The sequence below is a fragment of the Cellulomonas shaoxiangyii genome, assembly GCF_004798685.1.
Lineage (GTDB): Bacteria > Actinomycetota > Actinomycetes > Actinomycetales > Cellulomonadaceae > Cellulomonas > Cellulomonas shaoxiangyii.
Map to the genome: position 1 here is coordinate 1,491,226 of NZ_CP039291.1, position 49,575 is coordinate 1,540,800.

80 protein-coding genes, 2 tRNA genes and 1 riboswitch (2 of these 83 cut by a window edge) are annotated in these 49,575 nt (G+C 72.4%); of the genes, 15 read left to right on the forward strand and 67 right to left on the reverse strand.

The window, feature by feature from the left end:
* The 6 genes from E5225_RS06725 to E5225_RS06750 all read right to left on the reverse strand — a co-directional run.
* On the reverse strand, nt 1-1,614 hold the 5' portion of the coding sequence (locus E5225_RS06725; RefSeq protein ID WP_135974247.1) for a BNR repeat-containing protein. 687 nt of this gene lie to the left of the window's left edge; the window shows 1,614 of its 2,301 coding nt (coding positions 1-1,614); its start codon is at nt 1,612-1,614; its stop codon lies beyond the left edge, outside the window.
* Nucleotides 1,615-1,736: 122 nt separating this feature from the next.
* A complete protein-coding gene (locus E5225_RS06730; RefSeq protein ID WP_136225366.1) occupies nt 1,737-1,967 on the reverse strand; it encodes a hypothetical protein in 231 nt (76 codons plus the stop codon).
* A 9-nt stretch (nt 1,968-1,976) separates the two neighbouring features.
* Nucleotides 1,977-2,633 carry a hypothetical protein gene (locus E5225_RS06735; RefSeq protein WP_208012584.1) on the reverse strand — a complete coding sequence of 219 codons (657 nt, stop codon included), beginning with the start codon at nt 2,631-2,633 and terminating at the stop codon, nt 1,977-1,979.
* A complete protein-coding gene (locus E5225_RS06740; protein ID WP_135974246.1) occupies nt 2,633-3,010 on the reverse strand; it encodes a hypothetical protein in 378 nt (125 codons plus the stop codon). The genes E5225_RS06735 and E5225_RS06740 overlap by 1 nt, the downstream gene beginning before the upstream one ends.
* Nucleotides 3,011-3,117: 107 nt before the next feature.
* Nucleotides 3,118-3,930 carry a hypothetical protein gene (locus E5225_RS06745; protein WP_135974245.1) on the reverse strand — a complete coding sequence of 271 codons (813 nt, stop codon included), beginning with the start codon at nt 3,928-3,930 and terminating at the stop codon, nt 3,118-3,120.
* Nucleotides 3,930-4,781, reverse strand: coding sequence for a hypothetical protein (locus tag E5225_RS06750; RefSeq protein WP_135974244.1), 852 nt, complete (start codon nt 4,779-4,781; stop codon nt 3,930-3,932). Before E5225_RS06750 ends, E5225_RS06745 begins: the two co-directional genes overlap by 1 nt.
* A gap of 268 nt (nt 4,782-5,049) precedes the next feature.
* On the opposite strand from E5225_RS06750, the gene E5225_RS17720 reads away from it, so the two are divergent.
* Nucleotides 5,050-5,454: a hypothetical protein gene (locus E5225_RS17720; RefSeq protein ID WP_208012583.1), complete on the forward strand. Its 405-nt coding sequence runs from the start codon at nt 5,050-5,052 to the stop codon at nt 5,452-5,454.
* Here the strand turns inward: E5225_RS17720 and E5225_RS06760 are convergent.
* Genes E5225_RS06760 through E5225_RS17725 form a run of 4 tightly spaced genes read right to left on the reverse strand, consistent with a single transcriptional unit; the run spans nt 5,451 to nt 9,676 of the window.
* Nucleotides 5,451-6,071: a hypothetical protein gene (locus E5225_RS06760; RefSeq protein WP_135974243.1), complete on the reverse strand. Its 621-nt coding sequence runs from the start codon at nt 6,069-6,071 to the stop codon at nt 5,451-5,453. The genes E5225_RS17720 and E5225_RS06760 overlap by 4 nt on opposite strands.
* Nucleotides 6,071-7,228 carry a hypothetical protein gene (locus E5225_RS06765; RefSeq protein WP_135974242.1) on the reverse strand — a complete coding sequence of 386 codons (1,158 nt, stop codon included), beginning with the start codon at nt 7,226-7,228 and terminating at the stop codon, nt 6,071-6,073. The genes E5225_RS06760 and E5225_RS06765 overlap by 1 nt, the downstream gene beginning before the upstream one ends.
* Before the next feature lie 10 nt (nt 7,229-7,238).
* Entirely contained in the window at nt 7,239-8,072 is an 834-nt protein-coding gene (locus tag E5225_RS06770; RefSeq protein ID WP_135974241.1) for a phage distal tail protein, read from the reverse strand.
* A gap of 2 nt (nt 8,073-8,074) precedes the next feature.
* On the reverse strand, nt 8,075-9,676 hold the full coding sequence (locus E5225_RS17725; RefSeq protein WP_135974240.1) for a hypothetical protein: 1,602 nt from the start codon (nt 9,674-9,676) through the stop codon (nt 8,075-8,077).
* A gap of 54 nt (nt 9,677-9,730) precedes the next feature.
* On the opposite strand from E5225_RS17725, the gene E5225_RS06780 reads away from it, so the two are divergent.
* Complete coding sequence (locus E5225_RS06780; protein WP_135974239.1) at nt 9,731-10,006, forward strand: DUF4190 domain-containing protein; 276 nt, start codon at nt 9,731-9,733, stop codon at nt 10,004-10,006.
* Here E5225_RS06780 and E5225_RS18260 read toward each other — a convergent pair.
* The 32 genes from E5225_RS18260 to E5225_RS06920 all read right to left on the reverse strand — a co-directional run bounded on the left by E5225_RS18260 (nt 9,932) and on the right by E5225_RS06920 (nt 26,028).
* Nucleotides 9,932-10,462: a DUF5361 domain-containing protein gene (locus E5225_RS18260; protein ID WP_166436001.1), complete on the reverse strand. Its 531-nt coding sequence runs from the start codon at nt 10,460-10,462 to the stop codon at nt 9,932-9,934. The two genes, E5225_RS06780 and E5225_RS18260, sit on opposite strands and share 75 nt — an antisense overlap.
* Complete coding sequence (locus E5225_RS06785; RefSeq protein WP_135974238.1) at nt 10,405-10,725, reverse strand: hypothetical protein; 321 nt, start codon at nt 10,723-10,725, stop codon at nt 10,405-10,407. The genes E5225_RS18260 and E5225_RS06785 overlap by 58 nt, the downstream gene beginning before the upstream one ends.
* Nucleotides 10,722-11,264, reverse strand: coding sequence for a phage tail tube protein (locus E5225_RS06790; protein ID WP_135974237.1), 543 nt, complete (start codon nt 11,262-11,264; stop codon nt 10,722-10,724). Before E5225_RS06790 ends, E5225_RS06785 begins: the two co-directional genes overlap by 4 nt.
* Before the next feature lie 16 nt (nt 11,265-11,280).
* Nucleotides 11,281-11,703 carry a hypothetical protein gene (locus tag E5225_RS06795; RefSeq protein WP_135974236.1) on the reverse strand — a complete coding sequence of 141 codons (423 nt, stop codon included), beginning with the start codon at nt 11,701-11,703 and terminating at the stop codon, nt 11,281-11,283.
* Between the two features lie 4 nt (nt 11,704-11,707).
* Nucleotides 11,708-12,070, reverse strand: a complete 363-nt coding sequence (locus tag E5225_RS06800) for a hypothetical protein (RefSeq protein ID WP_135974235.1) — start codon at nt 12,068-12,070, stop codon at nt 11,708-11,710.
* Nucleotides 12,070-12,402 carry a head-tail adaptor protein gene (locus E5225_RS06805; RefSeq protein ID WP_135974234.1) on the reverse strand — a complete coding sequence of 111 codons (333 nt, stop codon included), beginning with the start codon at nt 12,400-12,402 and terminating at the stop codon, nt 12,070-12,072. Before E5225_RS06805 ends, E5225_RS06800 begins: the two co-directional genes overlap by 1 nt.
* Nucleotides 12,402-12,866: a hypothetical protein gene (locus E5225_RS06810; RefSeq protein ID WP_135974233.1), complete on the reverse strand. Its 465-nt coding sequence runs from the start codon at nt 12,864-12,866 to the stop codon at nt 12,402-12,404. The genes E5225_RS06805 and E5225_RS06810 overlap by 1 nt, the downstream gene beginning before the upstream one ends.
* A gap of 16 nt (nt 12,867-12,882) precedes the next feature.
* On the reverse strand, nt 12,883-13,044 hold the full coding sequence (locus E5225_RS17465; protein ID WP_166436000.1) for a DUF7302 family protein: 162 nt from the start codon (nt 13,042-13,044) through the stop codon (nt 12,883-12,885).
* Entirely contained in the window at nt 13,044-13,955 is a 912-nt protein-coding gene (locus tag E5225_RS06815; protein ID WP_135974232.1) for a phage major capsid family protein, read from the reverse strand. The genes E5225_RS17465 and E5225_RS06815 overlap by 1 nt, the downstream gene beginning before the upstream one ends.
* Nucleotides 13,956-13,970: 15 nt before the next feature.
* Nucleotides 13,971-14,459: a hypothetical protein gene (locus E5225_RS06820; protein ID WP_135974231.1), complete on the reverse strand. Its 489-nt coding sequence runs from the start codon at nt 14,457-14,459 to the stop codon at nt 13,971-13,973.
* 67 nt (nt 14,460-14,526) lie between these two features.
* Nucleotides 14,527-15,219 (reverse strand): VG15 protein, encoded by a 693-nt coding sequence (locus tag E5225_RS06825; protein WP_135974230.1) that lies wholly within the window; start codon nt 15,217-15,219, stop codon nt 14,527-14,529.
* On the reverse strand, nt 15,203-16,624 hold the full coding sequence (locus E5225_RS06830; RefSeq protein ID WP_208012582.1) for a phage portal protein: 1,422 nt from the start codon (nt 16,622-16,624) through the stop codon (nt 15,203-15,205). Before E5225_RS06830 ends, E5225_RS06825 begins: the two co-directional genes overlap by 17 nt.
* On the reverse strand, nt 16,621-17,427 hold the full coding sequence (locus E5225_RS06835) for a hypothetical protein (protein WP_136225368.1): 807 nt from the start codon (nt 17,425-17,427) through the stop codon (nt 16,621-16,623). Before E5225_RS06835 ends, E5225_RS06830 begins: the two co-directional genes overlap by 4 nt.
* Nucleotides 17,428-17,455: 28 nt before the next feature.
* Nucleotides 17,456-18,127, reverse strand: a complete 672-nt coding sequence (locus E5225_RS06840; protein WP_167306014.1) for a P-loop NTPase family protein — start codon at nt 18,125-18,127, stop codon at nt 17,456-17,458.
* Nucleotides 18,072-18,359 carry a hypothetical protein gene (locus E5225_RS06845; protein WP_208012581.1) on the reverse strand — a complete coding sequence of 96 codons (288 nt, stop codon included), beginning with the start codon at nt 18,357-18,359 and terminating at the stop codon, nt 18,072-18,074. Before E5225_RS06845 ends, E5225_RS06840 begins: the two co-directional genes overlap by 56 nt.
* A complete protein-coding gene (locus E5225_RS18265; RefSeq protein ID WP_208012580.1) occupies nt 18,307-18,846 on the reverse strand; it encodes an HNH endonuclease in 540 nt (179 codons plus the stop codon). Before E5225_RS18265 ends, E5225_RS06845 begins: the two co-directional genes overlap by 53 nt.
* Before the next feature lie 63 nt (nt 18,847-18,909).
* The gene (locus tag E5225_RS18270; RefSeq protein WP_425267385.1) at nt 18,910-19,350 is read right to left on the reverse strand and encodes an HNH endonuclease signature motif containing protein; all 441 of its coding nucleotides are present in this window, start codon (nt 19,348-19,350) and stop codon (nt 18,910-18,912) included.
* A gap of 65 nt (nt 19,351-19,415) precedes the next feature.
* Nucleotides 19,416-19,565, reverse strand: coding sequence for a hypothetical protein (locus tag E5225_RS17470; protein WP_166435998.1), 150 nt, complete (start codon nt 19,563-19,565; stop codon nt 19,416-19,418).
* 311 nt (nt 19,566-19,876) lie between these two features.
* Nucleotides 19,877-20,611: a hypothetical protein gene (locus E5225_RS06860; RefSeq protein ID WP_136225374.1), complete on the reverse strand. Its 735-nt coding sequence runs from the start codon at nt 20,609-20,611 to the stop codon at nt 19,877-19,879.
* A complete protein-coding gene (locus tag E5225_RS06865) occupies nt 20,608-20,838 on the reverse strand; it encodes a hypothetical protein (RefSeq protein ID WP_135974893.1) in 231 nt (76 codons plus the stop codon). The genes E5225_RS06860 and E5225_RS06865 overlap by 4 nt, the downstream gene beginning before the upstream one ends.
* Nucleotides 20,835-21,224: a hypothetical protein gene (locus E5225_RS06870; RefSeq protein ID WP_135974895.1), complete on the reverse strand. Its 390-nt coding sequence runs from the start codon at nt 21,222-21,224 to the stop codon at nt 20,835-20,837. The genes E5225_RS06865 and E5225_RS06870 overlap by 4 nt, the downstream gene beginning before the upstream one ends.
* A gap of 88 nt (nt 21,225-21,312) precedes the next feature.
* Nucleotides 21,313-21,516, reverse strand: coding sequence for a hypothetical protein (locus tag E5225_RS06875; RefSeq protein WP_135974897.1), 204 nt, complete (start codon nt 21,514-21,516; stop codon nt 21,313-21,315).
* Entirely contained in the window at nt 21,513-21,671 is a 159-nt protein-coding gene (locus tag E5225_RS17475) for a hypothetical protein (RefSeq protein WP_166436035.1), read from the reverse strand. Before E5225_RS17475 ends, E5225_RS06875 begins: the two co-directional genes overlap by 4 nt.
* The gene (locus E5225_RS06880; RefSeq protein WP_135974899.1) at nt 21,668-22,027 is read right to left on the reverse strand and encodes a hypothetical protein; all 360 of its coding nucleotides are present in this window, start codon (nt 22,025-22,027) and stop codon (nt 21,668-21,670) included. The genes E5225_RS17475 and E5225_RS06880 overlap by 4 nt, the downstream gene beginning before the upstream one ends.
* Nucleotides 22,024-22,326: a hypothetical protein gene (locus tag E5225_RS06885; protein ID WP_135974901.1), complete on the reverse strand. Its 303-nt coding sequence runs from the start codon at nt 22,324-22,326 to the stop codon at nt 22,024-22,026. Before E5225_RS06885 ends, E5225_RS06880 begins: the two co-directional genes overlap by 4 nt.
* The gene (locus E5225_RS06890; protein ID WP_135974903.1) at nt 22,323-22,778 is read right to left on the reverse strand and encodes a hypothetical protein; all 456 of its coding nucleotides are present in this window, start codon (nt 22,776-22,778) and stop codon (nt 22,323-22,325) included. Before E5225_RS06890 ends, E5225_RS06885 begins: the two co-directional genes overlap by 4 nt.
* Nucleotides 22,779-23,334: 556 nt before the next feature.
* Nucleotides 23,335-23,832: an HNH endonuclease gene (locus E5225_RS18110; protein ID WP_135974905.1), complete on the reverse strand. Its 498-nt coding sequence runs from the start codon at nt 23,830-23,832 to the stop codon at nt 23,335-23,337.
* Nucleotides 23,832-24,158, reverse strand: coding sequence for a restriction endonuclease (locus tag E5225_RS06900; protein WP_135974907.1), 327 nt, complete (start codon nt 24,156-24,158; stop codon nt 23,832-23,834). The genes E5225_RS18110 and E5225_RS06900 overlap by 1 nt, the downstream gene beginning before the upstream one ends.
* Nucleotides 24,155-24,427 (reverse strand): hypothetical protein, encoded by a 273-nt coding sequence (locus tag E5225_RS06905; protein ID WP_135974909.1) that lies wholly within the window; start codon nt 24,425-24,427, stop codon nt 24,155-24,157. The genes E5225_RS06900 and E5225_RS06905 overlap by 4 nt, the downstream gene beginning before the upstream one ends.
* Before the next feature lie 190 nt (nt 24,428-24,617).
* Nucleotides 24,618-24,821: a hypothetical protein gene (locus tag E5225_RS06910; RefSeq protein WP_135974911.1), complete on the reverse strand. Its 204-nt coding sequence runs from the start codon at nt 24,819-24,821 to the stop codon at nt 24,618-24,620.
* The gene (locus tag E5225_RS06915; RefSeq protein WP_135974912.1) at nt 24,818-25,615 is read right to left on the reverse strand and encodes a hypothetical protein; all 798 of its coding nucleotides are present in this window, start codon (nt 25,613-25,615) and stop codon (nt 24,818-24,820) included. The genes E5225_RS06910 and E5225_RS06915 overlap by 4 nt, the downstream gene beginning before the upstream one ends.
* The gene (locus E5225_RS06920) at nt 25,612-26,028 is read right to left on the reverse strand and encodes a WhiB family transcriptional regulator (RefSeq protein WP_135974914.1); all 417 of its coding nucleotides are present in this window, start codon (nt 26,026-26,028) and stop codon (nt 25,612-25,614) included. Before E5225_RS06920 ends, E5225_RS06915 begins: the two co-directional genes overlap by 4 nt.
* A gap of 92 nt (nt 26,029-26,120) precedes the next feature.
* On the opposite strand from E5225_RS06920, the gene E5225_RS06925 reads away from it, so the two are divergent.
* Both E5225_RS06925 and E5225_RS18115 read left to right on the forward strand, forming a co-directional pair.
* On the forward strand, nt 26,121-26,354 hold the full coding sequence (locus E5225_RS06925) for a hypothetical protein (RefSeq protein ID WP_135974916.1): 234 nt from the start codon (nt 26,121-26,123) through the stop codon (nt 26,352-26,354).
* Nucleotide 26,355: 1 nt separating this feature from the next.
* Nucleotides 26,356-26,487, forward strand: a complete 132-nt coding sequence (locus E5225_RS18115; protein ID WP_279536565.1) for a hypothetical protein — start codon at nt 26,356-26,358, stop codon at nt 26,485-26,487.
* Between the two features lie 16 nt (nt 26,488-26,503).
* Here E5225_RS18115 and E5225_RS06930 read toward each other — a convergent pair whose 3' ends face one another.
* The 17 genes from E5225_RS06930 to E5225_RS06995 all read right to left on the reverse strand — a co-directional run bounded on the left by E5225_RS06930 (nt 26,504) and on the right by E5225_RS06995 (nt 33,003).
* Nucleotides 26,504-27,316 (reverse strand): DNA cytosine methyltransferase, encoded by an 813-nt coding sequence (locus tag E5225_RS06930; RefSeq protein WP_135974918.1) that lies wholly within the window; start codon nt 27,314-27,316, stop codon nt 26,504-26,506.
* A 168-nt stretch (nt 27,317-27,484) separates the two neighbouring features.
* Nucleotides 27,485-27,634, reverse strand: coding sequence for a hypothetical protein (locus E5225_RS17480; protein ID WP_166436036.1), 150 nt, complete (start codon nt 27,632-27,634; stop codon nt 27,485-27,487).
* Nucleotides 27,631-27,780 carry a hypothetical protein gene (locus E5225_RS17485; RefSeq protein ID WP_166436037.1) on the reverse strand — a complete coding sequence of 50 codons (150 nt, stop codon included), beginning with the start codon at nt 27,778-27,780 and terminating at the stop codon, nt 27,631-27,633. The genes E5225_RS17480 and E5225_RS17485 overlap by 4 nt, the downstream gene beginning before the upstream one ends.
* A 44-nt stretch (nt 27,781-27,824) precedes the next feature.
* On the reverse strand, nt 27,825-28,430 hold the full coding sequence (locus E5225_RS06935; RefSeq protein ID WP_135974920.1) for a hypothetical protein: 606 nt from the start codon (nt 28,428-28,430) through the stop codon (nt 27,825-27,827).
* A gap of 1 nt (nt 28,431) precedes the next feature.
* Nucleotides 28,432-29,256 carry a lambda exonuclease family protein gene (locus tag E5225_RS06940; RefSeq protein ID WP_135974922.1) on the reverse strand — a complete coding sequence of 275 codons (825 nt, stop codon included), beginning with the start codon at nt 29,254-29,256 and terminating at the stop codon, nt 28,432-28,434.
* Nucleotides 29,253-29,456: a hypothetical protein gene (locus E5225_RS06945; RefSeq protein WP_135974924.1), complete on the reverse strand. Its 204-nt coding sequence runs from the start codon at nt 29,454-29,456 to the stop codon at nt 29,253-29,255. Before E5225_RS06945 ends, E5225_RS06940 begins: the two co-directional genes overlap by 4 nt.
* On the reverse strand, nt 29,453-29,938 hold the full coding sequence (locus E5225_RS06950) for a hypothetical protein (protein WP_135974926.1): 486 nt from the start codon (nt 29,936-29,938) through the stop codon (nt 29,453-29,455). The genes E5225_RS06945 and E5225_RS06950 overlap by 4 nt, the downstream gene beginning before the upstream one ends.
* A 70-nt stretch (nt 29,939-30,008) precedes the next feature.
* Entirely contained in the window at nt 30,009-30,404 is a 396-nt protein-coding gene (locus E5225_RS06955; protein WP_135974928.1) for a hypothetical protein, read from the reverse strand.
* Nucleotides 30,401-30,583, reverse strand: a complete 183-nt coding sequence (locus E5225_RS06960) for a hypothetical protein (protein WP_135974930.1) — start codon at nt 30,581-30,583, stop codon at nt 30,401-30,403. Before E5225_RS06960 ends, E5225_RS06955 begins: the two co-directional genes overlap by 4 nt.
* Complete coding sequence (locus tag E5225_RS17490; protein ID WP_166436038.1) at nt 30,580-30,756, reverse strand: hypothetical protein; 177 nt, start codon at nt 30,754-30,756, stop codon at nt 30,580-30,582. Before E5225_RS17490 ends, E5225_RS06960 begins: the two co-directional genes overlap by 4 nt.
* On the reverse strand, nt 30,753-31,061 hold the full coding sequence (locus tag E5225_RS06965) for a hypothetical protein (RefSeq protein WP_135974932.1): 309 nt from the start codon (nt 31,059-31,061) through the stop codon (nt 30,753-30,755). The genes E5225_RS17490 and E5225_RS06965 overlap by 4 nt, the downstream gene beginning before the upstream one ends.
* A complete protein-coding gene (locus E5225_RS06970; RefSeq protein WP_135974933.1) occupies nt 31,058-31,372 on the reverse strand; it encodes a hypothetical protein in 315 nt (104 codons plus the stop codon). Before E5225_RS06970 ends, E5225_RS06965 begins: the two co-directional genes overlap by 4 nt.
* Nucleotides 31,369-31,710, reverse strand: coding sequence for a hypothetical protein (locus E5225_RS06975; RefSeq protein ID WP_135974935.1), 342 nt, complete (start codon nt 31,708-31,710; stop codon nt 31,369-31,371). Before E5225_RS06975 ends, E5225_RS06970 begins: the two co-directional genes overlap by 4 nt.
* The gene (locus E5225_RS06980) at nt 31,707-32,060 is read right to left on the reverse strand and encodes a hypothetical protein (RefSeq protein WP_135974937.1); all 354 of its coding nucleotides are present in this window, start codon (nt 32,058-32,060) and stop codon (nt 31,707-31,709) included. The genes E5225_RS06975 and E5225_RS06980 overlap by 4 nt, the downstream gene beginning before the upstream one ends.
* Nucleotides 32,061-32,135: 75 nt before the next feature.
* Nucleotides 32,136-32,444, reverse strand: coding sequence for a hypothetical protein (locus E5225_RS06985; RefSeq protein WP_135974939.1), 309 nt, complete (start codon nt 32,442-32,444; stop codon nt 32,136-32,138).
* Nucleotides 32,445-32,452: 8 nt separating this feature from the next.
* Nucleotides 32,453-32,671 carry a helix-turn-helix domain-containing protein gene (locus E5225_RS06990; RefSeq protein WP_135974941.1) on the reverse strand — a complete coding sequence of 73 codons (219 nt, stop codon included), beginning with the start codon at nt 32,669-32,671 and terminating at the stop codon, nt 32,453-32,455.
* Entirely contained in the window at nt 32,671-33,003 is a 333-nt protein-coding gene (locus E5225_RS06995) for a helix-turn-helix domain-containing protein (RefSeq protein WP_135974943.1), read from the reverse strand. The genes E5225_RS06990 and E5225_RS06995 overlap by 1 nt, the downstream gene beginning before the upstream one ends.
* A 243-nt stretch (nt 33,004-33,246) precedes the next feature.
* Here E5225_RS06995 and E5225_RS07000 point away from each other — a divergent pair, with 243 nt between their 5' ends.
* Nucleotides 33,247-33,786 (forward strand): hypothetical protein, encoded by a 540-nt coding sequence (locus tag E5225_RS07000; protein ID WP_136225376.1) that lies wholly within the window; start codon nt 33,247-33,249, stop codon nt 33,784-33,786.
* A gap of 394 nt (nt 33,787-34,180) precedes the next feature.
* On the opposite strand, the gene E5225_RS07005 is transcribed toward E5225_RS07000, so the two are convergent.
* A tRNA-Ile gene (locus E5225_RS07005) sits at nt 34,181-34,254 on the reverse strand.
* Between the two features lie 59 nt (nt 34,255-34,313).
* On the opposite strand from E5225_RS07005, the gene E5225_RS07010 reads away from it, so the two are divergent.
* From E5225_RS07010 to E5225_RS07030, 5 genes are all read left to right on the forward strand, one after another.
* Nucleotides 34,314-35,096: a CPBP family glutamic-type intramembrane protease gene (locus E5225_RS07010; RefSeq protein ID WP_135973062.1), complete on the forward strand. Its 783-nt coding sequence runs from the start codon at nt 34,314-34,316 to the stop codon at nt 35,094-35,096.
* A 122-nt stretch (nt 35,097-35,218) separates the two neighbouring features.
* Nucleotides 35,219-35,998, forward strand: a complete 780-nt coding sequence (locus E5225_RS07015; RefSeq protein ID WP_135973063.1) for a DUF1206 domain-containing protein — start codon at nt 35,219-35,221, stop codon at nt 35,996-35,998.
* 81 nt (nt 35,999-36,079) lie between these two features.
* A riboswitch (cyclic di-GMP riboswitch) is annotated at nt 36,080-36,154 on the forward strand.
* Between the two features lie 18 nt (nt 36,155-36,172).
* Nucleotides 36,173-36,397, forward strand: a complete 225-nt coding sequence (locus E5225_RS07020) for a BldC family transcriptional regulator (RefSeq protein ID WP_135973064.1) — start codon at nt 36,173-36,175, stop codon at nt 36,395-36,397.
* Between the two features lie 192 nt (nt 36,398-36,589).
* The gene (gene def / locus E5225_RS07025) at nt 36,590-37,078 is read left to right on the forward strand and encodes a peptide deformylase (RefSeq protein WP_135973065.1); all 489 of its coding nucleotides are present in this window, start codon (nt 36,590-36,592) and stop codon (nt 37,076-37,078) included.
* A gap of 125 nt (nt 37,079-37,203) precedes the next feature.
* Nucleotides 37,204-37,704 (forward strand): DUF3145 domain-containing protein, encoded by a 501-nt coding sequence (locus tag E5225_RS07030; protein WP_135973066.1) that lies wholly within the window; start codon nt 37,204-37,206, stop codon nt 37,702-37,704.
* 98 nt (nt 37,705-37,802) lie between these two features.
* Here the strand turns inward: E5225_RS07030 and fabF are convergent, their stop codons facing one another.
* The 5 genes from fabF to E5225_RS07055 form a co-directional block, all read right to left on the reverse strand.
* The gene (fabF, locus tag E5225_RS07035) at nt 37,803-39,047 is read right to left on the reverse strand and encodes a beta-ketoacyl-ACP synthase II (protein WP_135973067.1); all 1,245 of its coding nucleotides are present in this window, start codon (nt 39,045-39,047) and stop codon (nt 37,803-37,805) included.
* A 77-nt stretch (nt 39,048-39,124) separates the two neighbouring features.
* On the reverse strand, nt 39,125-39,376 hold the full coding sequence (locus E5225_RS07040) for an acyl carrier protein (protein ID WP_135973068.1): 252 nt from the start codon (nt 39,374-39,376) through the stop codon (nt 39,125-39,127).
* A 76-nt stretch (nt 39,377-39,452) separates the two neighbouring features.
* The gene (locus E5225_RS07045) at nt 39,453-40,457 is read right to left on the reverse strand and encodes a beta-ketoacyl-ACP synthase III (protein ID WP_135973069.1); all 1,005 of its coding nucleotides are present in this window, start codon (nt 40,455-40,457) and stop codon (nt 39,453-39,455) included.
* Nucleotides 40,454-41,446, reverse strand: coding sequence for an ACP S-malonyltransferase (locus E5225_RS07050; RefSeq protein ID WP_135973070.1), 993 nt, complete (start codon nt 41,444-41,446; stop codon nt 40,454-40,456). The genes E5225_RS07045 and E5225_RS07050 overlap by 4 nt, the downstream gene beginning before the upstream one ends.
* Before the next feature lie 131 nt (nt 41,447-41,577).
* Entirely contained in the window at nt 41,578-42,897 is a 1,320-nt protein-coding gene (locus E5225_RS07055) for a PucR family transcriptional regulator (RefSeq protein ID WP_135973071.1), read from the reverse strand.
* Nucleotides 42,898-43,013: 116 nt separating this feature from the next.
* On the opposite strand from E5225_RS07055, the gene E5225_RS07060 reads away from it, so the two are divergent.
* On the forward strand, nt 43,014-43,700 hold the full coding sequence (locus tag E5225_RS07060; RefSeq protein ID WP_166435933.1) for a hypothetical protein: 687 nt from the start codon (nt 43,014-43,016) through the stop codon (nt 43,698-43,700).
* A gap of 128 nt (nt 43,701-43,828) precedes the next feature.
* Here E5225_RS07060 and aceE read toward each other — a convergent pair whose 3' ends face one another.
* Complete coding sequence (gene aceE, locus E5225_RS07065; protein ID WP_135973072.1) at nt 43,829-46,576, reverse strand: pyruvate dehydrogenase (acetyl-transferring), homodimeric type; 2,748 nt, start codon at nt 46,574-46,576, stop codon at nt 43,829-43,831.
* Nucleotides 46,577-46,916: 340 nt separating this feature from the next.
* Between aceE and E5225_RS07070 the strand changes: the two genes are divergently transcribed.
* Together E5225_RS07070 and E5225_RS07075 are read left to right on the forward strand one after the other, a co-directional pair.
* The gene (locus tag E5225_RS07070; RefSeq protein WP_135973073.1) at nt 46,917-47,336 is read left to right on the forward strand and encodes a DUF3052 domain-containing protein; all 420 of its coding nucleotides are present in this window, start codon (nt 46,917-46,919) and stop codon (nt 47,334-47,336) included.
* A 7-nt stretch (nt 47,337-47,343) separates the two neighbouring features.
* Nucleotides 47,344-47,808 (forward strand): peroxiredoxin, encoded by a 465-nt coding sequence (locus tag E5225_RS07075; protein WP_135973074.1) that lies wholly within the window; start codon nt 47,344-47,346, stop codon nt 47,806-47,808.
* A gap of 12 nt (nt 47,809-47,820) precedes the next feature.
* On the opposite strand, the gene E5225_RS07080 is transcribed toward E5225_RS07075, so the two are convergent.
* A tRNA-Val gene (locus E5225_RS07080) sits at nt 47,821-47,894 on the reverse strand.
* A 41-nt stretch (nt 47,895-47,935) separates the two neighbouring features.
* On the opposite strand from E5225_RS07080, the gene E5225_RS07085 reads away from it, so the two are divergent.
* Nucleotides 47,936-48,985, forward strand: a complete 1,050-nt coding sequence (locus tag E5225_RS07085) for a zinc-dependent alcohol dehydrogenase family protein (RefSeq protein ID WP_135973075.1) — start codon at nt 47,936-47,938, stop codon at nt 48,983-48,985.
* On the forward strand, nt 48,982-49,575 hold the beginning of the coding sequence (locus E5225_RS07090; protein ID WP_135973076.1) for a Nif3-like dinuclear metal center hexameric protein. The gene runs 603 nt beyond the window's last position; the window shows 594 of its 1,197 coding nt (coding positions 1-594); its start codon is at nt 48,982-48,984; its stop codon lies off the right edge, out of view. Before E5225_RS07085 ends, E5225_RS07090 begins: the two co-directional genes overlap by 4 nt.

The window sequence follows — 49,575 nt, forward strand, 5'->3', positions numbered from 1 at the left end:
CCCGCGCCGGCCCTCTCGGCGGTATCGCCAGATCAGGTACGTGCGCCCCGACGCGGTCGTCACGACCGAGGTGTTCCCCAACGTCCCCTGCACGGTCGACCCGGTCATCTCGAGTCGGTAGGTCAGGTCGGTGACCTGCTCAGAGTGCCAGCCCGTGTCATCGAGCCACACGTGGTGGATCTGGGTGTAGCCATTGGCGTCGTACCGGAACGCGGCGGTGTGGACGCGGCCGGCGGCGTCGACCTCGCAGCCCATCGAGTTGAGCAGACCACCGTTCTCCGGGATGGCGACGCCGACCTCGGATGTGTCGAGCGTGATGGGCCCGACGTAGGCACTGTCGTCGCTCCTGCGCCATGTGACACCGGCGTCGTCGCTGTAGGCGTAGCAGATGTCGTGGTTGGTGTTGACGGCCGACGTCCTGCGCCAGCACCACGTCAGGTGCATGCGCCCGGGGTGCGCGCCACCTGCGCGCTCGACGGCCACGTGGTTGACGTAGGGCGACTGCCCCGACGCGGCTCCATCGATCACCTTCGCCACGCGCGTCCATGCGGCGCCGCCCCAGCGGTTCAGCACGTAGTCGCCGGAGCCGGACCCGCCCTGACGGAACCCGAACAGCAGCGCGCCGTCGACCTTGAAGAACGACGGGTAGGAGACCTCCGTCTCATCCCCGACCATCACCTCGACGGTCCATGCGGTGATGTCGCCCGGCGCCGCCGAGCGCACGTACCGGATCGGGGCCGAGTGCACGTTCCCGACCAGGTGCACGAACCCGGCTGCGTCGACCCCGATGTCCAGGCCGTTGTGCAGGTCGACCGTGAAGCCAAGCGGGTCGCCAGCCAGTGTTGTCAGGTCGAAGGTCTGCCACTCGTCACGCACCCGCTTGCCGATGATCGCGTGAGGGCGCGTGCCACCCGACCACCATGCGGCGTACTGCGTGCCGTCCGGTGCGGTGGTGACGTTGTCCATGCCCCACGAGACGCTGTTCTGCGTGGTCGCGCCCCAGAGGGTGCCGGGCAGGGGGTGGATGTCCACGAGCGGGCGTGCCGCCCGGGGTGCCGCCGCCCGGGCGAGCGTCAGTGCCTCGGCGGCCACGGTCGTCGCCCCGGCCAGCGCGGCAGCAGCGTCCTCGGCGGCCTTCTGCGCCGCGGCGACGATCGCGGACCAGGAGTCCGGGATGCTGACGACCTGCCCGGAGACGGTGCCGACGGGGACCGTCTTGTCCAGGTCCAGCGTGGACCCGTCGCCCCCAGGCAGGACGAACGGGCCCACCTCCACCGGGGGGATGCCCAGAGTGCGCCCGTCCGCGTCCCGGAAGGACAGCAGCGCGCGGTACGTGTGCGTGTGAGAGCCGGGCGCGGACACGTCGATGAGAGCACCCGTGCGCCCGTCACGCCAGCCAGGGACGTCGGTGCGCGGCAGGACGACCGTCGCCTCGGTGCCCGGCTCGGACAGCACCTCCGCAGGCTCGGACTCGAACCGGTACCCCGTCTCGTCCCACACCAGGGAGCGCGTCGAGGTGACCTTGAGGGAGATGCGGAGGCTCTTCGCCGCCTCCACGGTCATCGCGCCGCCGACGGACACGGCCCGCGTCAGGACGTACGGGGGGTAGGCCATCACCACTCCAGGGGGATCAGCAGCACGGGCAGGGGTCACAGCACTCCGCCGCGGCGAGCGGGGACGTGCACGTGCACCCGCAGCGGGGGCACGGCGTCAGCAGCGGGCGGGGGTCGGTCATGTCACCGGGTGGGGCGGTACGCGACGCCCAGGGCCCCGGTCAGGAACAGCAGCGCTCCGTTGATGACGCCGACCGCCTGGCCCGTGTTCTCCGCCTGCTCGGGGAGGTAGATCGCGACGAGGCCCGACGCGAGCAGGCCCAGGAAGCCGACCGTGAGGGCGACGTAGTAGATGAGCGTGCGCAGGCCAGCGGGGACGGCGGGCTGCTCGGGGGTGGGGGTGACGTGGGACATGGGGACTCCTCAGGGTGTGGTGCACAGGGCGACGGTGCGCCACTGCTGCGAGAGCAGGTCATCGGGCGTGGCGCGCGTGTCGACGGCGAGCGTCGTGAGCGTCGTGCCGTCGGGGCAGGTGGGACCGGGCGGACCAGCAGGGCCGTCGGTGCCGGGCGGACCGACCTCGCCAGCAGGCCCAGCGGCGCCAGGCTCACCCGCTGGCCCTTGGGGGCCAGGCGGACCGGGTGCCCCCGTGGGGCCCGTTGCGCCGGCCGGACCGGGAGGGCCGCCAGCGCCGCGCTCACCGGGGGAGCTGGCGGCGCCACTCGGACCCGGGGGACCGGCCGGGCCAGGCTCACCCGCAGGCCCGGGTGGGCCCTCTGTGCCACGGGCGCCGCTGCTGCCAGGCTCGCCACGGTCACCGCGCGCCGGCGTGGGGAGCACGTTGGGTGCGGGCGTGTCGGGCTTCACGCCCTGCTCGACCGCCTGCTCGTACAGCTCGGCGTACCGACGCGACGACTCCGCGACGGCGGCCTCGAGCGTGTCGATCGCCGTGGCCTGGTCGGCGCGCTCACCATCGCCGCGCGCCTGGTTGTTCAGCACGAACAGGACTGCCGCGGCGAGGGCCACGAGGAACACCCCGAACGCGACCGTGCGGGCCGCCTTCTGGACCTTGATGCCCATCAGCCGCCGCCACCTCTCGAGATGATCCAGCCGATGACGGCGACGAGGATGGTCAGGCCGCTGGACCCGCCCCACTTCACCCACGCGGAGACCTTGTCGAACTGCCGCTCGAGGCGGGCCACGTCTTCCTTGCGGGCGTCCCGCTCGGTCTTGATCTGCGTGTCGCGGATGCTCGACTCAGCTGCGATCATCGCCAGCCGCTCCGTCTTGGCCTTCTCGTCCGCCACCTCGCGTGTGCGCCGCTCGTCCGCGACCTCCGTGCTGATGCGCTCGAACGTCTCGCGCACCGACACCTGGAACTCACGCAACGTCTCCCGGGTGACTGAGTTGTCGCGGATCTGCCGCACGTCGTCACGGACCTCGCGCAGGGTCCGCATGAGTTCCCACGATGTGGGCTCCGCCTCGCCGTTAGCCATCCGTCCCCCTGCCTAGCGAGCGTGCGCGGCAACCCGGCGGGTGCGCTCGTGCTTGCGGCCTCCGGGCATCAGCTCGCGAGCCGCGCGTGCAGCGCGTCCACGACCTCGCGCGCCAGGTCCGGGCCGAGCTCGCCGGCCAGCGCATCGGCCAGCGCGCCGACGTCGACCGGGCCGTCGCCGCCGATCCCCGCCCCCTGGAGCGCCTGGACCAGACGGCCCGTGTCACCCGCCCCGGAAACGCCCTCGGAGCGCAGGACCTTCGTCGTCTCCTGGGACACGATCGTGCGCATGGGCCCGTCGAGCCGGCCAAGGTCCGCAGCGCCCGAGACGCCCTCGGAGCGCAGGGCGCCCGTCACGGCGTCGATGACGTCCTGGATGCTCGCCATGATGTCCTCCTCCTGGATGCCCGGGATCGGGCGCGTGTCGATGCTGGGCAGGCTCGGCAGCCCAGGCCCCGAGCTGGTGGACAGCGAGCGGGCGATGCTCCACGGGCGCGCGTCGCGGTCCCACGTGACGCCCCGCCGTACGGACACGTGCACGTGCTGGGAGTGGGCGTTCGGCCCCGTGTACGGCTGCCAGCCGCCGCGAGCGAAGGCGGCCGGGTTCTGCCAGATGCGGCCCTCGTAGATCACGTAGGCCACACGGGGGTCGCGGATGATCTGCGCGACGAGTCCCGACGCCTCACCGCCCGGCGTCAGGTTCTCGTCGATGTCGATCGCGCGGACGATGCCGCCCGCCGACCGGTCGGGGTTGTGGTCCGATGGGCGCGCCTGGTGCGACGTGTCGCCGATCCATCCGTCCGACGTGCGGTCGCGGCCAGGCCAGAGCGCGTCCACGTCGGCGCGCAGGCGCACGAGTGCGGGGGAGAGGTGGTAGGCCATCAGGACACCGGGCCCAGGTCGGTGACCGTGAGCTGGCACGTCTTGGCGGTGTCGTACCCCGCCGAGGCGCTGCCGCTCGCGGACACGACATCGAACTTGTGAGCGCCCGGCTGGACAGTCGCGGTGAACTCGAAGGCCACGGTGCGCCGGTCGCCGTACCCGTTGCCGTACGGGATCTGCGTCTCGGCGACCACCGCGTCGTTCTGGCGCAGGAACAGGGTGTAGTTCCCCGCGTTGGCGCCGTTGAACAGCCAGCCCGTCACCTGCACCCGCACCGCGTGCGCCTGCTTGCCGGGCACCACGAACCCCGGCACCTGGGCATTGAGGATCTGGCCGGTGCCAATGCCGGTGGCCGTGAACGCTGCCACGGCCGTGCGGCCCGTGCCGATCGGCGCGAACGACGACCCCACCCCGCGGTAGAGATCCCCTAGCAGGGAGACGAAGACTGGCGCGTCGGCGGTCCCGTAGGTCACCGCGTCACGCTCGGCCGTCGTCCGGACCGGGACGATGCCACCCGCCGCCACAGCGACGGGTGCGCGCCACGTCACCGTGGGGTTCCCGCCGCCCGCGGCCGGGACGTTGATCTCCGCGAGGAGCATGGACCGGGCAGGCGTGGCGGGCGCGACAGGAGTGGCCGCCGCCGTGCCCGCGAGGTACTTCGGGGTGACGCCCGGGGTCGTGCCGCCCGTGCCCTCGGCGGGGTCGACGAGCTCGACGTAGACGATGTCCCGCCGTGGGTTCGACGCGTTCGCCGCCGTGACGGTGCCGGTGACGTTCGCGTCGATCGCGTACCCGTAGGGCCCGGACTCCGCAGCGGGCAGGACGTCGAGCACGCCGGCATGGGGGCGCACCGTCCACACCGTCGCCGTCGCCGTGACAGTCGTTTCGGGCGTCCCCGGGCGCACACCGGAACGCGCGCCGAGAGGACGGGTGGCCGTTGCGCCGGCCAGGAGCGGGGCCATCTGCGTCTGCCGCAGGGCACGCCCGCTGTACGACGGGGCGCCGCTCACGGCATCGACCGGCCAGACGCGGTTGACCATGGGTGAAGTCCTCTCTGCAGGCGGGTGAAGCGCCCGCCGATCCGGGGCCGTGTGGTAGGTGGGCGATACGCTTCGGCCCATGCAGATCAAGGGGGCCGTCATCGGGGCCGTATCGACACTCGTAGTCGTCGCAGGTGGGTTCGGCGTCGCAGCCATCGCCAACGCGGACGAGCCGACGCCCGTCGTCGAGGTCACGCCGAGCGCGACGCCGACTCAGACGCCGACCCCCACGCCGACCGTGACGCCCACCCCGGAGGCTGTTGTGACCCCCGCGCCCGAGCCCGAGCCCGTCGTCGAGCCGGCCCCCGTGGTCGAGCCCGAGGTCGTCGCGCCCGCGCCTGAGCCTGCGGCCCCGGCGCCTGTGGCGCCCGAGCCCGCGCCGGCACCGGAGGTGCCCGAGGGTTACGTCGTCGTGCCCGAGGGGCAGGGCGTCGAGAACCCCGAGCCCGGTGTCAAGTACGTCCCGCACGACTGGGCGGACTAGCCGGTCACCTGCACCGTCACGTAGGGGCGCCGGAAGTTGACCGACGCACCCACCGTTGACGCGCCCCAGGCCCGCATCTTGCCGATGACCGTGTACGTCCCCGGCGTCACCGTGAACGCCTGCTGGGTCATGAGCGGCGTCCCCACGCCCGCATCCGGCGAGGTCAGGTACGACCGGGACGAGAAGTCGCCGTAGGCCGCGACACCCGCGATGGCGAACGTCGCCTCCGCGTTGACGGCGGCACCCCCCGCGTTCATCGACGCCTCGCCACAGCCCACCGTGACGACGAGCCGACCCGTCGGGACCTCGACGGTGAGGGCGATGTCAGGCCCGTACTCGTGCCAGGCGCCGTCGTTCGGGATCGGGCCCGTGTTGAACGTCGGGGTCGACGCCGTGACGGTGACCCGCGCAGCAAGGTTGGCGGTCTGCTCGACGAGCTCGGCCTGCTGCGCCGCGAGTGCCTCCTGCGCCGCCTGGAGCTCCTCGATCAGCGGCCCCACAGCCTTCATCACGGCGGGCAACATCTCCCGCTGCGTGCGCTCGATGTCCTCCATGCGTCGCAGCTGGCCGGCCTCGCCCGGGGGGACGAGGTTGGCGAGCGTTCCCGGGTGCGGCATCAGTCCTCCATCTCGAGGATCGGCGCCACGGTGGGCACGCCCGTCAGGTCGATCTCCCAGCCGATGCAGCGCGCCACGCCCATCAGCCCACCGGGGAAGGCCGGGATGTTGTACTTCTCGACGTCCTCGGGCTGGGCGGGGAAGGTCGCGGGGCCAGGGAACGCGCCGCCGCCAGGGAACAGGCCGACTCGCTCGGTCCACACGTCGCCCACGCGGTAGCCGATGTCGTCGCCGATCCACCAGTCACGCCCCAGGCGCGGGGCCTGGTCGATGACCGCCGCGAGGGACAGGGTGCGAGCGCCGTCGGCCATGAGCGCCAACGCCTCGGCGGCGTGGGACGTCAGGGTCGACACCTCGGTGATCGACGTGGACGGGGTGAACCGGAACTCGAACGGGGGCCGCTCGGACTGCGCGGCGATCTGCCGCGGCGACTGGGGGCGCTCACCGACGGAGCCCGACGAGACGGCCATGACGTCGGTCGCGCCCTTGCCAGCGCCGTAGTCCTCGACGAGCTCCAGCTGGACCACGGGGCCGGGCGCCTCGAACGTCGCCGCAGGGCCCAGGTCGGGCGGCACAGGGGAACCGATGCGGTCGGCGACGTGCAGCACCGGGACCAGGCGCTCCGGGTCGTGGCGCCATGCCCACCGGACCGTGAACTCCGGGCCGTCCTCCACGCCCGACAGCTCGGTGAGCACCGACAGGAGCGTCTTGTCGGACTCGTTGGCGTAGGCGCGATCCCGGGTGACGACGGACGGGGCGACCTCGACCTCGATGGGGAAGTCCGTCGCGAACTCCTCCACCAGCAGCCGCACGATCTGCGTCTGCGACGCGCCCGTGAAGGTGCGGTCGCGCACGTAGCGGCGGTCCAGGTACGCCTCGATCGTCGCGAGCGAGAGGTCCACCGTGTCGCCCAGCGTGCGCGTGCGGCGCGTGACCAGCCCGCCCCACGACGGCTCGTCGTCGTCCAGCAGCACGAGGAACGCACCACCGGGCAGCGTTGCGCGCGCCCACCCCTCCGGCGCCGTGGGCACCGGGAGGCTGGCCGCGGCACTCGTGTACGCGCCCAGGACCACGCCCACGCGCTCGCACGACAGGTCCGGCATCTCGGCCAGCACCTTGCCGGTGCGCGCGTCGGCCGCGACCCACGAGAGCGCCATCAGGTGCTCCTCACTGCCACGCGGGCGTCGCGGTCACGGTCAGCTTGGATCCCGGGTCGTAGCCGGCCGCGGTGAACGCCCACGTGTTCTCGCCCGGCTCGAACGCGCTCCACCCCCGGGCGGTAACCCACCCGTTGCGGGACGCCTGCCCGTTCGCGAGCACCTCGCGGCGCTCCATGTCCACGTCGATCCACTCGCCCGCGCCCAGCACGATCGAGGACGAGAACACCAGCGACCGGCCGCTGTTCACGTGCGTCACGACCGGGCCCTGCACCGGGCCGTCGATGCGCAGTCGCACCGTGCCGGCGATGTTGCCCGGGTTCGTGAGCGACACCTGACCGGTCACCGTCACGGCGTTGATCGTGAACGGGACGGTGAGCGGGACCGTGAGGCCGCCGGCGGTCGAGGGCAGGGCGGTGGACTCGACGAGGGCGTCACCGAAGCGGCGGGGGTCGGTGGCGACGAGCTGGACGGAGTAGCGAACCGCCTTGTCGCCAAGCCACTTCGCCAGGATCACGTCCTGGCGGCGCACCCCGGCCCACAGCGACTCGCCCGCGTCGTTCACGGCCAGAGTCGTGGACGCGAGCGACGCGGCCTCGTTCAGCCGTTGCAGCGCCCGCCGTGCCGCGCCCCGGTCGGGGGCCATGAGCACACCACCGACAGCGACGCTGCGCGCGGGAAGGTACGCGTCCCCGGCCCATGCGCCATGAGCACGCGGGCGTTGCACCACCTGGATCGTCGACCCGGGCGAGCCGTCCCAGCCCTCGATGTCCTCGACGACCCACTCGACGCCCTCGGCATCCACCCCGTCCAGAGGCAGCGCGCCCAGCGTGACAGCACTCATGCTCACACCCCTAGGAGTAGCTGCCGGCGGGCGACCGAGAGAGAAGCCGCCCCGGGGTCGTCGGCGCCGTAGATGTTGAACGTCTGGGTGGTGCCGCCCCCGCTTGGGGCGGTCGGCAGCGCCGCGAGCTGGCGCTGGTTGTAGATGCGCCCGGCCTGAGTCGGCACGAACAGCTCCGGCTCCCGCTCGCCCACGATGTACGGACGCCCGGCCGCGACTGGGCCGCCAGCCGCGCGGAACACCGCCCCCGTCGAGGTCTGGTAGGACCCGTCCGACAGGATCTTGGTGGCGTTGCCCTTGGCGTCGAGGAAGACCGTCGCCCGCTTGCCGTCGAGGTTCTGCACGGCCTCGCGCAGGGACGTGACGGCATCGCGGCCAGCGGAGAACGCATCGCGCGTGTCGCGCGCGTCATCCTCGAGCAGCCCTAGGGCCACATCCGCGGTCGTCTGCGTCGACTTCAGATCCACGGCGAGGCCGTCGAGCTTGTCCCCGACGCCGGGGATCCAGCCGAACGCCGTATCGGCCGCGAGGACGACGCCGAGCGCGAAGTTGAAGAACCCGTTCGACAGGCCCCGGAGCATGCCGTACATGAAGACGTTCAGCGACGCGCCACCCTCGGCCATCGCGAGGAACGCGCCAAGGATGCCGAGGGATGCATCCGCGATCGCGATGCCAGTGTTGTAGACGGCGTCCTTGTTCGCGGTGAACCAGTCGGCGAGCTGCTGGAGGATCGGGATGCCCTGGTCTCGAAACACGCCCAGGAGGTCGGTGACTACGGGCATCAGGGCGGTGCCGATCTCGGTCTTCATGTTCTCGAGCTCGGCCGTGAGGCGCTGCTGTGCGCCGGCGAGCGTGCCCGACTCGCGAGCGAACGCACCCTGGGCGTCGGCGGTCTGCTGCGTCAGCAGGGCCAGCGTCGCCTGCATGTTCGCGTTGCGGTCCGCCTCGCCCGTCAGGTCGGACAGGCCCATCTCGGCCTTCTTGGCCTGGATCGACGCGTCGTTGATCGACACGCCGTAGCGCTCGATCGGGTCGCGCTCTCCACGGAGCAGCGACGACAGCGCCGACACGGCCTCGGACGTCGACCCGCCGAACTGGGCAGCGAGGTCCGCGCCGAGCTCGACGAGATCGTTCGTCTTGACCGCGACCTCACCGAGCGGGACGCCCATGTTCTTGAGCTGGGCGCCGATGACCGTCGCGAGCTCGTTGTACTCAGCCTGCGCCAGGCCGACGCCGTCAGCAGCGCCCTTCGCCCACTCGTGGATCGTGTCGGCGGACTCCTTGAAGACCGCATCCACGCCGCCGATCGACTGCTCGAGGCCCGACGCGGAGCCGATCGCGTCCGCAAGGAACGAGCCCACGGCCTGCGTGATCTGCGCCGCGCCCGCGACCGCGAACGAGGCCGCCATCGCGCCGGCCAGTGCCGCACCCGCGGCGACAAACGAGCGCTTGCCGGACTTGCCAGCCTCGTCGCCCATCGTCTCGCCGCCGCGGCGGCCGGCGTCGACGAACGTCCCATCGATGCCCTTGCCGAGCGTGGCCGCGAAGCCCTTGGTGGACGGGATGATGCTCAGGTACGCACTACCGACCTCGGACCCGGCCATTCCACCCCCTCGTGTGTCTTGTGACGGTGAGCGGGCGCGGGCGACACTTCGCGGATGACCTACCCGCAGCAGCAGCGGCCCGCGCCGGTGTACTACCGACCCGTGCCGTTCTCCGGCCTCGCCATCGCAGGATTCGTGCTGTCCCTGCTGTGGGGGTTCGGGTTCCTATCCCTCATCGGGGCCGCACTTGCGGCGGCAGGCATCCGCGAGACGAAGCGCACCGGCAAGCGCGGGCGGGGCCTGGCCGAGTGGGGCCTAGGACTCGGCATCCTCGGTTCGCTGTGGCTCGTCTACCTGGTCGGCACCTGGGTCATCGGGACGACCACCTGAGCGACCGGCCATCTCCGCCAGGCGGCGCCTGGCGACTCGCGGATCGACGGGTGCCGGCGCCTCGGGCTTCTCGAAGCCCGGGCGAGGGAGTGGCTCGGGGATGTTGCGCCCCTCGTGCCCGTCCTCGGTGTTCTGCCACGCCAGGATCCGCAGCCCGTCGACGACCGCTGCCAGGAGGTCACGGTCGGGCGTCCAGAAGTCGTCCGGCGGCGGCACTGGCTTGCCTGTTCCCTTGGGCCGGTCGCGGCGGATCTGGCGCCACTGGGCTGTCCCGTCGAGCGGGAGGTTGCGCAGCAGCGAGCCCAGTCGGCGCAGGCTCAGGCGGCCCGTGAAGACGTCCCCGAGCGACAGCCCGTAGTGCGCCTGCAGATCCGCGTCGATCGCCTCGCCGCGAGCGTTCAGCTCGGCGACGAGGCTCCGGATTCCCCCGGCTCCATCCCGGCGTGTGCGAGCCACATGGCCGTGAGTGTGGCGATCTGGTCGGGGTGCTTGCCGACGACGAGCGAGGCGGCCTCACGACCGGCGGGCTTCCACCCGCCCTTGGCGTGAACCTCCGCGACCTCGTTGAGGACGATGTGCACCCGGCCCGAGTCGACCGCGATCTGCTGGCCGAGCGTGAGGTCCGAGATGTGCGGCACGCGCCACCGCTTCCCGCCGGCGGTGAACTCCCAGGGCGTGCCCTTGGTCTCGTGCTCGACGGCGTCGAGGTTGAACGTCACGGCGCCTCGATCCAGCGGGTGTTGTAGACGTCGGCCTCGCCGTAGACGGTGATCGTCACGCCGTAGCCGGTGACGTTGCCGTAGGTCGTCGCGCGGTCGTCCATGCCGGTGACCTCGCCGTCGAACACCACACGCTCGACCTCGGTGTCGCTGACGACCTTGTCGACCACGAACACGCGACGGCCGTTCGCACGGCCCGGGTTCCAGGTGACGTGCCCGGTGGTCGTGTTGACCGGCTCGCCGTAGAACAGCGAGGCGTTCTCCGGGCTGTTCTGGATGAGGACGAGCTGGAACGTGCCCGTGCCCTCCGTCACGACGTCGGCGACGAGCGTGTTGTGCTGGAACGCGCGCACCTGGTTGGTGGACCGCGCCGAGCCCTGCGTGAGGCCGTCGGACGACCAGAAGCCGTGCCCGACGAAGGCCGGGGCGGGCGCCACCGTGGCGGATGTGGGCTTGGTGGTCCCGGCCGGAGCCGAGTAGAGCGCGCCAGTGACGGCGATGTCGACCTCGTTGAGGTCCAGGCCAGCGTCGACGGACATGGTCGATCTCCTCAGATCAGGTGAGCGGGGTACCCGTGACCACGAGGTCCACGGACAGGTAGCGGTGCGGCTTGGCGGATGCCTCGGCCACGGGGTACGGGCCACTGGTGGACAGGTGCGCCTTGACCGGGCCGTAGCCCGCGGCGTCCTCCAGGAGGGCCGTGACGAGGCGCGCGAGGTTGGAGCAGTCGGCCGGATTCTTGGCTGCGCCCGCCCAGATGTTCACGCCCAGGGACGCGGTCTTGGTCGCATCGCTGCGCCCGCCACCGTCGTCGCGGACCGTGATGAGCCGCGCCGGCATCGTGTCCGGGACGACGTTGCGGACCGCGACGCCCTGGGCGAAGGGCTCGGGTCGGGTGGCGAGGCGGGCCTTGAGGTAGTCGATGGCCCAGAGCTCGAGGTCGGGCCAGATGATCGCGGGCCACATCACTGACGGCATGGCGCTACTCCTCGCGGTCTTCCATCGCCTGGATCTGCCGCTCGTGGCGCCGCTCGGCACGCCGAACTCGGGCGCGCTCCCGCGACCTGGCGCGCGCCTTGCCCTTTGCGGAGCGGGACAGCACACCGGACCGCGCTTCGATTACCAACGCCTTGCGGTCTGTCGCCACCACCCGGACCACCGCGCGATCCGTGGTCGCGTCGACAATTCGGAGCGACGCCTTGTACGCGCCCGTGTCCTCCGGGGCGATGCGCTGCGCCTCGGCGAGTATCGGGCGAGCCTCCTCGCGCAGGGCGGCGCGCACGCCAGCCGAGTTGAGCACGTCGCGCATGCCCGGCGAGTTCAGCTTGATCTTCGGCCGCGCCATCAGCCCTCCACTCGCTGCAGCGTGACGACCAGGCCGCCGAGCGAGGATCCCCACGGGGAGCGCCAGTCGGCGGGCTCGCCGTCGACCGCGTACTCGCGGCCGCGGACCCGGACGCGATCCCGGGCCGTGATGTCGGGCCAGGACTTGGGGAAGTAGAGCGACGGCTTGATCGTGACGGACTCGCGGCCGACCTCGGTGGACTCGCGGGACGCCTGCTCGGGCGCGAAGAACGCGCCCGGGATCGCCGTCTCGGTGGTGGTCTCGACGGGGTTGCCGTAGGGGTCGACGCCCGTAGCGACGTCGCGCAGCCGGACCACGATCTCGCCGGCCATCACCCCACCTCGTAGATCGGCTCCCCGGCGATGTCCACGCCGCAGGAGCAGTAGGTGGCGCCGAACGCCAGCGAGCACCAGGGCAGGTGCGCACAGCCGGAGCCCACCGTGTCGACGGCGAACGCGTGACCCTTCTCGCCGCTCGAGCACAGCCCCTGGAGCTGGGTGATCTCGCTCGGCCAGAACATCGCCTTGCGCGGCTGGCGGGTGTCGAGCGTGTGCCCGAACGGGCCGCTCTGCTCCTGTGAGACGGCGCCCGTACCCGCCTCGTTCCACCGCAGCACGGCGCCGCGGAGGATCGCCTTGGCGGCGGCGCGCCGAGGGTCGTCGGTCGGGAGGTTGACGAGACAGGGGGCAGTGAGGACGGCCATCGCCTCGGCGTCCTCGATCATCGCCGCGGCCTTCGCCGGGGCGATGTCGGGAGCGAACGGTACGAGGTCCGCCGGGATGATGAGCTGGGCCATCCTCACCGCCTCCTAGTCACTCGTCGTCGGATGCGGCCTTGGCGGTCGCCTTGCGCGTCCGGCGCGCCGGCTTCGCGCCATCGCCATCCGAGGCTCGGAAGCCCTGGGCAGCGAGGCGCTCGGCCTTCTCCTCGGACACGTCGACGGTGGCCCCGTTGGGGGCGATCAGGCGGACCATCAGACGTCCGCGGTGGCGTTCTGGACCTTGGCGAACGCGTTCAGGTCCGCGATGCCCCAGCCGTAGACGACCTCGGCGCGGAACGCGACCTGGTTGTTGCGCTTGAGGTCACCGCCGCCGTCCGGGTCGCCGTACTCGATGATCTCGAGGCCGATGGCGCGCTGGATGCCCCACCGGACCGCGGAGAAGTCGCCGACGATCGCCTTGAGGTTCGTCGCCGTCGACGCGACGCCGACGGCGCCGACCGTCCGGGACACCGACGCGCGGTGGCCGTCGAGCTCGGACACGGCGGTCGAGAGCTGGAAGTTGGGGTACAGCTTCTGCTCGGAGCCCGAGCCGCGCGCGGTCGAGAAGCCGGCCGCGAAGGACGGGTCGAGCGCGACGTCGCGCGGCACGTACCCGTCGGCCAGGACGAGGGTGTCGGCGGCGTCGAGGTACGTGTACGGCTTCACCGGCGGGGTGTCGTCCGTCTCCACGACGTTCGTGGTGTTGACGAGGCGCTGGGTCATCGCGGCGACCGCGGTGCCGCTCGTGGGGTTGATGCCGTGGATGACGCCGTAGTCCAGCGCGCGCGAGAGGGCCGGCTGGATCAGGTTCAGCACCTGCTCCACGACGTCGATGACGTCGTCCTCGTCGGCCCACATGACCTCGTTCGTCCAGCGGACGGTCTTGTGGAACTTGAACGGCGTCGCGGTCACGGAGGTAGGGACGATGGTCGACCCGCCCTTGTTCGCGCCCTCGGCGACGTACTCCGCCTCGCCGATGTCGAACGTCATGGACTGGCCCGGCCCGAACTTCATGGGGATCGAGTCGGACAGGGCGGCGATGACGGAGCCGGACTGGACCTTGCCCAGCCAGGGGTCGAGCTTCTGCGGGGGGAGGACGAAGCTCCCCGTGGTCAGAGCGGGCATGGTGATCTCCTCGGATCAGTCGCGCTTGATGAGCTGCCGGGCGAACTCGCGCATGGGGTCGTCGCCGGCAGTGGTGGGGGTACGCCCCGCGAACGGGTCGCGGTTGGCGGTCTTGGTGCGACGCTCGGCGAGCCTCTCGGCCTGCTTGGTGAGCGTGTCCTCGTCCGTTGCGGTGAGGAACAGGTCGGCGTCCTCGTCGGCGATGCCGAACTTGGCCTGGATGCGGGCGCGCAGGGCGCCCGACCGTGTGGCCTCGAGCTCGCGCTCGAGTGCCGCGATCCGGCTGGCAGCCTTCTCCGCCTCCGACAGGTTGGCCTGCTCGATCTCGTCGAGCCTGGCCGCCTTGGCGCGGAGGTCGTCGTAGTCCCCGAACTGGGCCTTGGTGCGCGCGACGCGCTCACCGATGATCCGGTTGAGGTCTTCCTGGGAGGTGATCGGCTTGAAGCCGCCCGCGGGCTGCTCCTCGCCGGTCGGCTGCTGCTCGGTCGTCGAGTCGTCCGCCATCGTTCTTCTCCTGGGTGAGCCGTCCGTTGACCGCCGGACGTGGGCGTACCCCGGTGATCCCGGGAAGTCAGTCGGCGTAGTCGCCGATGGCGCGCTGGATCAGCGCGTTGTGTCGCTCTCGCTGCTGTGGACTCATGCCCGTGGTGCGCTGTGACGCGTCGTAGAGCCGGACGTCGACCTCGGGGGCGTCCGCGTCCCACGAGGGGGCAGCGGCGCAGTTGCATGAGCCGTGAGAGGCGAAGTGCGCGGTCGCCTCGCGGTACACGGCGCCGCGGCCGGCGAGCATCCGGCAGAAGGAACAGGCGCCGGGGCGGGTGATTCGCTTCCATCCGACGGCTTGCGGGTCGCGGTCCGTGGCGCGTGCGATCGTGTCGCGCGGGGCCGCCAGCACGTACTTGCCCGTGGCCGCCAGGAGCGTCGTCAGGGCGTCGGCAGGCGTGTCCGTGAACAGGGCGCCGGCCGCGCGTCGTACCGTCGGCTCCGTGGCCGCCAGGTACGGCGACGCGAGCGCTGTGGCGCGGTACGCACCGCTGACGCCTGCCGCCGCTCGCTGGACGTCGTACCACTCGGCCGCGAACTGCGCCGCATCCATCCCGTAGCGCCGCACGAGCTCCGGGACGAACGCCAGCAGCAGATCGCGGGACCGCTCGGGCTGGGACAGGTTGAGCATCCCGAAGAACCCGCGCAGATCACGCTCGACGAGGGCGCGGATGCCGCCTTGTGCGCGTCGCAGGAGCTCTGCGTCAGCCGGTGACACCATCAGCGGGAGCCTCCTGCCCGGCGACCCTCACCAGCGCGTCGAGACGCGACAGGGACTGTGCGCGCTGACGCTCGGCCAGCGCACGGCTGATCTGCTGCTCGGACAGGCCCAGCAGCTCGAGACCGACCTCCGTCTCAGCGAGCCACGGGACCGCGGCCACCTGCTTGCCGCCCGCGTCTGCCTGAGCCGCCCGGGAGATGTACCGCGGGTCACGCCACTTGCAGTCGATGGACCGGAACGCCTCGGGAACCTCGTCGAGACCCCCGCGCATCGCCATCGCGATCGGCACCACGTGACGCAGCGCCGGCGACAGCTCGTCGACCGTGCCCTCAGCCTCCGCGATGAGTTCGTACTGGCTCGCGTCGTAGGACTCCGCCGACGTCGGGTTCGCGAAGTCAGTGATCGCGACCGACGAGTCCGGCAGCGAGTACTCACGCGCGACGAGCTTGGAGTAGGTGTTCAGCGCCTTGAGGTGCGGCTCCGGAGAGGCGGCGTCGAACTTTTTGACGTCCGCACGCGCCAGGGCGTCGTCACGGTCCGCGTCGTCGGGGATACCCTTGATGCGACCGAGCCGCTGGGCCCACTCGGGCATCGGCGTGCCGTCCGCGTTGCGGAAGATCGACGGGTCAGCGCCGAGCATCCAGAACTCGGGGTAGGCGTAGACGTCCATGTGGCCCTCGAGGCGCACCAGGGCGCGTCCTGCGGCGTCCTGGAAGCCACGAGCGGCACGGGTGATCCGGGTGCGCCCCATCGGCTTACGCAGGCGCGGGCGGTACACCAGGGGAGCGGCCGGCACGCCGAACGGGTGCTCGGAGTACTCGACGATCTCCCACTTGCCGTCCACGATCTGCGCCGCGATGGTCACACCATCGAGCAGCAGGGTCAGCGCCGTCACGCGCTCCTTGTCGCGCGCCCGGACGATGAGCAGGTTGTCCAGGCCGCGCGTCACAGGGTTGCGCTCACCGGTCGCGTCGAGAGCGGAGTAGAAGTGCACGAGACCCTGCGCGCCGTCGTCGACACCGTTGGACGCCACAGCGAACGACAAGCCGTGGATCAGGGTGTCCGTGATCGCCTGGTTGACCTCGGAGCCGAGGCGGTTCGTGTCCCACACCTCGCGGTACCCGAAGTCATCGAGGTTGCCGTCCGACCAGACCATGCGCTCGAGGTTGCAGCGGCGACCCAGGCTGTCGACGCCCTTCGCGGCCCAGCCCAGGACCAGGCCCAGGCGGTAGTACTGCTCGGGCACGATGCCGCCGTGCATCTTGCGCAGCGTGCGCTCGGCCTCGTAGTACGCCTCGAGCAGACGGTTCCGGCGCGAGAAACGATCGAGCTGGCCCAGGAGCCCCGTCGCGAGATCGTTCGTCTCGTCATCGACGTCAGGCAGTCGGATGGTCTGCGAGATCACGCCACCACCCCCACCCTGTTGCCCGATGTCCGGTTGCCAGAGGTGCGCCCCTGACCCGTCGGCCGCTTGCCGGCCACTACCGCGTGCCTCGCGAGGGTCACTGCATCCAGTGACGTGACGTCACCCTCCGGCGTCGTTGAGGCCCAGCCCCAGCCGCCGGCGTTGCCGATCTTGCGCTTACCGGCCGCACGCACCGCGGCGTCGAGGCCGGGCTGCGCGAGGTGGGTCAGGTCGCGCTCCTGGATCGCACGGAGCATCCCCGCGTGAGCCGTGATCGCCTCGTCCACCGTCACGAGGTGGATCCGGCGGCGAGGTACACCCGCGGCCACCAACTCGTTCGCCAGGTCACCCGCGCCCGCCTTGCCGTCGAGGACGATGTGACCCTTGCGCCAGCGTTCTGCGAGCCACTGGACCAGGGGCGCCGTGCCGTCCGCCATGAGAGAGACACCCAGGGCCTCGACGTGCACGGGGCCGTCGTCGGGACGCAGTGCAACTGCGGCACCAACGCGCTCGCCGTCCGCGGAGAACTTCACCGCGTAGGCCAGGCTGCCGTTCGTGGGGGCGTCGGCCGCTGCCATGGCCAGGTCGTCCCAGTCGTCCAGGTTGATGATGCCGGGAGTCTTCGTGTCGCTGTCCCAGATGCCCAGCGCCTCGCGGTCGAAGTCGCCCGGGCCTGTGAGGAGCTTGTGTAGGCGGTTGATCGCCTTGTCGTTCGTGCGCAGCGGGTAGGACGGGTTCGCCTTCGCCCGCTGCGCCTTGTCGTCCCACTTCGCGCCGGGGTCGGCCGAGAACTCGACGTACACCAGGCCCTCAGACGCGCCCGCCAAGGCGTCACGGCGAATGCTCTTGAAGAACTCCGAGTTGTCCGTCGGCTTTGGGTGGCGTCCCCATCAGGATGACCTGCGGGTTCGTCGCCTGGTTCATCGTCGGGGCGAGGTCCGCCATGGCCTGCTCCGAGAGGATCTGAGCCTCGTCGAGCACCAGCCGGCGGACCTTCGCCACGCCTCGCACCGCACCGGACTCGCGCGCCTTGAACATGATGCGCGAGCCGTTGCGGAACGGGATGCACTCGTTGCCGGCGCCGGTGGTGATCGCGTCGGGGTCGACGTGGGCGCGCATCTGCGGCACCTCGGCCATGGCCTTGAGTGCCATGAACGACTCACGCGTCACCGTGAAGTGGTGAGCCGTCCAGACCGCGAGGGTGCCGGGGTTGATGATGCAGTCGGCGAACAGCAGGCCGCCGATGTCGTACGTCTTACCGGCCTGCCGGCAGATCGAGATGGCGACCGTGTCCGCGGCATAGAGCCCCGCGGCGTTCTTCCCGAGGATGGCGGTGTTCATGTCCGCCTGCCACGGGTCGAACAGGATGCCGACGTTGCGGCAGACCTCGCGCACCGACGGCCACCCCGTCGAGACGATGCCCTCGGGCAGGATCAGGTGGCGAGCCTCAGGAAGCAGGCCATGCCGCGTCTGGGGTGGCCGCGGCGGAGCCGATGTCGTCACCGTTCTCCTCCGCGTCCAGTGCTGCGATCTCGTCTGCGAGGTTCACCAGGCGCAGCGAGAGCGAAGCCATGTCCCGCGGCGGCACTCCGGCATCGAGTTGCTCGGCGATCTTGTCCCGGAGCGCCACGAGCAGGTCGCGGCGACTCGAGGCCGCAGCGCGGGAGATCGCGCCGCCAACCTCAGGCGTGGGCGTCGGCTCCGGGTCGGGAACCGCGCGCAGGCGTGCGGCCATCTGCGGTCACCTCCTCGGGCGGGTCGAGCTGCGCACCGCGGCGTGCGTTACAGCCACGGTGCGCGAGTCTCAGGTTCGAATCCGAGTGGTCAGGCTCCGCCTGGAGCGACCTCGGGATGATGTGGTCCAGCGATGGGGCGGCGTCATCGCGCTGCCGATCGGCCAGCAGGTCGACGGGGTCGCCGCAGATCTGGCAGGTCCATCCGTCGCGCTCGTAGATCGCCAGCCGGCGCTCGAGGGGGATGCCCCACTGAGGACCCCACGCTCCCGACTGTCGCCGGTGCCAGTACGAGTAGTGCGTCGAGCACATCCCTCGCGCCACGGCGGGGCGGTCGCACTCGGTGCAGATACCGAGCTGTCGCGCGCGGTACCAGTCAGCGTCGCGACGCCTGCAGAGGCGGCACTTCGGCTCGGAGGCAGTGGAGCTCGAGCGCCACATCAGCTTCCCGCAGCCACCAGAGCAGGGCAGGTCAGGGCGGTCCACCATGGCCCCTCCTTGGTGGAAAACGGGGGAGGGCGAGGCGTGGAAATGCTCGTGTGTAAATGCTCGCTATGCCAGGAGGGGCGAGCGGCACCCCCGGCCAGGGGGTCCCTCCCCACCCCCGCCGCTGCGTTGGGGCTGCTCGTTCACCAAGCGGCGCGACGTCGGGAAGTCCTCGACGCGAGCAACGTTCACCGGAACGCGCTCGTGGTTGCGCTCCTGGTTGCACGTGCGACACAGGACGCGGAGGTTGTCCGCCCCGTCCCCCCCGCCGTGCTTGTGCTCCACCACGTGGTCTGTCTCGGCTGAGCCGGCGAGCAGTGGTGTGTCGTAGTCCAGCTCCCGCCCGCACCCCCGGTGGCTACCATCCCGGCGGGCGTACCCGGGGCAGTGCGTCAGTCCCCCCCGGCGTGCTTCGGCCAGGACCCGGCGGCGGTTGCGCAGGTAGGTCGCGGTGCCGGTGCGTGATGTCGCCACGCCCGGCCTCCTCGTTGGTCCCGCCCCGAGCACGGCCTCACCGGCCTCGCACCCATCGTTGGCGCCGGGTCCAGGTGCACAGGGCGGGTGTCTGTGGGCTACTCGCGCGCCTCTCGCCCATCGAGCGAGTGGTGCACCATGACGACGCCACCGGGCTCGAAGATCGCGTCGGGCCCGCAGGGGCATCCGTCGCCGTGCTCCTCGTGCTCGATCAGGTCGGCGACCGGGGTGACGTGAACCTCTGCCATCCCGACCCCCTGGTTGTTGGCGTACGGGCTGGCGACTCCCGGAGGAGCGCCAGCAGCACGAGGCACATCGGCGACGGCCCGACTCGCACCGGGCGGCAACGCTGTGGAGACCCCCTGGGCCTCGGGCTGGCGTCGTCGATGGCGGGGTGCCACGAGCAGGCCGGGCGGACCGACCGAACGGGAGAGGTGGCAGCACCTCGCGCTACCGGCCCTGCTCGTGGGCATGACGAAGGCCCCGGTGCTTTCGCTCCGGGGCCTGTCGTCGGGTAGAACCCAACCTACGTGAACCTTAGGATGCAACCGCCCTCACGTCAAGCAGCCGGCACGCGTGTCGCCGCCAGGGTCAGCGCGTCCTCGAACCGGTACAGCGGCTCATCCTCCGAGGCCGGCTTGATCTTCTCCCGCCGCGCCCACGACTGGATCGTCCGGTAGGGCACCTCCATGTCCAGCACCACGAGCGCCGACGCGATCTCGCTGAGCGTCATGAGCCGGTCCTTCAGCGCCTCCCGCACGAACGCCGCCTGGCCCTCCCGCGTGAACTCCTGGCCGCACTCCCGGCACGTCCCGCCGTCCCGGTCCTGGCGCAGGTGGAGCTCGCCGCCGCACCCTGCCCCGTCCTCGCCGACCCCCTGGCATGGGCCGACGTAGTCCGGCGGGGCTGGTCGCTCGAGCGCGCGTCGCACCTTGCTGGCGTACTCCTCCGCCCAGTCGCAGAACGCGAGGGCCGTGCGCTCATCCCCGGCCGTCCAGTGGCCATACCGAGCCGCGACGTCGTACAGCAGCACCGGCATCCGGGACGAGCGCGGCGCCCAGTCCTCGGTCTCGTCGAGCAGCACGTGGCCCAGGGACCGCGCCTCTTCCTCGATCTCGTGCATGAGGTCCGCGACGTGCAGGTCGATGGGCGACGGGTGCTCGCTGCCCCCCGGCATCCCGCTGAGCGCGTTCCCGCCGCCGGGCTGGAGTCGTGCGCGCAGGTCGGTCCAGCGGTCGGCGATGTAGTCCAGGTGGCCCTTCGCCACCAGGGCGTCCTCGGTGGTGATGGTCACTCGCCCTCCTCCTGTCGCCCGTTGAGCACGTTGTCGATCCCCACCCGCAGCAGTCCCACGGTGTGGTGCGCCGGCTGCCCGACGGGTGTCACGTTGTCGTAGCCGTTCACCTCGTCGTCCTCGTCCGTGGTGGCCGCGACGAGCGCCCACCCGATGACGAGCTGGCCGGGGTGCTCGGCCGCCATGTGCTGGCGCACCGCGGCGTCGAGGTCGTCGGTGGTGCTCATCGCTTCACGTCCTCTCGCGTCGGTACGCCATGCACTCGCGCGACCGCGAGGACGGTGGCGCAGGGCCAGTCGGGCGGATCGGCCTCGGGGCCGCTGTAGTCGTCGCCATTGCACGTGGGGTACTCACCGGCGGTCGGCGCGTGCAGATCGAGCACGGCGTCCACCGTGCGGTCCCCGAGTCCGGCCAGCGCAGCCACCATGTCCCGGTCCGCCTGCCTGCGGCGCCCGTGGTAGTCCCGCCAGGCGGCAGCGGCGGCGTTTCGTGCGGCCTTCTCGGCGGGCGTCGGCTCGGCCAGCCCGAACACCAGCGCGGTGTCGCGGCTGATGCGGAATGCCATCTCGTTGCGCCGGAACCCGTCGAACACCTTGCCTCCGGTCTCGCTCATCGGTCCTCCTCGTGCTTCCGCTCGCACTCCCGCGCGAGGGGCTGGATCGGGCTGCCTTGTTCGGGCTGGGACAAGGGGTGGGGCTGGTTCACGTGGCCTCGCCGGTGGTGGCTCGGCGGATGCGGTCGACGGCCAGCACGCGCAGCGCGTCCACCAGCTCGAGTAGCTGGTCGGCGTCACAGGGCGCTGAGACCTGGCACGCCAGGCAGTAGTGCAGGCCGTCGACCACCTCGGCCCGGTGCCGCTCCCGCATAGCCGCCACCTCGTCCGGGGTCGGCAGGGGGGCGGTCATCGGGTCACCTCGCCCTCGACGCTCACGACGTAGTCGGCGATCTCCGTCATGGGCCCAACGCCGTCCTCAACGCTGGCTGTGACCGGGGTGCCGTCAGGCTCGACCCCGACGAGCGTGGCGCCCGCGGGCCCGAAGAAGATCCGTGCCCCGCTCATCGCCCCTCCTGCCCGGTGCCGTACAGCGCCGCGACCCGCTCGGCCTGGTGTCGCGCGTGCACCGTCGCCCCTTCACGGCCGTAGCCCATCGGCCGCCCGTAGCGGTCGCACGAGCACGTCACGGCGTAGGCGTCGTCCGAGCCGCCGTAGCAGGCCACGTGAGCCGCCAGCACCTCCGCCACCTCGTCCTCGCTGGGCATCCGTGCGGCCTGCCAGGAGGCGCCCGCGACGAACCCGTCGCGGTAGTGCGACCCCTGTGCGATGCCGACGCCCCGGTCGTTCAGCGGCGGGTGCCGACGGGTGACGTAGGCGCGGGCGGCGTCCTCAACGGTGCGCGGGGTCGGCTGCTCGCTCATCGCGCCACCTCGATCCCAGCCCCAGCGACCCACTCGCCCACGTGCCGCCGGTGCTGGTCGTGGTGCGGCATGTCGCCCAGGTCCATCCCGCCGGACCCGTGACGCCAGGACGAGGCGGCGAGGGCCTCGACCTGGGCGGGGGTGAGGGTCGAGCCCAGCGCTTCCGCCAGGTCACCCCCGTGCAGCACCTCCCGGTGCGTGCTCCCGGCGCCCGTCCACTCGATGGCGACGAACCCGGGCTCGGTGTCGGGGGTGACGGTGGCCGTCACGCCAGGGGTCAGGGTGCGGATGGTGGTCATGGCTGGATCTCCTGTCGGGCGGCGGCTAGTGCGTCTGCGAGGGCTTCACGTGCCTGCTGTGCGCCCCGGGATGCGATGGCGGCGCGCTCGGGGTCGGGGGTGGTGGGTGTGGGTGTGGCGTCGTCGGCTGCGATCTGCTCGGCCCTGCACGCCCCGCAGTTCCAGGCGGCGTAGGAGCCGTGGCCGATGACGTCGCAACGGGCGAACCGGTGGTCCGTGGCGTCGGAGCCGGCGAGCTTGACCGCCGACCACCACGGGCCCATCTCGTTCATGCGCTTGGGTGTCTGCGTGGCCGCGTCGGTGGCGATGTACGCCAGGGCGACTGCCACGTCCCGGTAGGCCCGTGCGGCGTGGTCGGTCTGCAGCCACGTGCACAGGGAGCGGACCGGCCAGTCGGGGCGCAGTGCGTGTGCTGCTGCGGCCAGGCGCTCGATCTCGGTGCGGGAGAGCATCAGAGATCGCCTCCAAGTCCAAGCGATCGAGTCCCGCGCGTACGGAACTGGACGATTTGGGATTGGTCTCCATCTCCACCAACACGAGAAGGCGAGCCAGATCGGGATCGGGTATCGGGTCGGGTCGGGTCGGGAGGATTCGGGGGCGACTCGCCCCCCTGATCGCCCCCCGATTCGGGGGCGATGTCTCCGCTGCAGTACCCGCAGGAGGGGACGTTGATGTTCCGGGCCACATGCCAGCGCATGTGATTGCCCCTCGCGCCGCCATCTGCGGCAGCTGTGCGACGGGCCTTCTCGGACGCTGCGTCGGGCTGGAACTCCTCCCAGCCGTGGAAGCGCCACCCGTCCTTCGTCTGCCGCCAGAGGCCCGAGTCGACCAGCGCCTCGGCGTCCTTCGCGGTGTGCCCGAGCGCGGCGAGGACGTGCCGGGGAATGCGTCCGTCAGTCGCCATGCCGGCCGACCAGGACCCGGCGGTGACCCACAGGGCTCGCGCACGGGTGGGCGTCGCCAGCCACTTCGGGTGTCCCCACAGGCGGTCGTCAACCTTGAACCACGTCATGAAGTCGCCTCCCCGACTGGTCGGAACTCGACGCCACGGACCGAGGGAGCGGTCCGAACGCGGTCGTGGACGATCTGCCATACCCGCGCTTGCGTGACGCTGAAGCGCCGACCGAGCTCGCGTTGCGTCCACTTGCCCGTCGCGTACAGAGCGCGGATCTCCGCCACCTGGTCGTCGGTGAGCTTGGCGAGCGGGCTGTGGTGCCCCGTCGCCTTCCTTGCGCGCTCGGTGCAGTCGCGTGCGTTGTCGGCGTAGGTCCCCACGCTCAGGTGCTCGGGCTTCACGCAGCGCCGGTTGTCGCAGGCGTGCCGCACGAGTAGCCCGTCCGGGATGGGGCCATGCGTGAGCTCGTAGGCGACGCGGTGGGCGCCGCGGGTTCGCTCCCCATCCCACGCCGCGCCGTAGCCACCTGGGCCGAAGGTGGCCCCGGCCCACTCAAGGCAACCGTTCGAGGCGGGTGCTGCGTGAGACCAGAAGCGGTTAGCGTCGACCATCAGGCCGCCCCCAGCCGGTCGGTCGCCCACGGCTCCCAGTCGCGCGGCCCGGGCCCGGTGAGGCGTCGGAACGTCACGCCGGGGCGGCTGGCGACGAGGGGGATGCCGTCCGCGATCAGCGAGGCGAGTCGGATGACCTCGCGCCGCTCGGCCGGCGGGCAGGTGCCGCCGCGCTTCGCCTGGATGACCAGGAACTCGCCGGCCTTCCACGCGAGCACGTCGGCCTTGCCCTTGCTGCCTGCGGAGCGCACCGTCTCGTAGCCCTCGGCGCGCAGGTGGTGGATCACCTCGCGCTCGAAGTCGGCGCCGCCGCTGTATCGGGTCATGACGCCCTCCTCTCCGTGCGGTGTGCGGCCTGCCCGGCGATGAGGAGCGACACGGACGCCCGGGGCATGTGCATGGCGGTGGCGATCTCGTCGTGGGTGGCCCCGTGCTGGACCATGTGGACGGCGAGGTCGGCCAGGCGCCGCGTGGCGATGTGGTCGAACGGGTTGGCCTCGGGGAGGTCGGCGTCGGGTGCGAGCCGGCGGATCTGCTCGTCGATGCGCACCCGTGCGGCGTGGAGCTCGGCGAGGCGCTGGGCCCGGGCGGTCATGACGCCTCCCCGGGTGCGCAGGAGGCGTGCCCGAAGAGCGACGCCCCGCCGCAGGTTGCGCAGTGCCGCCGCTGCGAGGGGTGCTGGTGCCCGCACGTTGCGCAGTCGATGACGGTGATGCCCGTCGGGGTCGCGCCGACCTCGCTCAGGATGTCCAGCAGGTCCGGCCCGCTGTGGTCCGGCAGATCCATCACGCACCCCCCTTCTCCGGTGACGGCGTGTGCCCCATGAGCTGCCGGTGACGCAGCCGGCCAGCGGTGTCGCCCGTGAAGTCCTTGCCGCACAGGCACAGCAGGGCTCCGGTGCGCTCCCGGCGGGCGAGTCCGTAGGCGAGTGCGGCGTCGAAGCCCGGGGTGACGGACCTCGGGGACGCGTCGGGGTCGATGTCGCTCATGCGGCGCTCCGTTCCTGGTGTCGGGTGCCCTTGAGCGACTCGAGGACGTCTGGTCGGTTGTGGCGCCGCGCGGCCTCCTCGACGCCGGAGATGGTGACGCCGAGCCGGTGTGCGGCCCGCGCGGGGTGCTCGCTGCCGCGGATGAGGTGCATGAACTCGTCGAGGTCGATGGCCGCGCGCTTCTGGGGTCCGGTGCCGACGGGGGTGGCGTTGGGGTCGTCGATGTCGTCCCAGCCGAGCGGGGGTGTCAGCCCTCTCGTGCGTGCCAGCGCGCGGGTCCGGTTCGAGGGCCCGAGGGTCGCGGACATTCGCTCGTACACGTCGCGGAGGGCGCAGGCGGCTACGGCGCCGACGCCCGTGGTGTTGCCTGCTGCGATCTCGCGGACCGTGGGGAGCGGGAGCTGTGCAGCCGTGGCGATGTCGGCGATGCGCCACCCGAGGGCGTTGAGCGCGTGGATCCGCCGCCGGTAGGGCAGCGCGGGGATCGTGCCGGCGGTCGGGTACTGGGCGTGGCCGAGGATCTTCTGCGCGGTGCCGCGCGACCACGTGTGGCCGGTGCGCCGTCGCTGCTGGGCCCCGGAGATCGTGCGGGGAGGCAGGCCGGCGGCGGATGCGATGGCCGTGTCGGACCATCCGAGAGCGGAGAGCCGGTCGATCTCGGCCCAGGCGGCGTCGGACGGTCGGGCGAGCCGGTGCCCCGCGGCGTGCTGCTTCTTGCGGCGGGCCGTGTAGAGGCGGCAGTCGGGGCACTTGCAGGATGTCCACGTGGCGCGGGGGCGGCGGATGCAGGTCATGCGGCACCTGCCTTGCGCGCCCGGTACTCGCGGGAGTAAGCGGCCTGGGCCTGCTTGCACCAGTGGCACGCGTTCTCGCCGCGGCGGCGGTGCATGTTGTACGCGCCGACGGTGCCGTGGCCGCGGGGAGCGGGGGCGTCGAGCTCGTCGTCGCTCTCGTCCATGTCGCTGACCGGTGCGCCGCCGAGCCGCTGCCGCTGCTTGGGGGTCAGGCCACCCCAGATCCCGTGGGGCTCGTTGTTGTCGAGCGCGTACTCCAAACACGTGGCGATCAGCGGGCACGTGCCGCAGACCTTGCGCGCATAGTCGGCCGAGGCGCGGTCACCCTTCTCGGGATACCAGTAGTCGCCGCCCACGGATGCGCACGCGGCGCTGTCGACCCAGGCGGGGATGGTGGGAAGATCGATGGTCATGCGGCTGCTCCGTTCTTCACCCGGTCGAGTGGGTTGCGTGTAGATACAGTCGCGGCTAGTGTGTAGATACACGCCAAGCCACGGAGGACGACATGACCCGCACCGACATCCCGACCCAGACCATCGAGTGCACGTGCAAGCACTGCGCCGCGTTCGCCGAGCGCAAGGGACTGGCCTTCCCCCTTCGCGCCGAGGTGAACGAGAAGATGGCGGGCGCCATCGCGACGAACGCGAGGGGCCGTCACTCGCTGGTCCAGAAGGCGCACCAGCCGCCGTTCGGCCGCATGGACGACATGCAGGCCAAGTTCGGCCCGTGGGTGGCCTGACGTGGCGACGATGCCGCGCTCGCTGCGCATCCCGGAGGACGTCTGGATCGCCGCCGTCGAGAAGGCGAAGGCGGAGGGAACGACGGTCACGGCGGTGGTCGTGGCCGCGCTACGGCGGTACTTGAAGCGCTGACGCAGGGCGGTGGTCATCAGGCCACCGCCTTCGTCATGTGCGCGACGAACTGGCGGCCGACGAACTCTGTGTACGCCGGCGGGATCGACAGGAACGTCCCGCGCTCCGTCGCCCACGTCAGGCCCGTCAGCGCCCGCAACACGTCGAGCGAGGCGGGCACGTACCCGCCCTTGCGGACGTGCCGCGCCTCCCATGCGTCCCGTCGTGCGCCGCCGTACGCACCGGCGACCTGGACGGCGCGGGGGTGCCGGCAGTCACGGGGTGCGGTGATGGGGAACGACGCCTCGAATAGGCGGTGCCGGCGCATCGTGAGGGGCGTGCCGTCCGTGTCTCGGACGCTGCCCGGCTCGTGGAACATCGACCAGCACAGCATCGTGGGCTCGACCATTTCGGGGCGGGCGTCGGCCACGTTCTCGATGACGTAGGCCGTGCCGGTCTCCTGCATCGCGGCTCGGGTGACGCCGATGAGCCTGTCGTACCGGTCGAGGCGGTCCGGGACGGCAGCGGTGCCGCGGGAGTACCCGGTGCAGGTGGGCGACCCGTGGGCGAGGTCGACCAGCGGGCCGAGTGCCAGGATTGCCTCGATGGCGTCACCCAGGACCGCGGGGAACGGGTAGTGCGCGAGGCGTGCGGCGTCGTTGTCGACGCCGAGGATGAGGCAGCCGGCGTCTGCGTAGCCCTTGCCGGCGCCCCCCTCGCCACAGAAGGCGTCCAGGACGATCGGCACGCCGGGGTGGTCGCGGCGCCACTGTGCGATGAGCTCGCGCGCGGCGTCGATCGTGAGGGGTGCTGGTCGGCCTGGTCGTGCGGATAGCGTGTTCTTGCCCACGATGTGGGTCCTTCCTGTTGGGAGGGCGCCGGGGGCGGTGCTTGCTTGGCGGCTGGTGGCCGCCCCCGGCGCGTTTTGCAGTAGTTGGCAGTCAGGCTTTGCCGTACTGCGGGCACGTGCTGACGTGGATGCCGTCGGGGAGGAACTGGCAGAGGACGTCGCAGTCGCTCACTCCTCATCCCCCGTCATGTAGTCCCGCACCCACACGCCCCCGATGACGCGCCCGCCGGGGTTCAGCGATGCGTCCTGGGCGGCGGTGTCCTCGGCGGTGAAGGGGTAGGGGGGCTCGAGGTCGTCGGTGTGGGCGAGGGCGCTCACTGCGCGACCGCCTTGGCTTCGACCTCAGCCACGCGACGGGCGAACCTGGTGGCGTACTCGATCGCCTCGACCCATGTGCCGAAGTGGACGCTGTAGCCGCGGAACACGACGGCGGCCTGGGGGAGGTCGGGGCGGGACCAGTTCATGCAGCCGACGTAGGGCTTGCGCCATCCGGGGCGCTTGACCCCACTCACCGCGCACCCCCCGTCTCCGCCACGTCCGCCCACTCGCCGTCGAGCGCGGGCTGGTCGGGCTCGGGCTCCTTGGCCGCCGCGTCGAGCTCGGCCACCCGTGCCTCGATCTGCGCACGCACCTCGGGGGTCGCCGCACGCCATGCCGCCTTGAGTGCGGCGCGGTCGGTGGTGGTGGCGATGTCGAGGGCGGGCGCGGTGGGTGCGTCGGGCAGTGGCTTGACGGTCCAGTGCGCCCCCCTGCCTCCGCGCGGGTTGACGAGGGTGGTCTTGCTGCTGGTGATGTGGGACAGGCGGCTGATGCGCGTTCCGCCTCGCTTCTCCTTGCCGAAGTAGACGTCCGGGTCTCCGTACAGTTCGACGCGGCGGCCGACCCAGACCTTCACGTCCTTGCCCCAGTTGTCAGCCAGGACCCGGAGCATTCCCTTGCTCGGCCGCCAGACCCGGGGGAACTCGGCCAGTGCGATGTTCACGGGCTGCTGGTCGGCGAGCTCGGTGCCGTTCTCGCTGACGTCGGTGATGGTGAAGACCTGCGGCCCGGAGGCGTCGAGGTCGGCGAAGTCGAGTTGGTCGCTCTTGGGTGCGAGAGCCTTCGTGAGATCCATGTCAGAACACCAGGTCCAGGTCGAAGTTGGTGCGCTCGGTCAGGGGCATGCCCGTCGTGCGCTCGGTGAAGGTGGCGACGATGTGCGCGGCGTTTATCTCGAACAGGCGCGCAGCCGCGGTGATGACCTCGAACCAGCGCAGGTCGGGGTAGACGCGCTTGACGTACAGGGGAAGCCCGCCGCAGAACGACACGTAGTCGCACCATGCGCGGCCACTGACGAGGAGGCCGGCCTGGATCTGCGCCATGTTTCCGGCGGGTACGGCGTCTGCCAGGACGGTCGCGACCTGCGCCTTGGCTCGCCGGGACTTGATCTCGATGAGCCCGTCGTCGCCCACGAGCCCGTCGGGGGAGTAGCCGAGCCGCCAGTCGTGCTCGGCTCGGACCATGAACCCGACCTCGGCGACGTCGACCCCGGTGTGCTGGGCGTAGGCCTCGCGTGCGATGGGCTCCTCGTACGTGCCGCGTTCCATGTCGCGGTTCACGTACACGGGGTTTGACCATCCGGTGATGCGCTCGGCGGCCAGGAGGGTCGTCAGGGCGCGGGACGTGTCGTTGTTGGCGAGGACGATGACCGGCTCGAGATCCTGAGCAAGGGCAACGCGGCTCGCGTGGAACGACTTGATCGGTGCCGCTACCGCCTTGCGCGCCCGGCTGACGCACGGGTTGTAGACCTCTGCGCCACAGTCGGGGCAACCGACCTCGGTTGCGTCCGGGTGGGTGGTGGTGACGAGCTGGCCGACCACCGACGCGGTGACGATCCCGCGACGCGCCTCCAGCCACTCGTCCGTGCCTTGGATGAGGTGGTCGAGGATGTGGACGCTCACTCCGCCCCCTCCCCACACCCGCAGTCACACAGGCACGGCACGAGCACGTCCGGCCCCGGCACCCATGCCCGCCCGTCGCACCGCTCGTGCCACCCGGCGCCGCACGGGGTCTCGCGCGGCTCGTCGAGCTCGTCGTCCTGGGTGGCGAACCGGCGCTCGTCGGCTCGGGCGATGGCGGCGGGGGAGGTGGGGTCGCTCATCGGGTCGCCGCCGTCGGCCGGAACAGGTAGAAGTCGCCCTGGTAATCCGCATCCACGGCGAACGTCAGTTCTCCGTGGAGCGGGTCGTCGGTGTTCTCGAACCAGTCGCGCAGGTTGCAGACATCGGAGTTGAAGGTGCCCACGTGGCGCGGGCCATCGTCGAGTGCGTGCCAGGGACGTCCCCCCTCGACGCCATCCACGTCCCACTCCTCGCACAGGCAGTCGTAGACCGCGTGGCACAGGGACTGCGGTCCGGCCGCGCAGTGGAAGCGGTAGGTCGGCCATCCGCCGCCGTCCCACGTCGCGGTCACGGTGTGCTCGGCGGGCGCCGCCGCCTCCCGCACCTCGGCGTCGTGGGCAGCGAGCCACCGGTCGAACTCGGCGGCGTGGGCGTCGTACCCGAGGCCGTGCGTGGTGTCCTGCTCCTCGGCCCACGTCTGCCGCACGTCCTGTGTGCGCGGCGTGTACCCGTCGGCGCTCATCGGTAGACCACCTCCCCGGCCTCGCGGTCCAGCACGTCCCAGGTGCCGCCTGGTCGGGTGTCGGTGGTGGTCACGGGGTCACCTCCACGCGGACGCCACGGGCGACGAGACGGCGGGCCACGTCGGGCACGTCGATCTCGTGGGGGTCGGTGGTCGCCTCGTACAGGGCCTTCGTGACCGCCTCCACCTGTGCCTCGTCGACCGGCGGGTGGGCGCGGAGGTACTCGGCGATGGCGAGGTGGTCGCGGGCCTCGCGCTCGTGGCGCTCGATGGTGCCGAACTCGTAGAACTCGCCGCCCACGATGCAGCCGGTCCCGGTGACGTTCGGGTCCACCTCGTGCAGCTCGCCCCGCTCGATGACGAGGGCGTCGGCGGGGACGACCTTGTGGGTGCCGAGCTCGTCCGAGATGCGCCAGCCGTAGCCGTACTCGTCGCGGATGACCCGCACGTACTTGTCCTCGCTCACAGCCCAGCTCCTTCGTCTCCGATGCGGTCCGCTGCCTCGCGGAGGTTGAGCAACGCCAGCCAGCCGGCGTCGGTGTGCGTCCCGTGCTCGCGGTCCACCTCGCGCCAGGCGAGGAGTGCGGCGAGGGCCTGTTCGCCCAGGTCGAGGGCGACGAGGGCCGGAAGCGTCGTCGTGCTCATCGCTTCATCTCCGTCTCATCGAGCGGCCCCCACACCAGCCACGCGAGGGCGACGGCGAGGACCAGGAGGGCAGGGACCACGACCCATCCCGTGCGCCCCAGGTCCGGCGCGGCGATGACCGTGAGGACCAGGGCGAGGGCGGTCAGGAGGGCGAGCTGGAGGAGGCGGATCACTGGGTGCCTCCCCGGGCGATGCGGGCGGCGTCGGCGTAGGCGTCCCCGATCGCAGAGAACCCGACCTGAGCGCGGTCGTGGCGCCACATCTCGACCTCGATCTCCCGCGCCACCTGCTCGCGGACGGCCTGGACGAGTTCCGTCAGAACGTGCCTGCGGTGCGCCTCTGCCCGGCCCTCCCAGCCCAGCGGGTGGCCGCAGGTGCAGGCGGCGAAGTTCTCCATCAGGCCGCCCCCACGAACGCGCGAGGACGACGTGAAGACGTGGGCCGCCTCCACCGCCTCGGTGAGGTCGAGCGGGGTCATGACGCGGCCTCCCCACGGGCGATGCCGGCGGCCCAGTAGAGGGCGTCGGCCACGCCGTCGTAGTAGTCCTGCGTGCGCCCGTCCTGGACGCTCGCCATCTGCGACGCCGGGGTGGCGCGGAACAGGTGGTGGATCTGCTCGCGCACCTGGCGGTCGATGTGGGGGAGGGCGGCGGTGATGACGGGGCGCACGGTCTCGCGCGCGGTCTCGCGCTCGTCCGCATCGGCCGCGTCGTAGGTCCGGAGCATCACGGCGGCCCACAGTGCGGGGGTGGCCGCATCGAGCGCCTCGGTCAGGTCGATGCCGCTCACCGGTACTCCACCTCCGGAGCCGTCCCGGCCAGCGAGAGACCCCAGGCGGCCGCGAGCGCGTAGTCGATCGACCCGAACCCGACCGCCGGCGCGACCGCAGCCACAGCCGCGTCCACCTGCTCGTCCTGCTCGTCCGTGGGCTCGACGTCGGCCGGGAGGTTGGCGAGGTCGTGCAGGAGGCGAGCGGCCTGGGCGTCCGTCGGCAGCGGCGCAGGACCACGACGGGCACGGTCCAGGCGGTCGAGGTTCGACAGGTCGGGGGTCGGGTCGTCGGAGACCCAGCCGGTGAGGAAGTTGGGCTTGGGGAGGCGGCGGAGGGCGCGGTCGAAGGGGTTCATCGGGTCACCGCCTCGAGCGACGCCTTCTTGACCAGCCAGTAGAACGACTCGTTGTACCGGCGCGGGACCTTGGTGCCGTCCGCGTAGAGCCCCACGAACTCGACGAGGTCGCGGTAGCGGTGAAGCTCCGAGACCGTGCACCAGCGGTTGTTCTCGCGCGCCTTGTGCTGCTCGTAGCGGGACCAGTCGTCGCCGGTCGAGATGCGGTCGGGGTCGGCGCGGAACAGGTGGTCCTCGATGAGGACGACCATCCCGTCGGCGAGCCCGCTGCCACGGATGAGGTCGTCGTGCTGCGGGTCCATCTCGTAGAACCGGTCCACGTAGGCCGGCTGCTGGCTGTTGCTGCTCACAGGTACGCTCCTGTCTTGTAGTGGTGAGCCCCGGCGTTCTGGCATGAGCGGACCGGGGCTTACTGCTGTGCTGGGTCAGGCCGCGGAGGTCTGGATCGGCCCCGCGAGGCGGTACACCTGCGCGGCCTTGGCGGCGTTGCGCGAGGCGGTCCCGCCGTTGGGCCGGTACTCGCCGGTGGGCACGAGGACGTGCTGGCGGCGGAGGGCGCACATGACGGCGCCGATCTGCGAGGGAGCCGCCCAGGTCGGGATCAGGGGGCGGACGTCGGCGATGTGCACCTCGCCGTGCTGCTCGGCGACCGTGACGATGGCGTCGCGGATGGCCTCGCGCGCCTCGACGCGGGTGGTGCGGTGGTCGGCGGCAACGGCGTCGATGGCGTCCATGAGGGCTCCTAGGCCGTGCGCTTGCGGGAGGTGGGAAGGGAGGCGACCCACTCGTCCAGGTCGACGGCCCGGATGACGGGCTTGGAGTTGCGACGGCCGGCGTAGTGGGCGATCAGGTCGCCCGTCTCGATGGCCTCGCGGATCGTCGTCTCGCCGAGCCCGGTGGCCTCGGCTGCACCGCGGAGGTCGTAGGAGACCTGGGCGACGGTGATCTGGGGGGTGAGCATCAGGCGGCCCTCCCGACCGTGCGCGGCTTGGTGGTGTGGGAAGTGACGCTTGTCATCTCGGACACGAAGAAGAGGTCCATGGGGACGTCGAGCGCCTCGCAGATGAGTTCGGCGGTGCGGCCCTTGTTCAGGGACTGGGTGCGGCCGGCGATCAGGTTGTCGATGGTCCCCGGCACACACTCGGCGTACTTCGCGAGCCGGCGGGCCGAGAAGCCCTTGACCGCCATCCGCTTCTTGAGCATGTCCACCGAGACGAGCTTGTGCCGCATCCCCACCGGCCACCTCCTGCGCATCGTGACGACCCTGCGTGGTGCCGTCGCTGTAGTCCCCATCAAACCCTCCTTAGGCGTCGGCGTCAAGCGCCGCTAGGCAGAAAGGTAAGCGGTACTTAGGCAGCGGCGCAATACCCAGTTCGTGAGAGGGGGCCGGGGGTGTGGCTAGATCATGCGGCTGACGGGGGATGTGTCCGCCGTCACGTTAGGCACGAGCGTGGCAAGATCCGGCAAGCACCGTTAGGCAGTGCCTAACATGCGGGGGCTAGACCTCTACCCGGCACCGCCAACACGATGAGGCTCGTGATGAACGCACCCGACCTGGCGGCACTGATCGCCGACGCCAAGGGGGACCGGTCCTACGACCAGCTCTCCCGGGCGGCCGGCGGCAAGCCCACAGCGGAGCGTCTGCAACAGCTCGCCACCGGGGAGATGAAGACCTTCCCCGGCCCGGCGACGATCGAAGCCCTCGCCCGCGGCCTGGGCGTGACCGTGACGGAAGTCGTCACGGCCGCCTGCCGCTCACTCGGGATCGAGGTGCACTACGGCGATACGCCCGGTGCGCTCACGATCCCCGGGGCCGGCAACCTGCCGGCTTCGGCCCGCCGGGCGATCGAGGACGTCGCTGCGCAGATGCTCGCGCTGCACCAGGCCGCCGAGCCCCAAGAGGAGTTGATGGGCAATGCTGAGCATCCCGCCCCCACCACCGAGGTCCCGTTGACGACGGCCGTGAGCACGAGCATCACGCCGCCTCCGGGACGGTCTCGAGCAACCAGTCGTGGCACCGCCGCAAAGCCCGCTCGGGCAGGCCGGCGCGGATCAGCGCGACGCGACGATCACTGACGTAGCACACCTCGACGTCGAGGCCGGGCACCTCTACGACGATGATGCCCAGGATGGCGAGAAGCTGTTCTTCGACCATGGACCCCCCAGTCCCTCGACACCGGGCCTCACCTGTGGAGCCCGGGTGCCAGATACTCACACCCGTCACTGACAGGCGTAAGGCCCGTGGCGACGGCCAATCCGCCCATCCCGGACGCCCGCCCAGGACGAGCCCGGACAGAGGTGGACGAAGGTGGGCGAGCGTTTCACCCGCTCGGCGGATCGGGCGCGGGGGGGTGTGCGCCTCGCGCCGGGGCCTCGCACGGGCATGGCTGCGGATCGGGTTTCAGGCCGTTGGCTACACCCTCGGCTACACCTGTTGGTGTAGCCGGGAGTGTTTCCGCAGGTCACGCGGTGGGCCAGGCGAGGTTCGAACTCGCGACCGACGGATTATGAGTCCGCTGCTCTGACCGGCTGAGCTACTGGCCCCGGTGCGAGCAGCCTACCGACGCCGCGCGCCCCGCAGCCGGGCCCGCGAGACTCCCCGCATGACCACCACCCCGCCCCGCCGTCCGGCGCGACTGCCGTGGGCGGTCCTCGCGGGCGTCGTCGTGGGCTGGCTGGTCGTGTCGTGGCTCGTCGGCGTCTACATGGGCGTGCTGCGGGCCACGCCGGGTCTGCCGGACGTGCGCACGGTGCGGGCCGACCTGGTCGCACCGCACCTGGCCGGACTGATCGCCGTCGTCGTCGCGACCGCGCTGTGGGGCCGCTGGCGCGACGTGTGGCGCGAGCCGCGCGACGTGCACCCGCTGTGGTGGGCCGTGCCCGTCGCCGTGCTGGTCGGGGCGGTCGTCACGACGGACGTCGACGCGCTGCGCACGGCGCCACCGGGGCTCGTGAGCGCGCTCGCGGTCGGGTGCGCGCTGGCCGCCCTCGACACCGAGCTCGTCCTGCGCGGCGTGTGCCTCGTCGCGCTCCGCGACCGGTGGCCCGAGCCGGCCGCGGCGGTCGGCACCGTGCTCCTCTCGGGTGCCGTCGAGGTGCTGACCGGCCCCGGGACGCCCGCGACGCGCGCGGTCGTGGGGGTCGCCACGGGGGTCGTCCTCTACGTGGCGCGGCGGGTCGGCGGTGGCCTGGCGGTCCCCGTGCTGCTGCACGCGGCCGTGGACCTCGCGCTGTGGTCGCACGCGGTGGGCGACGCCGCCGGGGCGCAGCCGGGCACGCGGGTCCAGGTGCTCGGCCTGGCGGTCCTCGCGGTGGCGGCCGTGGCGGGGGCCCGGCTCGGCGGGATGCTCCGTCCGCCTGCGGGACTGCGCCGGCGACGCACCTGACGGCCGTCGCGCCGGTCGGCGGAGCCGGCCCTCCGGTCGCCGCCCCGGGAACCTGCTGGCACGATTCCGGCGGGTGCCGGCGTGCCGCCGGGAGGACGGGGAGCCCGCCACGAGGAGGTGTCATGTCCACGGTCGCCGCGAGCTCGTCGCGAGGGGTCTGGGAGGCCGGCGCCCGCGCCGGGTACGCCGTCAGCGGTGTGCTGCACGTGCTGATCGGTGTGCTCGCCGTCCAGCTGGCCGTCGGGGACGGCAGCGGCAGCGCGGACCAGTCCGGCGCGTTCGCGCAGGTGGCCTCGACGCCGTTCGGGGCCGTCGCGCTGTGGGTGGCCGTCGTCGCGTTCGCCGCGCTCGGTGCCTGGCAGGCGGCGGCCGCGCTGAGCGGGGTCGTCGGCGAGGCGGCGGACCGCGCCAAGGCGGCCGGGAAGGCGGTGGTCTACCTGGCGCTCGCGGTCACCGCGCTCACCTTCGCCCGCGGCGGCGGTTCCGGGGGCGGGCAGACGTCGGACGCGACCGCGACCCTGCTGCAGGCGCCCGCCGGTCGGCTGCTGGTCGGCGCGGTCGGCGTCGGGGTCCTGGCGGTCGGTGCCTACCACGTGCACAAGGGCGTCACGAAGCGGTTCCTCGACGACCTGCAGCGGCTGCCCGCGGGGCGGCCCGGACGCGCCGCCCGCTGGTCGGGGGTCGTGGGGTACGTCGCCAAGGGCGTCGCGCTCGGCGTGCTCGGGGTGCTGTTCGTCCTGGCGGCGGTCCACGCGGACCCGTCGGAGGCGACCGGGCTCGACGGGGCGCTGCGCACCCTGCGCGAGGCGCCCGCGGGGCCGTTCCTGCTGCTGCTCGTCGCTCTGGGGCTCATCGCCTACGGCCTCTACAGCTTCGTGCGGGCGCGCTTCGGCAGGCTCTGACTTTTCACCCGCGCCGGACGTATGTCCGACCCCCGGTGGTTCTTGCACGGATGTCCAGATTGGGGCATGCTCATCCACGTCAGCGAAAAACGGCAAACCCACCGCAAGGCGGGGACGCAAAGCCACGGGGCCCACGAGGCCAGCCGAGCTGCCGAACGACCAAGGAGTCCAGTCATGGCCACTCAGACGCACACCACCAACGCCCCCCTCTCGCAGGGCGCTCTCCTCACGCCGGGTGAGGTCGCGGTCCTCTTCCGCGTCGACCCGAAGACGGTCACGCGTTGGGCGCAGGCCGGCAAGCTGTCGGCCGTCCGCACCCTCGGCGGTCACCGTCGCTTCCACGAGGCGGAGGTCCGCCAGCTCCTGACGGGCGTGCCGCAGCAGCGCACGGGCGAGTGAGCCCGCCGCCTTCGGGCGGCACGCACGACGCCGACGACGCCGGTGGTGACCAGGTCACCACCGGCGTCGTCGTGTCCGGGGCCGTCCGTGCCCGAGCGGCGCGGCTCACCGGCCGCCGCACGTGGCCGGCGGCACGTCGTCGCGGCGGTGCGCGGGGCACCCCCACGCCCGGCGACGTGAAAGGATCGGGGCATGGCCCTGCGTGAGATCCGGACCGTCGGCGACCCCGTGCTGCGCACCCCGTGCGACCCGATCACGACCATCGACGACCGGGTGCGGTCGCTCGTCGAGGACCTGCTCGAGACCGTCGACATGGAGGGCCGGGCCGGCCTCGCCGCGAACCAGATCGGCGTGTCGCTGCGCGCCTTCTCCTGGAACATCGACGACGAGATCGGCTACGTCCTCAACCCGACGATCGTCGAGCTCTCGGAGGACGAGTACCAGGACGGTGACGAGGGCTGCCTCTCCGTGCCGGGCCTCTGGTTCCCGACGCACCGTGCCTGGTACGCACGCGTCGTCGGCACCGACCTCGACGGCAAGGAGGTCGTCGTGCAGGGCACCGAGCTCATGGCGCGCTGCCTGCAGCACGAGGTGGACCACCTCGACGGCATGCTGTACCTGGACCGCCTGGAGCGGTCCGTGCGCAAGAAGGCGATGCGCGCGATCCGCGAACAGCTCTGAAGGGCTGGACCGCAGCCCCGACGTGGGGCATCCTGTGCACAGCACGCCGCGTGCGTCATGAGTCCTGCCGGAGCAGCACCGAGGTCGTTGGGGAAGGCGACCCTCGAGCCCTCCAGGAGGACCACATGGCTGGTGCCGTCACCCGCGGTGTCCTTTTCGTGCACTCCGCACCGCGCGCGCTGTGCCCCCACGTCGAGTGGGGGATCGGCAACGTGCTGGGCGGGCGTGTCACTTTCGACTGGACCCCGCAGCCCGCGGGGCCCGGCTTCTACCGTGCCGAGCACTCGTGGCAGGGCACCCCGGGCACCGGCGCGCGCCTCGCGTCGGCGCTGCGCGGCTGGGCGCACCTCCGGTACGAGGTGACGGAGGAGCCGAGCCACGGCGTCGACGGTTCGCGCTGGAGCCACACGCCCGAGCTCGGGATCTTCCACGCCGCGACCGACGTGCACGGCAACATCGTCCTACCGGAGGACCGGGTGCGTGCCGCGCTCGAGCACGCCGCCGACCCGGCACGCATGCGCGCCGAGCTCGACCTCGCGCTGGGCCAGGCGTGGGACGACGAGCTCGAGCCCTTCCGCTACGCGGGCGCGGGTGCGCCCGTGCGGTGGCTGCACCGAGTCGGCTGACCGCGCGGGCTGAGCCTCCCGCCGCCGGCTCCGTCGCCCGGCACCGCGCAGCCCCGGACCCGCCAGGGACCGGGGCCGCGGCGTGCGCCGGGCGTGCGTCAGTCCGCGGTGACGACGAGGGCCACGTTGTGGCCGCCGAAGCCGAACGAGTTGTTGATCGCGGCCAGCGGACCGTCGGGCAGGGCGCGCGGGGCGTCGCGGACCAGGTCGAGGACGAGCTCGGGGTCGGGGTCGTCGACGTTGATCGTCGGCGGCGCCTGCCGCTCGTGCAGCGCGAGGACGGCGAAGATCGTCTCCAGCGCGCCGGCGCCGCCGAGCAGGTGCCCCGTCATCGACTTGGTGGCCGACAGCGCCACCTGGTCGGCGTCACCGCCCAGGACGCCGCGGATGCTGCGCGCCTCGATGAGGTCGCCCACGACGGTCGAGGTCGCGTGCGCGTTGACGTGGTGCACGTCCGCGGGGGTCACGTCCGCGTCGGCGAGCGCTGCCTCCATCGCACGGATCTGCCCTTCACCCGACGGCTCGGGTGAGGTGATGTGGAAGCCGTCGGCGCTCAGGCCGACGCCGGCGATGCGCGCGTACACGCGGGCGCCCCGGGCGCGGGCGTGCTCCGCGCTCTCCAGCACGACGACGCCGGCGCCCTCGCCGAGGACGAAGCCGTCGCGTGCGGTGTCGTAGGGCCGCGAGGCGGCGGCCGGGTCGTCGTTGCGGGTCGACAGGGTGCGCGAGGCGGCGAACGCCGCGACGGGCATCGGGTGGATCGCCGCCTCGGTCCCGCCGGCGACGACGACGTCCGCCCGCCCGGTGCGGATCATCTCGACCGCGTAGCCGATCGCCTCGGCGCCCGAGGCGCACGCGGACACGAGCGCGTGCGCACCGGCGCGGGCGCCGAGCTCGAGCGACACGTAGGCCACGGGGGAGTTCGGCATGAGCATGGGCACGGTCATCGGCAGGACGCGCCGGCCGCCCTTCTCGCGCAGCGCGTCCCACGCGTCGAGCATGGTCCAGATGCCGCCGATGCCGGACGACACGACGGCACCCAGCCGCTCGCCGTCGACCTCCGGGGAGCCGGCGTCCTTCCACGCCTCGCGCGTCGCGATCACCGCGTACTGCGCCGAGGGGTCCATGCGCTTGAGCTCGGGCCGGGTGAGCACCTGGTCGGGCGCGACGCGCAGCTGGGCGGCGAACGACACCGCGATGTCGTAGCGCTCGGCCCAGTCGTTCTCGAAGGTCCGGGCACCCGACTCGCCGGCCAGCGCGGCCCGCCACGTGGACGGCACGTCGCCGCCGAGCGGTGTGGTGGCGCCCAGGCCGGTGACGACGACCTCGGGGACGGTGCTCATGGTGCTCCTCGCGTGGTGTGCGGGCGGTGGGGCGGCACGCGGTCAGCGCGCCGCCCCGGCCGCGGGTGCGTCGGGCGTCAGGCCGCCTGGGCGCCGTTGATGAAGCTGACCGCGTCGCCGACCGTCGTGAGGTTCTTGACCTCGTCGTCGGGGATGCGCACGTCGAACTTCTCCTCGGCGAGGGTGACGATCGTCATCATCGACAGGGAGTCGATGTCGAGGTCGTCGGTGAAGGACTTGTCGGGCAGGACGGAGTCGGTGGGCAGCCCCGTCTCCTCGCTGACGATCTCGGCCAGTCCGGCCAGGATCTCCTGCTCGCTGTGCGCCATGGATGTCTCCTCGGGTGGGGGTGGTGCTCGGACGAAAACGTGCCGACGGTACCGGGGCGCCGGACCGGCACGCGGATCAGGGCAGGACGACGACCTGCGCGGCGTAGACCAGGCCGGCGCCGAAGCCGATCTGCAGGGCCAGCGCACCGGAGGGCACCTGCCCCTCCCGCAGCAGCCGCTCGGTCGCCAGGGGGATCGAGGCGGCCGACGTGTTGCCGGTCTCCGCGATGTCGCGGCCGACCACGACGGAGTCGGGGAGCTTCAGCTGCTTGATCATCTGGTCGATGATCCGCATGTTCGCCTGGTGCGGCACGAACGCCTCGATGTCCTCGGGGCGCACGCCCGCGGCGTCCATGGCCTTCTGCGCGACCGGCGCCATCTGCCACACGGCCCACTTGAAGACGCTCTGGCCCTCCTGGCGCAGCGTGGGCCAGCCGGCGCCCTCGTCGCGCGTGGCGAGCCACGAGTGCGTCTGCCGGATCGCCTGGGCCTGGCCGCCGTCGGATCCCCACACCGTCGGGCCGATGCCGGGCGTGTCGGACGGGCCCACGACCACGGCACCGGCGCCGTCGCCGAGCAGGAACGAGATCGTGCGGTCGGTGGGGTCGACGAACTCGCTCATCTTCTCCGCGCCGATGACGAGCACGTGCCGCGCCGTCCCGGCCCGGACGAGGGCGTCGGCCTGGCCGATGCCGTAGCAGTACCCCGCGCACGCCGCGGAGATGTCGAACGCGGCCGCCGGCGTGGCGCCGATGCGGTCCGCGACGATCGCGGCGCCCGCCGGCGTCTGGTGGAAGTACGTGACGGTGGAGAGGATGACGACGTCGATGTCGGCGCCGGTCAGGCCGGCGTGGTCGAGGGCCGCGCGCGCGGCGCCCTCGGCGAGGTCGAGCACGTCGGTGTCGGCACCCGCGCGGCGTCGCGTGACGATGCCGGTGCGCTGGCGGATCCACTCGTCGGACGAGTCGATCGGCCCGACGAGGTCGTCGTTCGGCACGACCCGCTCGCCGCGGACGCCTCCGATTCCGAGGATGCGGGTGTGCGCGGGACCGGTGGCCTGCGTGAGGGTCGGACGGGTCACGACGTGCTCTCCTGCGGGGTCGTCGAGCGGGACGGCTGCGCGCCGCCGGCGTGGCGGCGCACGAGGTCGCGTGCCGCATCGAGGTCGGCGGGGGACTTCAGCGCCACGGTCTCGACCCCGGGCAGCGTACGCCGCGCGAGACCGGTGAGGACGCCGCCGGGAGCCACCTCGAGCAGCGCCGTGACCCCGAGGTCCACCAGGGTGGCCTGGCACAGGTCCCAGCGGACGGGACGGGCGACCTGCGCGACGATCCGGTCGAGGGCGTCGCCGCCGGACGCGACGACGGCCCCGTCGGCGTTGCCCAGGAGCGTCACGACGGGCTCGCGCGGTGCGACGTTCGCGGCCGCGGCGGCGAGCTCGTCGACGGCGGGGGCCATGTGGCTCGTGTGGAAGGCGCCGGCTACCTGGAGCGGCACCACCCGCGCACGCGTGGGCGGCTCGGCGGACAGGGCGGCGAGCGCGTCGAGCGTCCCGGCCGCGACGACCTGCGCCCCGCCGTTGACGTTGGCCGGCACGAGGCCGAGCGCCGCCAGGCGCGCGAGCACCTCGTCGGCGTCCCCGCCGAGGACGGCGCTCATCCCGGTCGGCGTGGCGGCGGCGGCCCGGGCCATCGCCGCACCGCGCACCGCGACGAGGCTCAGCGCGTCGTCGTCGGTGAGCACCCCCGCGACGGCGGCGGCGGCGAGCTCGCCGACGGAGTGGCCGGCCGCGACGTCGATGCGTCCCTGCACCGCCTGCGCCAGGTCCGCGGCGACCGGCGCGTCGAGCACGGCGCGCAGGCTGGCGAGCGCGGTCGCGACCAGCAGCGGCTGCGCCACGGCCGTGTCGCGGATCGTGTCGGCGTCGGAGGTGGTCCCGTGCGCGACCAGGTCGGTGCCCGTCACCTCGCTCGCACGGGCGAGGACGTCGGCGACGCCGTCGACCTCGAGCCAGGCGGCGAGCATGCCGGGGGACTGGGCACCCTGGCCGGGGCAGGCGACGACGAGCACGCGTCCACTGTGCCGTCCCGCCGGCGGGGCGCCGGGTCACGGCATGCACCAACCTCGGGAGCCAGCCTTGTCGTACCTGTACAAGCGCGCCGGAGGGGCGCCCGGGGAGGCCGCCGTCCGGCGGCCGCCGGTCAGTCGGGCACGGCGTCCAGGCGCCCGACCGTCAGCGCCGTCTGCAGCACGTACGACTCACGCGCGTCCAGCGGGTCCCAGCCCGTCACGTCCGCCACGCGCCGCAGCCGGTACCGGACCGTGTTGGGGTGCACGTACAGGCTGCGCGCGGCGGCCTCGAGCGAACGTCCGGCCCCGAGGTACGCGGACAGGGTCTCCAGGAGCGAGCCCTGGCTCGCCGCGAGGGGGGTGTACGCGCGTGCCACGAGCGCGCGGCGTGCGACGGCGTCGCCGACGAGGACGCGCTCGGGGAGGAGGTCGTCGGCGAGGACGGGCCGGGGGACCCGGTCCCACCCCGCCGCCGCCTGCAGCCCCGCGAGGGCCGCGCGCGCCGACGTCGTGCTCTCGACCAGCCCCTGCGCGGACGGACCGATGACCACGGGCCCGGGGCCGAAGCGCGGCAGCAGGCTCTCCGCCGCGGCGCGGAGGTCGCCCTCGCCCCCGAGGAACACGACGAGGCGGTCACCGAGGATCCCCACGAGGGCGTCGTCGGCCGCGCGGCGGGTGGCGCGGCGCAGGTCCGCGACGCGCACCTCGTCCAGGTGGGCGGCGGTGGTGCCGACCACGACCATCGTGGCGCCGCGGCCGCTCCACCCGATCGCGGTCACCCGGGAGCGCAGGGCGTCGTCGGCGTCGCCGCGCACCAGCGCGTCGACCACGAGCGCCTCGAGCCGGGCGTCCCAGCCGCCCCGCACCTCGGCCGCACGGGCGTAGACCTCCGCGGCCGAGAAGGCCACCTCCCGGGAGTAGCGCAGCACCGCCTCGCGGAGCTCGCGCTCGGCACCCGGGGCGGCGAGGCGGTCGCTGTGCGTCTCGACGACGTCGACGACCACACGCACCAGCTGGAGCGTGTGCTGCAGCGAGATCGAGCGCGTGAGCTCCGGCGGCGCCGCCGCGAAGATCTCGCCGACGCCGTGCGGAGGGCGCGACGGGTCGGCGAACCACGTGACGAACGCCGTGATGCCGGCCTGCGCCACGAGGTTGACCCACGAGCGGTCCTCCGCGGGCAGTGCGCGGTACCACTCGAGGTCGGCGTCGAGGCGCCGCATGGCGGCGACGGCGAGCTGCCCCGCCCCCTCGCGCACCCGTCGCTGCGTCTCGGTGCCGCCGGGGTCGGCCGAATCGACCCCGCGGCCCGCCCGCGTGGGACGCGACGCCCGCGTCCGCAGGGTGCTCGCGGGGGTGCGCGCGACGACCGGGTGCGCCCCGTCGGCGACGTCGCCCGGCACGCCCTCCGACGGTGCCGGACCCGCGCGGCCGGCGGTGGAGGGCGACGTCATGAGGCCGAGCATAGGCGCGGCCGTTGTGGGGAGTCGACAAAGGTCCCCGCCGTCCCGGAGGGTGCGGGCCCCCGTCCGGACAGGTGCGCACGGGACGGAACGGATAGGGTCTCGGCATGGCCCTCCTGCCTCGTCTGCGCCAGCTCATGCGGCGACCCACGTCGGCCTCCAAGGTCGGCGCGCGCCGTCCGACGACGGCCTCGCGTCGTGGGGACACCCTCCACGAGGACGCGTTGCGCTCCATGCTGAGCGACGACCCCAACAACGAGCGCGCGTTCCAGGCGCTCGCCGAGATCGTCCGCCGGCGCGCAGCCGAGCAGGTCCACGCGGAGGACCCGCTGACGGCTCCGAACGTCGAGCGCGAGCGGCAGCACGCCGCCGACCTCGCGGTGTGGTCGCTCGGCGAGGAGCTCTCCGGCAACCCGCGCGCGTGGTACCCGCTGATCGAGGTGGCACGCCTGTCGGTGCGTGACGACCACGAGGGGACCATCCGCCGGCTGACGACCGCCGCCGAGCGCGACACGTCGGGACGCGCGCTCGTCGAGGCGCTCGCGCTGCTGTGCGACGCCGGGCTGCCCGTCGACGCCCTCAACCTGGGGGTCGGCCACTGGCGTCCGCGTGAGCACGACCCGGAGGTCGCCCGCCAGCTCGTGCGCGCCGCCATCGAGGCGGGGCGGCCGCTCGACGCCAAGCAGCACCTGGCGTCGCTGGACCTGTTCCCCGACCAGAAGGCGATCGCGGGCCTGCGGGCGGAGCTGACGCGGCAGGTGGCCGAGAGCGAGCAGTCGATCCCCGGCACCTGACACACCGGCACCTGATACACGCCGCGGCACGCAGCACCCTCCGCACACCACCCTCCACACGCCACGAGCGGGCGGTCCCGGTCTCCCGGGGCCGCCCGCTCGTCCGCGTCAGCGGGTGCCGCGCTCCGTCAGGAGTCGCCGCCCGTGTTGCCGGACGTGCCGGCGGTGACGTCGTACAGGCGGTACCGCTCGATCGCCTGCGCCGGCAGGGACGCGTCCACCGCACCCTCGAGCACGAGCTGCTGGAGCACGCGCACCGCGGTCGACGGGCCGTCGATCTTGAAGTGCCGGCGGGCCGCTGCCCGGGTGTCCGAGAAGCCGAAGCCGTCCGCGCCGAGCGTGGCGTAGCGGCCGGGCACCCACGCCCGCACCTGGTCGGCGACCAGGTGGTCGAAGTCGGTCGTCGCGACGAACGGACCCTCCGAGCCCTGCAGCTTCGACGTCAGGTACGGCGTGCGGGGCTGCTCGCCGGGGTTCAGGAACGCCTGCTGCTCGGCGGCCAGCGCCTCGCGGCGCAGCTCGTTCCAGCTCGTCACCGACCACACCGCGGCGCGCACGCCCCAGTCCTCGGCGAGGAGGTGCTGCGCCTCGAGCGCCCACGGCACCGCGACGCCCGACGCCAGGATCTGCGCACGGGGGCCGTCGCCCTCGGCGGGCGCCACGAGGTGGATGCCCCTGAGGATGCCCTCGACGTCGACGCCCTCGGGCTCGGCCGGCTGCACCATCGGCTCGTTGTAGACGGTCAGGTAGTAGATGACGTTGGGGTCGCGCCCGTCCGTCCCGTCGCCGTACATGCGCTGGATGCCGTCGCGCACGATGTGCCGGATCTCGTAGCCGTACGCCGGGTCGTAGTGCACGACGTGCGGCATGGTGCCCGCGAGGAGCGGCGAGTGCCCGTCGGCGTGCTGCAGGCCCTCCCCGGTCAGGGTGGTGCGGCCGGCCGTGGCGCCAATGAGGAAGCCGCGCGCCATCTGGTCGCCGGCGGCCCAGAACTGGTCGCCGGTCCGCTGGAACCCGAACATCGAGTAGTAGAAGTAGAACGGGATGAGCGGCTCGCCGTGCGTCGCGTAGGCCGTCCCGACGGCCTGGAACGCCGACGCGGAGCCCGCCTCGTTGATGCCGGTGTGCATGATCTGGCCGGCCTCGCTCTCCTTGTAGGAGAGCATGAGCGCCCGGTCGACGGCCATGTAGTTCTGGCCGTTGGTGTTGAAGATCTTGGCGGTGGGGAAGATCGAGTCGAGGCCGAACGTGCGCGCCTCGTCGGGGATGATCGGCACCAGGCGGTGGCCGAACTCCTTGTCCTTCAGCAGGTCCTTGAACAGGCGCACGAGCGCCATGGTCGTGGCGACCTCCTGCGTGCCCGAGCCCTTCGCCAGGCCCTCGTAGGCCTTCGCCTCGGGCAGGGCCAGCTTGGTGTGGGCCGTGCGGCGCTCCGGAACGAACCCGCCGAGCTGACGGCGCCGGTCCAGCATGTACCGGATGGCCGGGTCGTCGGGGCCCGGGTTGTAGTACGGCGGCAGGTACGGGTCGGCCTCGATCTGCTCGTCGCTGACCGGGATGTGCAGCGAGTCCCGCAGCGTCTTGAGCTCGTCGACCTTGAGCTTCTTCATCTGGTGCGTGGCGTTGCGGCCCGCGAAGCCCGACCCCAGCCCGTAGCCCTTGATGGTGTGCGCCAGGATCACCGTCGGCTGCCCCGTGTGCTCGCGCGCGGCCTTGTAGGCGGCGTAGAGCTTGCGGTAGTCGTGACCGCCACGCTTGAGCGCCCAGATCTCGTCGTCCGTCATCTTCGCGACGAGCGCCTTGGTGCGCGGGTCCCGGCCGAAGAAGTGCTCGCGGATGAACGCGCCGTCCTCGGCGCGGTACGTCTGGAAGTCGCCGTCGGGCGTCGTGTTCATGAGGTGCACGAGCGCGCGGTCCTTGTCGGCGTTGAGCAGGGTGTCCCACTCGCGGCCCCAGATGACCTTGATGACGTTCCAGCCGGCGCCGCGGAACTGCGCCTCGAGCTCCTGGATGATCTTGCCGTTGCCGCGCACCGGGCCGTCGAGACGCTGCAGGTTGCAGTTGACGACGAACGTCAGGTTGTCGAGGTTCTGCTGCGCGGCGTGCTGCAGCATGCCGCGCGACTCCGGCTCGTCCATCTCGCCGTCGCCGAGGTACGCCCAGACGTCCTGCTCGCTGGTGTCCTTGATGCCGCGGGCGTGCAGGTACTTGTTGGTCCACGCCTGGTAGATCGCCGACGCGGGACCCAGGCCCATCGAGACCGTCGGGAACTCCCACAGCTCCGGCGCAAGGCGCGGGTGCGGGTACGACGGGAGGCCCCCGCCCGGGTGCGACAGCTCCTGGCGGAACCCGTCGAGCTGGTGCTCGCTCAGCCGGCCCTCGAGGAACGCGCGGGCGTACACGCCGGGGGAGGCGTGCCCCTGGAAGTACACCTGGTCGCCGCCGCCCGGGTGGTCCTTGCCGCGGAAGAAGTGGTTGAGGCCCACCTCGGTGAGCGTCGCGACGGACGCGTACGACGAGATGTGGCCGCCGACGGCCACGCCCGGGCGCTGCGCGCGCGTCACCATGACGGCGGCGTTCCAGCGGATCCAGGAGCGGTAGCGCCGCTCCATGACCTCGTCACCGGGGAAGTACGGCTCGTTGTGCACCGCGATGGTGTTGACGTACGGGGTGTTGAGCGACGCGGGGATCGCGACGTTCCGCTGCCGCGCGTGGCGCAGCATGCTCATGAGGACGTACCGCGCGCGCGGGCCGCCCTTCTCGTCGATCAGGCCGTCGAGCGACTCGACCCACTCACCGGTCTCCTCCGGGTCGATGTCCGGGACCTGGCTGAGCAGGCCGCCGATCAGCGGGCCCGTCTCGTCGATGGAAGCCACCGGGTGCTCCTTCGCGTCTCGTGCGCCCCCGAGCGGTCCGCCCCGGTGCGCCTCACCATCCCACGGTCGGCGTCTCGCGCGGGTGGCGAGCGGTCGCGGCTGCGGGTATCCGGACCATTCTCGGACGCGCAGGCCAGGAAAGTCACACCGGTGACCGTGACGTGGGTGACACGGGGGGGCAGCACGGTGACACACGCCGCCTGCGAGGACGTCGCCGGGCCGCCCGGGGCCCATGTGGGCTAACGTGTCCCGACATCGGCAGGCGGTCCCGTCAGGAGGGTCCGCCGGTGGGGGCCACGGCCCCCGTCGCAGCCGTCGGGCAGAAGGGAACGGGCCGGACGTGTCTTCCACCGCGGACGACGCCGCGACGCAGGCCGCTCGTCTCGGCTTCGTGGCCGGGCAGGTCGTGCAGGAGCTGGGGTACGACGACGACGTCGACGACGACCTCCGCACGGGTCTCGAGACGCTGACGGGCAACGAGCTCGTCGACGAGGACTACGACGACGTCACCGACGGTGCGGTCATCTGGTTCCGGGACGACGACGGCGACCTCACGGACTTCCTCGTCGACGCCATGACGGTGCTCGACGACAACGGGCCGATCTGGGTGTTCTCGCCCAAGGCCGGCCGGCCGGGGCACGTGAAGCACAGCGACATCGAGGAGGCCGCGACGACGTCGGGGCTGCACGCGATGACCACGTTCTCGATCGGCCCGGACTGGTCCGCCACCCGCCTGTCGACGCGCGGCCGCGGCAAATGACCCCGGCGTGAGCGTCCCCGCACCCGGGGACGTCGCGCCCGACCTGACGCTGCCGGACACGCACGGCAGCCCCGTCACCCTGTCCGAGCTGCGCGGCACGCCCGTCGCGCTGGTCTTCTTCCCCTTCGCCTTCTCCCGGGTCTGCGCGGGGGAGCTGTGCGAGCTGCGGGACAACCTCGGGGAGTTCGAGGCCGCGGGCGTCACGCTGCTCGGCGTCTCGTGCGACCCGATGTTCGCGCTCCGGGCGTGGTCGGAGCAGGAGCAGCACGGGTTCGACCTGCTCTCCGACTTCTGGCCGCACGGGGCGGCCGCGCGCGCGTACGGCGTGTTCGACGAGGAGCACGGCCTGGCGCTGCGGGGCAGCTTCCTGCTCGACGCCGAGGGCGTCGTGCGCTGGTCCGTCGTCCACCCGCGCGGGCGGGCCCGTCCCCTCGCGGCGTACCGCCAGGCGCTGGCGACGCTGCACCGCTGACCCCGGTGAGGGTGGGCCCGGCCGGTCTCGAACCGACGACCTCCGCGGTGTAAGCGCGGCGCTCTGACCAACTGAGCTACAGGCCCCTCAAGCGTCGGACAGCCTACCGGCGACGTAGGCTCGGGCCGTGCGCGCCACCCTCCTGCATGGTCCCCGTGACGTCCGTGTCGAGCAGGTGCCCGACCCGGTCGTCCGCCGTCCGACCGACGCCGTCGTGCGCGTGGTCGCGAGCTGTGTGTGCGGCTCCGACCTGTGGCCGTACCGCGGCGTCCGGCCGGTGCGCGAGCCGCGGCGGATCGGGCACGAGTTCGTCGGCGTCGTCGAGGAGGTCGGGTCCGACGTGGCGCGGGTCGCCGTGGGCGACTTCGTCGTCGCGCCGTTCGCGATCAGCGACGGCACGTGCGTGCACTGCCGCAACGGCGTGCACACGTCGTGCGTGCACGGCGAGAGCTGGGGCAGCGCCGACCGGTACGGCGACATGGTGGACGGGGGGCAGGGCGAGTACGTGCGCGTGCCGCTCGCGGACGGCACGCTCGTCGTCACCCCCGAGCACCCGGACGACGCGCTGCTGCCGCACGTCCTCACGCTCACCGACGTCATGGGCACCGGGCACCACGCGGCCCTGGCCGGGGGCGTGCGCGCCGGCTCCACGGTGGCGGTCGTCGGCGACGGCGCCGTCGGGCTGTGCGCGGTGATCGCGGCACGCCGGCTGGGTGCCGAGCGCGTCGTCGCGATGTCACGGCACGAGGCGCGGTCGGCCCTCGCGGTCCGCTTCGGCGCCACGGACGTCGTCGCGGAGCGCGGCGACGAGGGCGCGGCGGCGGTGATCGACCTGCTCGGCGGCGTCGGTCCGGACGCGGTGCTGGAGTGCGTGGGGACCAAGGAGTCGATGCAGCAGGCGCTCGACACGGTGCGGCCGGGGGGCCGCGTCGGCTACGTCGGGGTGCCCGCGGGCGGTCCCGAGCTGCCGGTGCCGCAGCTGTTCGGCGCGAACATCGGCGTGCTGGGCGGCGTCGCGCCCGTGCGTGCGTACATCGAGGGGCTGCTGCCCGACGTGTGGGCGGGCACCATCGAGCCGGGGCTCGTCTTCGACGGGACGTTCGCGCTCGACGAGATCGGTGCCGCGTACGCCGCGATGGACGAGCGGACGGTGACGAAGTCGCTGGTCCTGCCGTGAGCCCCGCGACGCTCGCCGACGTCGTCGCCGCGCTCGAGCGCCGGTACCCGCCGCGGACGGCGGAGTCCTGGGACGCCGTCGGCCTCACGGCAGGTGACCCGGCCGCGCCCGTGCGGCGGGTGCTGCTCGCGGTGGACCCCGTGGCCGCGGTGGTCGACGAGGCGCTCGCGTGGGACGCCGACCTGCTGCTCACGCACCACCCGCTGTACCTGCGCGGCGTCCACTCGGTGGCGGCCACGACGTACAAGGGCGCGCTCGTGCACCGTCTCGTGCGCGGCGGCTGCGCCCTGTACACCGCGCACACCAACGCCGACGCGGCACGCGGGGGAGTGGCCGAGGCGCTCGCCGACGCGCTCGGCGTGGTCGATACCGTGCCCCTGGTGCCGGTGCCCGCGCCGGCGCTCGACAAGGTCGTCGTCTTCGTCCCGGCCGACCACGCCGACGCGCTCGTCGACGCGCTCGCGTCCGCCGGGGCCGGGGTGCTCGGCGACTACGAGCGCGCGGCGTGGACGACGACGGGTGAGGGGACCTTCACGCCGCTGGAGGGCGCGGCACCGGCGATCGGCGCGGTGGGCCGGCGGGAGCACGTG

Coding starts and splice junctions, on each gene's coding strand:
- E5225_RS06990 (WP_135974941.1), bottom strand. CDS start 32,671: ATGCTCACCCCCCAGATCACCGTCGCCCAGGTCTCCTACGACCTCCGC.
- E5225_RS06790 (WP_135974237.1), bottom strand. CDS start 11,264: ATGTCCGTCGACGCTGGCCTGGACCTCAACGAGGTCGACATCGCCGTC.
- E5225_RS06960 (WP_135974930.1), bottom strand. CDS start 30,583: ATGAGCACGACGACGCTTCCGGCCCTCGTCGCCCTCGACCTGGGCGAA.
- E5225_RS06825 (WP_135974230.1), bottom strand. CDS start 15,219: ATGGTGTCACCGGCTGACGCAGAGCTCCTGCGACGCGCACAAGGCGGC.
- def (WP_135973065.1), top strand. CDS start 36,590: ATGGCCCTGCGTGAGATCCGGACCGTCGGCGACCCCGTGCTGCGCACC.
- E5225_RS07020 (WP_135973064.1), top strand. CDS start 36,173: ATGGCCACTCAGACGCACACCACCAACGCCCCCCTCTCGCAGGGCGCT.
- E5225_RS06910 (WP_135974911.1), bottom strand. CDS start 24,821: ATGAGCGACATCGACCCCGACGCGTCCCCGAGGTCCGTCACCCCGGGC.
- E5225_RS17720 (WP_208012583.1), top strand. CDS start 5,050: ATGCAGATCAAGGGGGCCGTCATCGGGGCCGTATCGACACTCGTAGTC.
- E5225_RS06945 (WP_135974924.1), bottom strand. CDS start 29,456: ATGAGCGACCCCACCTCCCCCGCCGCCATCGCCCGAGCCGACGAGCGC.
- E5225_RS07040 (WP_135973068.1), bottom strand. CDS start 39,376: ATGGCGCACAGCGAGCAGGAGATCCTGGCCGGACTGGCCGAGATCGTC.
- E5225_RS06795 (WP_135974236.1), bottom strand. CDS start 11,703: ATGCCGTCAGTGATGTGGCCCGCGATCATCTGGCCCGACCTCGAGCTC.
- E5225_RS06950 (WP_135974926.1), bottom strand. CDS start 29,938: ATGAGCGCCGACGGGTACACGCCGCGCACACAGGACGTGCGGCAGACG.
- E5225_RS06925 (WP_135974916.1), top strand. CDS start 26,121: ATGACCCGCACCGACATCCCGACCCAGACCATCGAGTGCACGTGCAAG.
- E5225_RS06845 (WP_208012581.1), bottom strand. CDS start 18,359: ATGGCCGCACGCCTGCGCGCGGTTCCCGACCCGGAGCCGACGCCCACG.
- E5225_RS06780 (WP_135974239.1), top strand. CDS start 9,731: ATGACCTACCCGCAGCAGCAGCGGCCCGCGCCGGTGTACTACCGACCC.
- E5225_RS07010 (WP_135973062.1), top strand. CDS start 34,314: ATGACCACCACCCCGCCCCGCCGTCCGGCGCGACTGCCGTGGGCGGTC.
- E5225_RS06865 (WP_135974893.1), bottom strand. CDS start 20,838: ATGAGCACCACCGACGACCTCGACGCCGCGGTGCGCCAGCACATGGCG.
- E5225_RS06885 (WP_135974901.1), bottom strand. CDS start 22,326: ATGACCACCATCCGCACCCTGACCCCTGGCGTGACGGCCACCGTCACC.
- E5225_RS06815 (WP_135974232.1), bottom strand. CDS start 13,955: ATGCCCGCTCTGACCACGGGGAGCTTCGTCCTCCCCCCGCAGAAGCTC.
- E5225_RS06975 (WP_135974935.1), bottom strand. CDS start 31,710: ATGAACCCCTTCGACCGCGCCCTCCGCCGCCTCCCCAAGCCCAACTTC.
- E5225_RS06810 (WP_135974233.1), bottom strand. CDS start 12,866: ATGGCCCAGCTCATCATCCCGGCGGACCTCGTACCGTTCGCTCCCGAC.
- E5225_RS06900 (WP_135974907.1), bottom strand. CDS start 24,158: ATGACCCGATACAGCGGCGGCGCCGACTTCGAGCGCGAGGTGATCCAC.
- E5225_RS18265 (WP_208012580.1), bottom strand. CDS start 18,846: ATGGTGGACCGCCCTGACCTGCCCTGCTCTGGTGGCTGCGGGAAGCTG.
- E5225_RS06800 (WP_135974235.1), bottom strand. CDS start 12,070: ATGGCGCGGCCGAAGATCAAGCTGAACTCGCCGGGCATGCGCGACGTG.
- E5225_RS06735 (WP_208012584.1), bottom strand. CDS start 2,633: ATGGGCATCAAGGTCCAGAAGGCGGCCCGCACGGTCGCGTTCGGGGTG.
- E5225_RS06985 (WP_135974939.1), bottom strand. CDS start 32,444: ATGGACGCCATCGACGCCGTTGCCGCCGACCACCGCACCACCCGCGTC.
- E5225_RS06965 (WP_135974932.1), bottom strand. CDS start 31,061: ATGACCCCGCTCGACCTCACCGAGGCGGTGGAGGCGGCCCACGTCTTC.
- E5225_RS17725 (WP_135974240.1), bottom strand. CDS start 9,676: ATGGCCGGGTCCGAGGTCGGTAGTGCGTACCTGAGCATCATCCCGTCC.
- E5225_RS06765 (WP_135974242.1), bottom strand. CDS start 7,228: ATGGCGCTCTCGTGGGTCGCGGCCGACGCGCGCACCGGCAAGGTGCTG.
- E5225_RS17470 (WP_166435998.1), bottom strand. CDS start 19,565: ATGGCAGAGGTTCACGTCACCCCGGTCGCCGACCTGATCGAGCACGAG.
- E5225_RS17485 (WP_166436037.1), bottom strand. CDS start 27,780: ATGAACTGGTCCCGCCCCGACCTCCCCCAGGCCGCCGTCGTGTTCCGC.
- E5225_RS06745 (WP_135974245.1), bottom strand. CDS start 3,930: ATGGCCTACCACCTCTCCCCCGCACTCGTGCGCCTGCGCGCCGACGTG.
- E5225_RS06995 (WP_135974943.1), bottom strand. CDS start 33,003: ATGGGGACTACAGCGACGGCACCACGCAGGGTCGTCACGATGCGCAGG.
- E5225_RS06915 (WP_135974912.1), bottom strand. CDS start 25,615: ATGACCTGCATCCGCCGCCCCCGCGCCACGTGGACATCCTGCAAGTGC.
- E5225_RS06920 (WP_135974914.1), bottom strand. CDS start 26,028: ATGACCATCGATCTTCCCACCATCCCCGCCTGGGTCGACAGCGCCGCG.
- E5225_RS06875 (WP_135974897.1), bottom strand. CDS start 21,516: ATGACCGCCCCCCTGCCGACCCCGGACGAGGTGGCGGCTATGCGGGAG.
- E5225_RS17465 (WP_166436000.1), bottom strand. CDS start 13,044: ATGGTCCGCCTGATCGCCCCCAACGGGGCCACCGTCGACGTGTCCGAG.
- E5225_RS06770 (WP_135974241.1), bottom strand. CDS start 8,072: ATGAGTGCTGTCACGCTGGGCGCGCTGCCTCTGGACGGGGTGGATGCC.
- E5225_RS07055 (WP_135973071.1), bottom strand. CDS start 42,897: ATGACGTCGCCCTCCACCGCCGGCCGCGCGGGTCCGGCACCGTCGGAG.
- E5225_RS06890 (WP_135974903.1), bottom strand. CDS start 22,778: ATGCTCTCCCGCACCGAGATCGAGCGCCTGGCCGCAGCAGCACACGCA.
- E5225_RS06880 (WP_135974899.1), bottom strand. CDS start 22,027: ATGAGCGAGCAGCCGACCCCGCGCACCGTTGAGGACGCCGCCCGCGCC.
- E5225_RS18110 (WP_135974905.1), bottom strand. CDS start 23,832: ATGGTCGACGCTAACCGCTTCTGGTCTCACGCAGCACCCGCCTCGAAC.
- E5225_RS06870 (WP_135974895.1), bottom strand. CDS start 21,224: ATGAGCGAGACCGGAGGCAAGGTGTTCGACGGGTTCCGGCGCAACGAG.
- E5225_RS17475 (WP_166436035.1), bottom strand. CDS start 21,671: ATGAGCGGGGCACGGATCTTCTTCGGGCCCGCGGGCGCCACGCTCGTC.
- E5225_RS07015 (WP_135973063.1), top strand. CDS start 35,219: ATGTCCACGGTCGCCGCGAGCTCGTCGCGAGGGGTCTGGGAGGCCGGC.
- E5225_RS06935 (WP_135974920.1), bottom strand. CDS start 28,430: ATGGATCTCACGAAGGCTCTCGCACCCAAGAGCGACCAACTCGACTTC.
- E5225_RS06730 (WP_136225366.1), bottom strand. CDS start 1,967: ATGTCCCACGTCACCCCCACCCCCGAGCAGCCCGCCGTCCCCGCTGGC.
- fabF (WP_135973067.1), bottom strand. CDS start 39,047: ATGAGCACCGTCCCCGAGGTCGTCGTCACCGGCCTGGGCGCCACCACA.
- E5225_RS06740 (WP_135974246.1), bottom strand. CDS start 3,010: ATGCGGACCCTGCGCGAGGTCCGTGACGACGTGCGGCAGATCCGCGAC.
- E5225_RS06805 (WP_135974234.1), bottom strand. CDS start 12,402: ATGGCCGGCGAGATCGTGGTCCGGCTGCGCGACGTCGCTACGGGCGTC.
- E5225_RS06820 (WP_135974231.1), bottom strand. CDS start 14,459: ATGGCGGACGACTCGACGACCGAGCAGCAGCCGACCGGCGAGGAGCAG.
- E5225_RS07030 (WP_135973066.1), top strand. CDS start 37,204: ATGGCTGGTGCCGTCACCCGCGGTGTCCTTTTCGTGCACTCCGCACCG.
- E5225_RS07060 (WP_166435933.1), top strand. CDS start 43,014: ATGGCCCTCCTGCCTCGTCTGCGCCAGCTCATGCGGCGACCCACGTCG.
- E5225_RS06905 (WP_135974909.1), bottom strand. CDS start 24,427: ATGACCGCCCGGGCCCAGCGCCTCGCCGAGCTCCACGCCGCACGGGTG.
- E5225_RS06760 (WP_135974243.1), bottom strand. CDS start 6,071: ATGCCGCACCCGGGAACGCTCGCCAACCTCGTCCCCCCGGGCGAGGCC.